Here is a 57,671-nt window from a genome sequence, read left to right as displayed (position 1 = left end):
CAACGATGACGCCGACGAGCGTCTGCGCATGGAGCGCGGAGCGCGCGAGCAGGTCGTACAAAACCTTTGTGATGATCTTTTGCAGATCGGGGCTCTGCTCGATGAGGGAAAGCATGTGCCGATATTCCACCCGGATGATGCTGCGCAGATGTGTATAGAGTTCTGGCATATGCTCTTCAACGGCGTCCACATGTCGTGCACGATCCTCTTCGAAATGTCTGCGCATCTGATCAAAGAGACGTTTCAGCGTCTCCTCTATGGGCAGTTCATCCGCGATGCGCACTTGCAGTTCGCGTGCAAGAGAAAGGATCTCCTCGTCCCTGCGCAGATCCAAAAGACATGCTCTGCAAAGCGACAGCGCCTTCTCCTGCAATGGCGAGCCGTCCGCCGCGATCTCGTCGAGCGCCGTGCAGATATGGCGTTGAATGAGGGAGGCACCCTCTTCCAAATTGACGGTATTCGTCAACTCGAGGAGACGCGAGAGAAATCCATCCCCTAATTTTTCGTGCTCCATACGTTCCAGCGCATCTCGAATCGAATGCCACATCTCCTCGGTGAGTGCTTCTTTTTTGAGCAGGACAGCAAGTTTTACAAGACCGCTGCGATCCCATGCATTTTTTTTGGAGGTGTCGACGATCCGATCGATCAGTGCGGCGATATTCTCCTGCAAAACGAGATTTTTAATACGTCCGGACAAATAGGAAATCATCTTCGTATTGTGCCCGCGCAGGAAGGATGCACGGAGGAAATGCATGACAGTATTCGTCAGCCCTTCTTCTGTCTCGGGACACCGGAGGTATGCCTGCATCATCGGGACAAGATGAATTTTTTCAATATGGCGGAAGATTTTGCGCCGTGAGAAAAATTCCTTCTGTACCATCACGACAATCGCGTGAATGAATCCCGCACGGCGGCGCGGGAGCAGCGCCGTGTGGTACGGGAATCCGAGCGGCTTCTTAAAAAGTGCGGTCACGGCGAACCAGTCCGCCGCCCCGCCGACGAGCGCCGCCTCGCTGACGGCGAGCAAACCGCCCGCCCATACGGCGCCGGGATAGGAAAGATGCAAATAGAGCGAAATGAGGAAACAGAGGAAGGAGAGGAGCAACGCCCTGTCCGCAGTGTTCAGAGAGCGCATCATAGTCCCCACATCCTTTCCGCGAGGGTCACGCACAGAGAGAGCCCCATGCCGACAATAGCCCCGACCACGGCACCGTTGACGCGGATCATCTGAAGATCGCCGCGCACCTTTCGTTCGATGAACGCGATCAGCTCGTCGTCGCTTTTTTTGCTCAGATATTCGCGCACAAATACTGCGACGAGATCGTGATGCTTGTCGATCTCCGCGGCGATCAACCCCTTCACGAAGCGATCCGCGCGGCTCTGCCACGCGGCGGAGTGTACGAAGGTATCTAATTTTTCATTGAGGAGCTGCTTGAGGTAAGGAACCCAAAACGGACGTGCGCCTTTGACCCGCGTTTCGATAAAGTCGACAATCATTGACGCGATGTCAATATGTTCGGCAAGATGTATCTTATATTGATACAGTATATCACGCAGCGCAGGATCGCTCCGAACGGCGGTGACAAACGTGCCAAGCGCCGCCACGCCGTCGATATGGCGCCAATGCTCCGCTTCGAGCGCGCTCTCGAGCATCTCGTCAAGGTAGTCGGTCAATCCTTCGACAATCATCGCGTCGTCGAAAAATGACAGGACAAAGGCGCGTATCATACCGTCCCCCTCATACTCCGCACGCATGGAGGCAACGTTCTCATGCAGCAGTTCCTGAAAGGCATCCGTCCGTATGATGCGGCGCCCCATGCGAACGAATACGTTAAAGACGCGATCTGCATGGGGATGCTCTGCAAGAACGGAGAGCAGCTGTGCGAGACTATCCTCGAGAGGCAGGCTCCGCAGCGCCTGTATGATATAGGGGGTCAGCTCCCGCGCGGCGTTCTCGCTGTCCACTCCCGCCGTGATATGATGCAATATGTCGACCGCCGCATCAACGAGCCGTTCGCGCCCCCCGCGATGCTCTAAGTACTCTACGAGGAGCGCGCCGATATTCTCCTCTGATACAACCTGCATGATGTTATCGCGGCTGAGGAGATCGCTCGACGAGAACGATACGAGGGACTCCATAATGCGCGCCCGGTTGCGCCGCAGGATATCCGTCCGATGCGATATGCCGAGCGGACGCCCGAAAATCGCCTTGATGGCAAACCAATCGGCAAGCCCCCCGATCGTCGCGGCGAGAAATCCGTGATGCAGCGTACTCATGAGAATACCGCCGCCGCCCATCGTGGACGCGGCGCCGATCACGCTGACGGCAAGCGCAAGATTCGCTTGATTTTCCTTCTGCACAGAGGTCGCCTCACATTATTTAGAGTGTCGGCACGAGTGCTTTGAGATAGTCGCGGAATGGTGCCCCAAGATCCGCACGTCGCAGAGCAAACTCTACTGTCGCCTGTAAAAATCCGAGTTTATCCCCCAAGTCGTAACGCTGTCCCTCAAAATCATACGCATAGACCGCTTCACGCTGTGCCAAGACCTTGAGCGCATCCGTGAGCTGGATCTCCCCGCCCTTGCCCGGTGTCGTATTGCCTAGTATCTCAAAGATCCCCGGGCATATGATATACCTGCCGAGCACCGCCATACGGCTTGGCGCTTCTTCGAGCGCAGGTTTTTCCACCATATCGTGAACGCGCATCAAACGCGCATTCCCCAGGTTCTTGCCCGCAACGATGCCATAGGACGATACCTGCTCGTCCGCGACAACCTGACAGCCAAGTACCGAGCCGCCTGTCTCCTCGTAGACGTCCATGAGTTGGCGCAGCGCCGAGCGCTGCGGATGATAGACCACGTCGTCGCCAAGCAGAACTGCAAACGGTTCATTCCCTACAAAGCTCTTTGCACACAGGATCGCATCGCCGAGCCCTCGCATATATTTTTGGCGTACATAATGCACGTTCACATCCGTCGTCTCTCGTACGAGATCCAAGAGTTCCTGCTTTCCCTTGCGCTCCAGTTCATGTTCCAGCGCCGGTGCCGCGTCGAAATGATCCTCAATGGCGCGCTTCCCGTGTCCGCTGATGATGAGAATGTCCTCAATACCGCTCGAGAGCGCTTCCTCGACGATATACTGGATGGTCGGCTTGTCCACGATGGGGAGCATCTCTTTCGGTGTCGCCTTAGTCGCGGGGAGAAATCGCGTGCCATATCCTGCGGCGGGAATCACTGCTTTTCGTATCGGCTGTCTCGTCATGTACATTGCTCCTAGCTTCCGCTGTAAATAAAGCGCGAGGTGCTTTCTGCCCCGCGCCCATATATCCTAAAAAGTTACGTCCGTGCCAAAATTTCCAATACGGCGTCGCCGATCTCCGACGTCTGCGCCGTACCGCCAAGATCAGGCGTGAGCGTCCGCCGTTCTATGAGCAGTGTCTCAATGGCGGATAGAATCCGCGCGCCCCAAAGAGGTTCGCTGAGAAAGTCCAGCATTTGACTCACCGACCAAATCGACGCCAGAGGATTTGCAAGCCCTCGCCCCGCGATATCCGGCGCACTGCCGTGAATCGGCTCGAACATTGACGGGAACCTGCGCTCCGGATTGAGGTTTGCACCGGCGGCAAGCCCCATGCCGCCTGCAATCGCAGCTCCTAGGTCTGTCAGAATATCACCGAAAAGGTTGCTTGTCACGACGATCTCAAACCGTTTCGGATCTTTGACAAAGAACATGCTCGCCGCATCGACGAGAAGCGTATGTGTCTCGACATCGGGGTAGTCCTCGCCCACCTCTGCAAAAATCCGATCCCAAAAGACCATGGAGTAACGCAGCGCGTTCCCCTTCGATATTGAGGTCAAAGAGCGCTTCTCTTGCCGTGCCAGCTCATAGGCATAGCGAATCACGCGTTCACACCCGTGGCGCGAGAATACCCCCGTTTGGAGCGCCATTTCCCGCTCCGTCCCCGGATAGAGATGCGCGCCGACATTGGCGTATTCGCCTTCACTGTTCTCCCGCACGACTATCATATCGATATCGTCCGGCAGAGCGCCGGCAAGCGGACAGGGGGCTCCTTTGAGGAGTTTTACCGGGCGCAGGTTGATATATTGATCAAAGCCTCGGCGAATGCGCAGGAGCAAGTCGCCGAGCGATATGTGATCCGGCACGCCGGGGTATCCGACGGCACCAAGATAGACGGCATCGAACGCACGGAGCGTATCGAGTCCATCCGGCGGCATCATCTCTCCGGTTCTGAGGTAATATTCGCATCCCCATGGAAAATCCTCAAATGAGACGGTAAACGTACCGCTCATCCCGGCAATGCCGGAGAACACTTTCTTGCCTTCTGCCAAGACCTCCGGTCCGATCCCGTCGCCTGCGATCACCGCAATATTAAAATGCTTCATCCAGAACACCCCCTTTTCGATCAACTTTCTAAAAATGTGTCGGCATTAAAACGAATCCGCAATCGTCTTAATCAAAAGTGACTGCTGCTGGCGAGGAAGATCGCTGCGATGTAAGGCGCGGCCAAATCCAATCAAGAAGTCAATTTTTTGCAGTTTTGTCAGCGTCGTATTATCACGCAAAACCTGTGTGAGTGCGCGCATTCCCTCAACCGTAGGATCTTTTTTTAACTGAATTTCCATGGCGAGCTGACCGGCAAGAATATGGCGGCGCACTTCATCCGAAATGCCGGCGAGTGTATCATCCTGCATCTGCTGAGGTCGCGGTGTCAGCGCAGGAACTCCTTCGGGGCGCACGGAACGCTCAGGAACCGCTTGCAGAGAATGCCCCTCCTGACGCATCCCCTGTGAGAGCGGTGCATCGAGACTATCGAATCGCTCCGGTTTCTTCGGCGGTGCAGGCACATCCGCAGGAGGGTTCAGTGTAAACTGCTCATGCGGCATCTGCGCATAGCGAGGGCGTTCCGGTTTCTGCAGCGCTTCTTCCCCTCCAACAGCTGCCATAGACATGCTCTGCTGCGGCACGGAGACAGCAGCCTGTGTCGGCATCTGTGCTGCGGGCTGATGCATATGATCTATCGGCATCTGCGATCCCTGCATGGGAGGCGGCGGTACAGGCATATTCTGTGCAGGTTCCCGGTGCATGTCTTCCGGTGGTACGGACGGAACTGCGGGACGCGGAGGGATGACACGCGGCGGCTCGTTCTCCGGCACAACCTCTACGTGAGGAAGACCCTCTCCCTGCATATTCGTCCGACCGACGAGCTGCTGCGGCGCACGCCCCTCTTTTTCCGCCTGCTTCGTCTCGCGCTTCACGTCCGCCGCCGTGATGATGACGGGCTTTGCTTTCTGCGCGGAGAGCGTGAATGCAGGCGTATTGCTGCGCGCTGCGATACGTGTATCCACGTCATCCCAATGAAGACGTGCTGCACGCTGCGGAGCCGTGTGCGACGTCTGTTTTTGTACGGGTGCCGCCGCTGATTTTTTCTGTGCGGAGATCGATGCCTCATAGCTGTCCGATGCCGTATTCTCCTCCATCTTCGGCTGCCGGGTCTGATCCGTAACAAGCCGGTTCGAGTGAAACAGCTCCTGAGAATCCACCGTCCCTGATGTGGCTGCCGATGCCGTACCGGAAGAGAGTGCCATAAGCACGGCTGCAGTAATCATTGTTTTCTTCGACGAACCCTTCATTTGGAATCTTCTCCTTTATCTTTCATCCCTATCCTTAACAGCTCTTTTATTTTTGTGCTCCCGCGAGCGTTCGTGCCCCCTCTACAAACGCGGATACCGATGCGGCGCGCAGTTCCGGATTATCGATCAGCTCTAGTCCGTACCGCTCCCCGTTCGCACTGCGGAAAAACAATACTGCCATCTGCGTGTCTGCGTGTGCCGCAGCATCGACGACACCATCTCCGTCCTCATCAATCTCGATTTCCTTCGCCGTCATAGCAAAAATTGCCTTATTTCGCTCCGTTAGATTGACGAGCATGATGCCCTCGTAGCCGTTGCTGCCCATGATCCCCTTGAGAAGCGTCTCTGCCTGTTCCCGATCAATGCTGTTCAGATCCGGCAGTGCATCCGCGGAAAATGCATCCACGAGAACCACCCACGCATACTTGATATTGTATTCCTCGTTTTCAAAAATCAGCACCTCCCCCTTGCGCCCTTCATACAGCACTGAGGCAGGAATCACTCCGACAGGCGCTTTAGGGCACATAATGCGGTAGCCGTAAGCCTTACTTTCATAAAGATACGGAAGAACCGTCTGTGAATGTTCCTGGACAGCCTGCTCCATTGGCTTTGTCGCCGGAACTGTGTTTTCGGCATGTGCTGTACCAAAAAGGAGCAGCGATATACCGGCTGCCGCTAATATATGTTTCGTGTGTTTTTTCATGAAATACTCCTTATCATATCCACAGTCATCCACAATGCTTTTTCCACAGAGGCACGCTTATTTTCAAGGCGTGTCCCCAAAAACCGGTTCTCAGAGACCACGGTGCCGCTCGGTGAAGATACGGCGATGTAGACGAGCCCGACGGGCTTGCCCACCGTCCCGCCGCCGGGGCCTGCAATGCCCGTGATGCCGACGCCGATATCGGTGCGCATGAGGGCGCGTACTCCCTCCGCCATCGCACGCGCCACAGGTTCCGAGACCGCGCCGCAGGAGGCAAGGCTCTCCTCCGGCACACCTAGAATGCGCGCTTTCACCTCGTTCGTATAGGAGACGACGCTCCCCGTCAGATACGCGGAGCTGCCCGGCACATCCGTCAGCGTACTCGTGAGCAGTCCCCCTGTGCAGGATTCAGCACAGGAGATCGTAAGACCGTTCTCCTCGAGCAGCCTGCCGATCTCGGCGGCAATCGCCACAATGTTCTCCGCCATCAGCTGACCTTCTCTCCCACAATATCGTAGGTAAACCCTTGCAACAGGCGCACCCTCACAATATCCCCGATACAGCTTCCCACGTCGCCCTCGATGTAAATCTGCCCGTCCACCTCGGGCGCCTCGCGATAGGAACGCCCGACGGCAATCCCCTGTTGCTCGCTGTCGCGCCCCTCGATGAGGACGTCGATCTCCTTATTTTCAAGCGAAATATTGATCTCCTCGGAAATCTTGCTCTGAAGGCTCATCAGGTCATGGTACCGCTCCTGCATGACCTCCTCGGACACCTTTTGACGCATGAGCGATGCCGGCGTGTCCTCCTCCTCGGAGTAAGTAAAGATGCCGAGCTTATCGAACCGCTGTGCCTCAACAAAATCGCGCAGCGCCTGATAATGCGTGTCCGTCTCCCCGGGAAATCCAACGATAAACGTCGAGCGAATCGTCACGCCCGGGATGCGCTCACGCAGTTTTTGGATGAGCCGCTCGATGCCTGCGCGCGTATCGGGGCGGTTCATCGAGCGCAGCACCGCGTCATGCGCGTGCTGGAGCGGGAGATCAACGTATTTGACGACCTTAGGCTCCGTGGCAAAGACCTCGATGAGTTCGTCGCTGAAATATTTCGGATAGCTGTAGAGCACACGGATCCACGATATTTTTTCAATCTTGGCGAGCTCCCGCAGGAGACTTGCAAGCATCGGTTTGCGGTAGAGATCGAGCCCATAGTTCGCGCTGTCCTGCGCGATGAGAACGAGCTCGCGTACACCGCTCTCCGCCAGCTCCCGCGCCTCGGATACGATGTCCTCCATCGCGCGGCTGCGGAACCCGCCGCGGATGAGCGGGATCGCACAGAACGCGCAGCGGTGATCGCAGCCCTCCGCGATTTTCACATAGGCGGTATAGTTCGGCGTCGTCCGCAGGCGCGGTGTATTTGCGTCGTAGATGGTATCGTCCTCGCCCGCAATCACAAGGCGGCGTCCCTTCAGCGTCTCCTCGACAACCTCCATGATGCGGCTCCACGCCCCCGTTCCGATGATGGCGTTCGCCTCCGGGATCTCGTCGAGGAGCTGCTGACCGTATCGCTGACCGAGACATCCCGCCACGATGAGACTGCGGCAGCGTCCCGTCTCCTTATAATCCGCCATCCCGAGCACGGTCGTAATGGATTCTTCCTTCGCCGACTGAATGAATGCGCAGGTATTGACGATCAGGATATCCGCCTCTGCTGGTTCTGCCGTGAGTTCGATGCCGTGCTCCCGCATGATGCCGAGCATAACCTCCGTATCCACTAAGTTCTTTGCACAACCGAGACTGATGAAACCTGCTTTCACTGACAAAACTCCTCCGGCTTTCGCCCCATATTTATTCCCCGCTGAGCCGCACCTTTTTTACCCAACGATCGAGGAGCTTCTCCTTCTCTTCCTTGGTAAAATAAGGGCGGCTTTGGAACATCGTGATATTTTTCCCCGCAAATGTCTGATACGCGAGCGTCGCGGGATTCGTCGTTAAAAAATAGAACCGGTGCCGGGCAAGTGCGCGCTGCGCCTCGTCCGTCAGCAGCCAGTCCGCGAACTGCTCCGCCTCATGCGCGTCCCGCTCCGCCGCGCGAAAGGCGATGCCCGTGCCGAATACCACGGCACACGTCCCGTCGGTCGGATAGAGCACACGAATCGGATAGTCGTCCCGCACATAGCGCAGCGTCTCGCTCAGTACCGCGATGGAGAGATCCACCTCGCCCATCCCCGCCTGACGCACCGGCGTGTGCAGATAGCGCGAATACTGCACGATCTTCGGCTGAATGCCGCGCCACATATCAAACGCCTGCTGCTCGCCGTACTCCGCGATCATGCTGTAAAGAAGATTGGACGCCGCATCCGCCGCCATAAAATCCGTCGTGCCGATGCGGATATCGCGCTGCTGCGTCAGCATCTGCCATGAATTTGGCAGATCGAGATGCGTCCGCAGATAGTCTTGATTGACGGCAAAGACGATGGGGTCGTACCACACCCCCGTCCAGTATCCTTTCTCGTGGCGAAAGGATGCCGCTACCTGATCGCTCTTTTCCGACGCATACGGAACGAGATACCCCGCCGCCGCCGCACGGTCGAGAATCTCCCGCTCCGCCAGCACGAGCGACGCCTTCCCGCTCCCCGTCTCCTTAGACTGCTCCCGCAGACGATTGAATATTTCTTCAGGCGGAATCTGAATGAAATTGACCCTGATATTGTGTTCCGTCTCGTACTCCTCAGTGAGCGCCATCGCCGCCTCGGTCGGCAGCGACGTGTACGCCGTGATCTCCTGCATCGACCGCCGCTCCGCACCGCGCGAATGCGACGAGAGATGCACTGACACGAGGACAGCCGTGAGCACGAGGAATACGGACACCATAACAAGCAGCGAATATCGCCTCATGTAAAATCCTCTTGCACGCATAAACATATACCTATATGCCATTATAAACAATTCGCCTTAAATTGTCTATTTTTATCCTGCAAAAACATATCGCACGCGCCGACGCGCCGTGTACATCTACTACCGACGTGTAAATATGCGATCCCAAATCAAAAATGGCGTCCCCATTCCGGCAATGAGGACGCCGCAGTGATTTGATCTTACTTTTTGCAGAACGTCTGCGTCTGTTCCACGATATGATCAGCAGTGAGTCCGAACTGCTCAAGCAGCGCGGCAGCGGGTCCCGAGTGACCAAATTCGTCGTTCACGCCGATGCGGTGCACGGGCACGGGGCAGTGCTCGGCGACTACGGCGCAGACCGCTTCGCCGAGACCGCCGATGATGTTGTGCTCTTCGACGGTGATGATCCCGGCGCATTCGCGCGCCGCCTTAACGACAAGTTCCTCGTCGAGCGGCTTAATCGTCGCCATATTGATAACGCGCGCCTTGATTCCCTGCGCGGCGAGACGTATTCCCGCCTCAATTGCCTCCGGAACGAGAATGCCCGTCGCGATGACAGCGACATCCGTCCCCTCCTGCAAGACCTCTCCCTTGCCGACGGTGAACGTGAACGCCTCGTCGTGATAGACGGGCGTTGCGGCGCGCCCAAAACGGATATAGACGGGGCCTTCCATTTCGTATGCCGCATGAACCATCTTGCGCGCTTCGACATCATCCGAGGGGCACATGACGGTCATGCCGGGGATCGTGCGCATGAGCCCGAAATCCTCGCAGCACTGATGCGACGCGCCGTCCTCACCGACCGAGATGCCGCCGTGCGTGGCACAGATCTTCACGTTCAGATGTGGGTAGCCGATCGTATTGCGAACCTGCTCGTAGGCGCGCCCCGCCGCGAACATCGCAAACGTGGAGACAAAGGGGACAAGCCCCATCGTCGAAAGTCCCGCGCCGACGTCGACCATATTGCACTCGGCGATGCCGCAGTTGAAATGCCGCTCGGGAAACGCTTTTTTGAACGTCCCGCTCTTCGTCGCCCCCGCAAGATCGGCATCGAGTACGACAATGTCCTTATGATTTTGTCCGAGTTCTACGAGTGCATTGCCGTAGCTGTCACGCGTTGCGATTTTCTTTACGTCCGCCATGGTCATGCCTCCTCCTCGATGCGTTTGCGAATTGCGGCAAGCTCTTCCAGTCCCTTAGCAAGCTCCTCGTCGTTCGGCGCCTTGCCGTGCCATCCCGCATTGTTCTCCATAAAGGAGATGTCCTTGCCCTTCACCGTCCGCATGAGGATCACGGTCGGCTTCCCGCTGCCGTGATTCTCCCGGAACGTGCGGAACGCACCCTCGAGTGCGTCATAATCATGCCCGTCAATCGTTACCACATGACAGCCGAACGCTTCGAACTTTTGATCAATCGGCGCGGTGTTCATGACGTCCTTCGTCGCGCCGTCGATTTGAAGCCCGTTGACGTCAACGGTCAGGCAGAGATTGTCAAGTCCGTAGTGTGCGGAGAACATCGTCGCCTCCCACACCTGTCCCTCCGCCAGCTCACCGTCGCCAAGCAACGCATAGACGTTGATGTCCCGACCGAGATACTTTGCGCCCTTTGCCATGCCTGCCGCCGCCGAAATGCCCTGTCCGAGCGATCCCGTGGACATGTCGACCCCCGGCGTGAGGTTCATATTCGGATGTCCCTGCAGGCGCGATCCGATCCGGCGAAGCGTCAGCAGTTCCTCCACAGGGAAGAAACCGCGATTTGCTAGCGTGGCATAAAGCCCCGGCGCAACGTGCCCTTTGGAGAGGACAAAGCGGTCGCGTGTCGGATCCTGCGGGTTCTTCGGATCGATGCGCAGCTCTTTGTTATACAGATATGTAAAATACTCGGTGGACGACAACGATCCGCCCGGATGTCCGCTCTTTGCCGCATGTGTTCCGCGCAGGATGCCCTCGCGCACCTTTACCGCGAAAAGCCGCAGCTCTTTCTTTTCATTTGGCGTCATAAAACTCCTCCTCGGTCAAGAACAAATAGCCTCATGTGTTCCTATCTGATTCTATCGCTTTTTGTCCATAGACGCAAGCCCAAACATCATAGGAATCTCCCTCGTATACAGACAAAATAAAAAACCGCCCCCTCGCAAGACGGTTTTCCGATTGATTACACTTCGATGATGATGGGGAGAATCATCGGGCGGCGGCGCGTCTTATCAAAAAGATAGCGGCTGAGCGCGTCGCGCACGTTCGATTTGATCGCCGACCATTCGCAGACGTTCTCGTCCTCGCAGCGATCGAGCGCCTGCTGTACACGTGCGCGTGCCTCATCCATCAGCGCTTCCGACTCGCGCACGTAGACGAACCCGCGCGAGACAATATCGGGTCCCGAGACGACACGGTTCGACTGGCGATCCATCGCCACCACGATGATGAGAATGCCGTCCTGAGAGAGCTGACGACGGTCGCGCAGAACGATATTGCCCACGTCGCCGACCCCGAGCCCGTCCACCATGACCATGCCCGCCTGCACGCGCCCGGCGACCTGCCCCTTTTCCTTCGTGAACTCGAGGATCTGACCGTTCTCGCTGATGAAGATATTTTCCTTCGGCATACCGAGCTCGCGCGCGAGCTCCGCGTGCTGTACGAGATGATGGTACTCGCCGTGCACGGGCATGAAGAATTTCGGACGCACGAGGTTGTGCATCAGCTTGAGCTCCTCGCGGCTGCCGTGCCCTGATACATGGATGCCCTTATCGCGCCCATAGATGACATTAGCGCCAAGCTTCATGAGGTTGTCGACCGTCTTGGAGACGAGCTTTTCATTGCCCGGAATCGGCGTCGCCGAGATGATGACCGTGTCGCCCGGAACGATCGTGATCTTGCGGTGATCCGAGGTCGACATGCGTGAAAGCGCGGACATCGGCTCGCCCTGACTGCCCGTCGTCACGACGACGATCTGATCGGGGCGAAAATTATTGACCTCGTCGATGCTGATGATCGTACCCTCGGGCGCGGTGAGGTAGCCGAGCTCCAGCGAGATGCCGACCACGTTCTCCATGCTGCGCCCGAGCACGGCGACACGCCGCTTGTACTTCACGGCGGTGTCGATGACCTGCTGGATGCGGTGGACATTCGAGGAGAAACTCGCAACGATGATGCGCCCGCGCACATTGTGGAACGACTTGTCCAGTGCCGCGCCAACCGTACGCTCGCTCGGCGTATGCCCCTCGCGCTCCGCGTTCGTGCTGTCCGCGAGTAGTAGGAGCACTCCTTTGTTGCCAAGATCTGAGAAACGGCGGAAATCGGTCATCTGCCCGTCCACCGGCGTATAGTCCAGTTTGAAGTCGCCCGTGTGAACGATCATGCCGACCGGCGTCTTGATGGAAAGCCCGACCGCATCGGGAATGGAGTGGTTGACACGGATAAAGCCCACGCTGAAACATCCGATGTTGATGATGTCCCCCGCCATCACAGAGTGCAGATTGCTCGAATCGACGCCGTTTTCCTTAAGACGCCCCTCAAGAATACCGAGCGTCAGACGCGTGCCGTAGACCGGCACGGGGATTTGCTTCATCACATACGGGAGCGCCCCGATATGATCCTCATGTCCGTGCGTCAGGACGATCGCCTTCACCATGTCCTTGTTTTCGATCAGATAGGTGATGTCCGGGATGACGAGGTCGATGCCGAGCATGTCCTCCTCTGGGAACATGAGTCCCGAGTCGATGACGATGATCTCGTCGTCCACGCGGATGGCGGTCATGTTCTTTCCGATTTCGCCAAGTCCGCCGAGCGGTATGATCTGCACCTTCTGCGCATCTTTCCGGCGATTGCCGCTATGATTTAACGCCAAAAAAAGCACCTCCAAAAAAACTATGGGATTTCCGTTCACTTGATCCCATGTGAAAAAATATTATGATTGCAAATATCGATCATGAAATCAGAATTCATCCGCACGAAAAAACCGGCGACAAGGTAATTATCTCCTCCATTTGTCGCCACAGATGGGAGAAAGCCGCGCCCCTATCGCTACGAAAAGAGACGACCGCATAGCGATACCGAGAGCGGCATATAAAATTATCCGATCCATTCACTTAGTCGTTATTCTACCATTAAGATACCAACTTTGCAAATAAAATTTATAAAAGGCATGTCCCGCGCGAGGACATGCCTTTTATCAATACCTTTTTCGATGTTAAAAATGCATCGTGACGCCGACGCCGACGCCGTTTTCACGGCTGCCGTGATCCGGCTTGAAGTTGTGATAGTTCACGTTAAGGTCTAGATTGGCAATCAGCGATTTGTTGAGACCGACCTGCGCCTCGTTGAAGTCCTTGCCCGCCACATAGGACGCATAGGCGTTGAACCCGAGCACGGTCGGCGTACTGAGACCGATGCCTGCAAAGGCGTTGTTCTTATCCCCCGACTGCTTCATGTTCCAGCGATAGCCGCCAATCAGGCGGATATTTTGGTCAAGCACATTGTACTGGAGGTAGGCATCCTTCGGATTGCCGTATTCGTCACGTTCATTGCGCGAGACGCCGATCGTGAGCTCATCCGTCGCCTTGTGCTCAATGAAGGCTTCCTTCGTCCCAACGCCGACGGCAGTGTGATGCGTACCGATGTGATTGATCGGCGCCGCCATGGCTGCGGACGTCAGCGACAGCCCGAGCGCTGCGGCGAGAAATGCATATTTCTTCATGGTAAATCCTCCTTTCCGCGTATAGGTTCATGATACTTTTATCTGTTTAGACATCTCTTAGTACGTCATTATATTTCATGTATATTGAGCAGTTCATCATAAAAAAGTGATGAATCAAAGCACCTGCTGCTTCTCTGCTAGAGACGTGCACACGCTCTTCTCCGACGCAATGAGTTCCTCTGCCGCCGCGAGCTGCATCCGCACCTGTTCATAGGACGTGCCGCCGTAGGAATTGCGCCCCGCCACGCACGCCTCGGGGCGGATCGCGTCATAGATGTCCTCATCAAAGAGCGGCGAGAGCGTCCGATAGTCCTCGAGCGCCATATCGCCGAGCCAAATACCGCGCTCGATACAGAGGGCGACGGCTTTGCCGGAAACGGTGTGCGCCTGCCGGAATGGCACTCCCTTGCGCACGAGATAATCGGCAAGATCAGTTGCGTTCGAGAAGTCCTCTTCGACCGCACGCCGCATCACGTCCTCGCGTACCTTCATCCCGCGAATGAGCCGGGCATAGACGGAGAGGCTGAACTTCACCGTGTCGATCGCGTCGAACAGTCCCTCTTTGTCCTCCTGCAGATCCTTGTTGTAGGCGAGTGGCAGTCCCTTGACGGCGGTGAGCATCGCCATGAGGTGACCGACGACGCGCCCCGTCTTGCCGCGCACGAGCTCAGAGACGTCGGGGTTTTTCTTCTGCGGCATCATGGACGATCCCGTGCAGTGCGCATCGTCGAGCTCGACAAAGGAGAACTCGCGCGAGCACCACAGGATGATCTCCTCCGAGAGCCGCGAGAGATGCACCATGAGGATGGACGCCGCGGAGAGAAATTCGAGAATGTAGTCGCGGTCGCTGACGGCATCCATGCTGTTGGCGTAGATGCGCTCAAAGTTCAGCTTTTTCGCGACAAACGCACGATCGATCGGCAGCGTCGTCCCCGCGAGCGCCCCCGCACCGAGCGGCATGATATCCGCTCGCGCATAGATGCCTTGGAATCGCTCAAAATCGCGTGCGAGCATTCCAAAATACGCCATGAGATGATGCGCAAAGAGAATCGGCTGCGCACGCTGGAGATGCGTATAGCCGGGCATAATGACTTCACGGTGACGCTCCGCCGACTCCGTGAGCGCCTCCTGCAGATCCCTGATATGCTCCAGTACCTCGACGATCGAGCGGCGCACAAACATATGCGTATCGAGCGCGACCTGATCGTTGCGGCTGCGCGCGGTGTGCAGACGGCTGCCCGCGTCGCCGATCGCGTCCGTGAGACGTTTCTCGATATTCATGTGAATATCCTCGAGCGCCGTGCTGAACTCGAATGTCCCCGCGTCGATCTGCGCGAGAATGTCACGCAGCCCCTTTTCAATGGACGCGCGATCCTCCGCGGAGATGATGCCGACGTGCGCGAGCATGGCGGCATGGGCGATAGAACCCGCGATGTCCTCGCGGTACATACGGCGGTCAAAGCCGATGGACGCTTGAAATTCGTTGATCATCTCGTCCGTCGTCTTGGTAAAGCGTCCGCCCCAGAGCTTTTCACTCATTTGCCCTGCGCCTCCTGCATGAGCGCGCGAACTTTAAGCGGCAGTCCGAAGAGATTGATGAAGCCCGTCGCGTCCGCTTGATTGTATACGTCGTCATGCTCGAACGTGACAAACTCCTTGCTGTAGAGCGAGTACGGCGACGCTGCGCCCGCCGAGATGATGTTGCCCTTGTAGAGCTTGAGCCGCACCTCGCCCGTCACGGTCTCCTGCGTGCTGTCAACAAACGCCGCGAACGCTTCGCGGAGCTGGCAGAACCACATGCCGTCGTAGACGAGCTCGCCGTAGCGGATGGCGACGCTCTCCTTGTAATGGAATGTCGCACGGTCGAGACAGAGGTATTCGAGTTCCCGATGCGCGTAGTAGAGAATTGATCCGCCCGGGTTCTCATAGACGCCGCGCGACTTCATCCCAACGAGACGGTTCTCGCAGATGTCCACGATGCCGACACCATTGCGCGCGCCAATCTCGTTCAGTTTCGTCAGGAGCTCCACCGCGCCGAGCTTTTCTCCGTTCACGGCGACAGGGATGCCCTTCTCAAACGAAACGCTGACGTACTCGGGCGCATCCGGCGCATCCTCCGGCGCGCACGAGATGAGGAACATGCTGTTCTTCGGCTCGTTGGCGGGATCCTCAAGGTCGGAGCCTTCGTGCGAGAGGTGCCAAATATTGCGGTCCATGCTGTAGGTCTTGTTCTCGGTCGCAACGGGGATACCGTGCTTCTTCGCGTATTCGATCTCCGCCGTGCGCGAATCGAGATCCCATTCACGCCACGGCGCGATGATTTCAAGATTCGGCGCGAGCGCCTTGACGGTCAGCTCGAAACGCACCTGATCGTTCCCCTTGCCCGTCGCACCGTGGGCAATCGCATCCGCCCCCTCTTTTTTTGCGATCTCGACGAGCGCCTTTGCGATCACGGGACGTGCAAACGAGGTGCCAAGCAGATATTTTCCCTCGTAGACCGCACCCGCCTTGAGCGTCGGCCACACATACTCCTCGAGGAACTCCCGCGTAAGATCGACGATATGCACCTTCGACGCACCGGAGGCGAGCGCCTTGTCGTGTACGGGCGCAAGCTCCTCCCCCTGCCCGATGTCGGCGCAGACGGCGATGACCTCGCAGCCGTTGTAATGCTCTTTGAGCCACGGAATGATAACCGAGGTGTCCAGACCGCCGGAATACGCGAGAACTACTTTTTTAATCTGCTTTGCCATGAAAAACAACTCCTTAAAAATATATCAGCCGCCCATAACGAGCGCCATGATTGCCTTTTGCACATGGAGACGGTTCTCCGCCTCGTCAAAAATCACATTGGCAAAGGACTCGAACACGTCCTCCGTGATCTCCTCGCCGCGATAGGCGGGCAGGCAGTGCATCACGACGGCGCGCGCATCCGCCGCCGCGAGCAGCTCGGGGTTCACCTGATACGGACGAAACACCGCCGTGCGCGCGTCGTGCTCTTCCTCTTGTCCCATGCTCGCCCATGTGTCCGTCACAACGACGTCGGCATCCCGCACGGCTTCCTTCGGGTCATGGGTCAGCGTCACGGACGCGCCCGTCTCCGACGCATCCGCCCGGGCGTTCTGCACAACTTTTTCGTTCGGCTCGTATCCTGCGGGCGTCGCCGCCGCAAAATGCATCCCGACCTTTGCCGCCGCATACATCAGCGAATGCGTCATGTTGTTCCCGTCGCCGACATACGCCATCTTCAGCCCCGCGAGCCTCCCCTTGTGCTCGCGAATCGTAAGCAGGTCGGTCAGCGCCTGGCAGGGGTGCAGGAGGTCGCTGAGCGCGTTGATGACAGGCACGTCCGCCCAGCGTGCGAGCTCTTCGATGCGCTCATGCCCATAGGTGCGGATCATGATGCCGTCGAGATAGCGAGAGAGGACGCGCGCCGTATCCGCGATCGGCTCGCCGCGCCCGAGCTGGAGATCTCTGCTGCTGAGAAAGAGCGCCTGCCCGCCGAGCTGGTACATGCCGACCTCAAACGAGACGCGCGTACGCGTCGAGGATTTTTCAAAGATCATGCCGAGCGTCTTGCCCGCGAGCAGCGGATGTGGTATCCCCGCCTTTTGCCGCACCTTGAGATCCGCCGCCAGTGCGAGAATCTCCTCCACATCACCCGCGCTGAGATCGTGAATAGAAATCAAATCCATGCCGCTCTTCATCATAGTCCCCCTTGGTGACAAATGTCAAGGATGCACGCATCCAAAACGCGCACGACTTCATCCGCGTCGCGCTTCGTAAAGATGAGAGGCGGGACGAATCTGAGGACGCTCCCCGCCGTACAGTTTATGATCACGCCGCGCGCGAGCGCCATGCGCACGATCTCTGCCGCCGCGTCGGCGCTGTGCATCTCCATGCCGAGCATGAGCCCCATGCCGCGCACATAGCGCACATGATCTGAATATTTCTCCTTTAATGCCGTGAGTTCCTGCTTAAAGTATGCGCCGACCTCCCGCACATGTGAAAGAAAAGCCTCCTGCGCCACCGTGCCCAAAACGACGTTCGCCGCCGCACATGCGAGAGGATTGCCGCCGAACGTCGACCCGTGGTCGCCCGGATGAAACACCTGCGCAACCTTTTCCGTCACGACGAACGCACCGATGGGAACGCCGCCCGCAAGTCCCTTTGCAAGCGTCACGATGTCGGGTGTTACGCCGTATTGCTCATACGCATAGAACTTCCCCGTGCGCCCGATGCCGGTCTGAATCTCATCGAAGATAAGCAGCGCACCGTACGCATCGCAGAGTTCCCGCACGCTTTTCAGGTAGCCCTCTGCAGGCATCCGTACGCCGCCCTCGCCCTGGATCGGCTCGAGCATGACGGCGGCGGTTTTCTCACTGATGGTACTCTCCAACGCATGAATATCGTTAAAGTCCACATAGTCGAATCCCTGCGGCAGCGGTTCAAATCCTTTGTGAAACTTTTCCTGTCCCGTCGCCGTCAGCGTGGCGAGCGTGCGCCCGTGGAAACTGCCGCGCGCCGTGACGATCCGCACCTTGTCCGCAGAAATCGTATGCCCGTATTTCCGCGCCGCCTTGATGGCGCCTTCGTTCGCCTCTGCGCCGGAGTTGCCAAAGAACACCTTGCCGCCGTTCGTGAGACGGGAGAGCCGATCCGCTGCCTCCGCCTGCACCGCCGTATAGTAGAGGTTGGACACATGGATGAGCCGCCCTGCCTGTGCAGCGACGGCACCCACGAGCGCCGGATCGTTATGCCCGAGTACATTGACGGCAATGCCGCCGAGCGCGTCGAGGTAACGCCGCCCCTTCACATCGCAGACATATGCGCCCTCGCCGTGATCAAGCACGATCGGGCAGCGGCTGAACACGGGGAGATAGCTTGCCTGATCCTTCTCTATAATCTCCGATTCATATGTTTGGTTCATTGTTCTCCCTCCTACGGAAGCACCATCGTTCCGATGCCGTGCGACGTGAAAATCTCCAAAATAATCGAATGCGCAAGACGCCCGTCGACGATGTGTGTCTTATGTGCGCCCGCCTCGAGCGCCCGCAGACAGGCTTCCACCTTTGGAATCATGCCGCCTGCGATGACGCCGCTGCGGATATATTCCCGCGCCTGTGCGAAATGCAGCTGCGAGATCAGGCTGCTGCGGTCGGCAAAATCCCGATAGACGCCCTCCACATCCGTGAGGAGCAGCAGTTTCTCCGCGTGAAGCGCGCCCGCGATCTCCGCAGCAACATCGTCCGCGTTGATGTTGTAGCTCTCGCCGCTTTCACCCATGCCGATGGGAGAAATAACGGGAACATAGCCGCAGTTTAGGAGGTCGATGATGATACCGGTATTGATTGCCGCGACCTCACCGACCAAGCCGATGTCCACCGAGCGCGCCGTACCCTCCTCATAGACGACCGCATTTTTCCTGCGCGCGCGGATGAGCCCCGCATCCTTCCCGCTGAGACCAACGGCGCGCACACCGCGCAGATTGAGTAGGCTCACGATCTCGGAGTTCAGTTTGCCGATGAGCACCATTTCGGCGATTTCCACCGTTTCCTCGTCCGTCACGCGCAGCCCCGAAACGAACATCGTCTCCTTGCCGACTTTTTTGAGGAACTCCGTGATCTCGGGTCCGCCGCCGTGCACGAGGATGGGGCGGATGCCGACGTATTTCATCAGCGCCACATCGCGCATGACATTTTCCTTCAATGTTTCGTCGATCATGGCGTTGCCGCCGTATTTGATAACGACGGTCGTCCCGTAGAACTCCTGGATATAGGGAAGCGCGTCGACGAGAATCTCGGCCTTGTCCTTATCGGAAAACATACGCCGCCTCCTTTAGGTATGATATTCTCCGTTGATCTTCACATATTCGTAGGAGAAATCGCACGTCCACACCTTTGCCTCGACATCGCCGTCGTTCAAATCGATTTCAATCACAATATCATGTCCGCTCATGATCGCATGCAGCGCCTCCGCATCATACGGCACACCGACACCGCCCACATAGACGGGAATGCCGCCGAACTTCACCGTCGTACGATCCGGATTCATCGGCACGCCCGCATAACCGACGGCGCAGATGACGCGCCCCCAATTCGGATCCTCGCCGAAGAACGCCGTCTTGACCAGCGGACTGTTCGCAACGCTCATGCCAACCGTCTTGGCATCCGCAAAGGAACGTGCGCCGACAACGTCGATCGTGAGGAACTTCGTCGCGCCCTCACCGTCCGCCGCGATCTTTTCTGAAATGCCTTGACACAGTGCGAGCAGAGTTCCCTTGAACGCTTCGTAATCAGCGTTTTTCTCCGCAATCTTCGGATTGCCCGCCGCGCCGTTCGCAAGGATGATCGCCATGTCGTTCGTACTCATGTCGCCGTCAATCGAAATCATATTGAGACTGTGCTCCATGACCTCCGAGAGGGCTTCCTGCAGGAGCAAGGCGTCAATATCGGCGTCCGTCGTAATGAAGCAAAGCACCGTCGCCATATCGGGACGGATCATCCCCGAGCCCTTCGCGATGATGCCGAGCCGCACCTCCGTCCCGCCGAGCACAACGGTCGCAGTCCCCGCCTTCGAATAGGTGTCGGTCGTGAGAATGGCATTGCCCGCATCGGGACTGCCGGTCGGCGAGAGTGCCTGCGCTGCGGCGTGAATCCCAAGCTCCACCTTATCCATCGGGAGCAGCTTCCCGATGATGCCCGTCGATGCAACAACGACATCCTGCGCCGTGCAGCCGAGCGCGTCGGCGGTGATCTGCTGCATGGCGGCGGCATCCTCCTCGCCCTGCGCGCCCGTGCAGGCGTTGGCGCAGCCGGAATTGGCAATAATGGCGTGTGCCGTGTGCGTTGCGACAACTTTTTTCGAAACCCCCACGGGCGCCGCAGCGACCGCGTTTTTTGTAAACGTGCCGGCAACGGCGGCTTCCTTTTCCGTATAAATGAGCGCAACGTCGGGATTGCCGCTCTTTTTCAGACCTGCTTTCACGCCTGCTGCGAGAAATCCTTTCGGATAGGTAATTCCTGCTTTTGCACTTGCTTCACTGAACATAATGATTTCCTCCATTTACTTACGGGTACATCGGCACGAGGTCAAGCCCCGTGCGCTCGTCGAGCCCCATGATGATATTCATATTTTGGATCGCCTGCCCCGCCGCGCCCTTGACGAGATTGTCAATCGCCGAAAGCACGATCACGCGGTGTGTGCGGGGATCATAATGCCACGCAATATCGCAGTAATTTGTCCCACGCACATATTTCACGGCAGGGTACGCACCGCGCCCTCTGAGTCTGATAAAGTATTCGTCCGCATACAGGGCTTCGAACGCCGCGTCGATCTGCTCCTCCGTCACGCCTGCGACAGGTGCCGCATAACAGGTGGCAAGGATGCCGCGCGAGATCGGCGCAAGGTGCGGTGTAAAGCTGACGGTGACAATCTCGCCCGCCTGCACGGAAAGCGCCTGCTCGATCTCCGGCGTGTGTCGGTGACGTACGGCGCCGTACGCCGTGAAATTATCGTAGAACTCCGGAAAATGCGTGCTCTCTTTCGGCGTGCGCCCTGCACCCGACACGCCGGAAACAGCGTCGATGATGATGGCATCCGCTAAAATCAAATGCGCTTTGACGAGCGGCGCGAGCGCCAAAATGCTCGCCGTTGTATAGCACCCCGCATTTCCAACAATACGCGCGTGTGCGATGTCACTCCGGTACAGCTCCGAGAGCCCATACGCCGGCTCCGCTTCGGGATCCGTATGCGCCCTCCCGTACCATGCCTCATACACCGTCGTATCGTCGAAGCGATAGTCCGCGCCAAGATCGATGATGCGTACGGGAAGTCCTGCCGCCGCTTGAACAATCTTCATCGCATGACCGTGCGGCAGTGCGATGAACAGCACATCGCTGTCTGCGGCGATCTCCCTGACGCGTTCGATCGACTCCAATTCATTCTCATAAATATTCATCAAATGTGGACAGCATTCTGAGATATGATCCCCCGTGTGACGTTCCGAAGTCATATGCACAATCTCCGCCGCCGGATGTCGGTGAAGGAGACGAATCAATTCTTCTCCCGCGTATCCCGTCGCGCCGATAATGCTGGCTCTCATCTTGTCTCCTCCTGTCCTCTGTAAAAGATTTTATAAATATACATCTTTTTCGTATATTTTTCAAGTACTTTTTGAAAAATATACAAAAAATTAGGCTGCCGCACTGATATATGCAGCAGCCCTGATTCGTACCGGGATAAAATATATTTTGGAAGACAGGCTATTTTATTTAATTCGCCGACCTATCGTTAACAATACGAGCCCCCTTGGTATCAAGCCGCAGGAACAGGGGGCGTGCCTGAACGCCATGGTCGCGGAACGCGGAACGCATAGCATCGGCAACAGCATCCGTACATCTCCGCCGCTCGGGGACAAAAGCGATAAGACAAGGGCCTGCGCCGCTGAGTGCCGCACCGTATGCGCCCGCCCGTTTTGCCGCCGCGAAAACGTCGAACATACCGGGAATCAGCTCCGCGCGGTAATTCTGATGCAGCGCATCCTCAAACGCATGATCAAGGAACTTCTCCGCCCCACGCGCAAGCGCTGCGACCATCATGCCCGCATGGCTGATGTTGAAAATCGCGTCCTTCATTGGAATTTCGACCGGCAGTACCTGACGTGCAGATTTGGTCGAGAGGTAAAAATTCGGCACCATAATGACAAACCGCATAAAGATACGCGGCAAAAAGGAAAAGCAATCCACCACACCATTCGTGACGGTGTTGACGGTAAATCCGCCGTAGATCGCAGGCGCAACGTTATCGGGATGTCCTTCCATGTCGGTCGCGAACTGGAGCAGTTCATGCCTGTTGAACCGATTATCAAGAATGGCATTCGCTGCCTTGAGCCCAGCGACAATCGCCGTGGCACTGCTGCCAAGTCCTCGGGACAGAGGAATGCGGTTGTTCATATGGATCTTTGCCCCACGGAACTCATCATTGCAGCCCGCTCTCTCCAAAAGATACCGGACAGATTTCCACACGATGTTCCGTTCGTCGGCAGGAATATGCGACGCGCCCTCGCCGCGCGCGGTGATCTCAACACCCGGTGCCCGGGTCAGCGTGAGCGTAGTCTCGTTGTAAAGGGTACAGGCAATGCCGAACGCGTCAAAACCGGGACCGAGGTTCGCACTCGTTGCAGGAACGCGTACCCGGACGGTTCTCTCGCTCATAACGTGTCCTCCCTGCCGTCTGCAACACGGATCAGGCTGCGCACCTCACGCACAACGGGGAGCACTTCGAGCGACTTGACTGCGGCGGATGCCGCTGCATGTGGTACGACATGCGTGACGGCGACAATCTCCGCGTGTCCGTCCTCCGTACGCCGTGCCTGAATGACTGATTTTAGACTGACGTCCGCGCGTCCAAATGTCGCTGCGATCTCGCCGAGCACGCCCGGTTCGTCAGCGACGACGAGACGCAGATAATAGGAGGACTTCGTCTTTTCAAGCGGGCAAAGTTTTTTCTTTTCGCCGATCTTATATTTCATGCGCCCCGTCGTACCGGATACAATGTCGCGCACAATCTCAATGATGTCGGAGGTGACAGCCGACGCGGTCGGCAGAGAGCCTGCGCCGCGCCCGTAGAACATGACGTCGCCGATCACGTTGCCGCGCACAAAGATGGCGTTGAACACGCCGCTGACCGATCCGAGCGGATGCGTCTGCGGCAGGAACACGGGATGCACGCGGATGTCGAGTCCATCCTCAGTGTCGCGTCCCACGGCGAGCAGCTTAATCACATAGCCGAGATTCAGTCCGTACTCGATGTCGTCCTCCGTGATATGCGAAATCCCCTCGACCGAAACGTCTTTGAATCCGACGACCGTGTCAAATGCAAGCGATGCAAGGATCGCCGCCTTGCGCGCTGCGTCGAGTCCGTCCACATCTGCCGATGGATTTGCCTCGGCATAGCCCTTCTCCTGCGCGCGGCGCAGTACGGCGTCGTAGCTGATATGCTTCTCCGTCATCTTCGTCAGCATGTAGTTCGTCGTACCGTTGACGACACCCATGACCTCCGTGATGCGGTTGGCGGTAAGACATTCCTTGAGCGGCTTGATAATGGGGATGCCTCCGCCGACGCTTGCCTCATAGAGGAAATCAACACCGTTCTCGTCTGCCGCAGCATACAGTTCGCTCAGATGCTCGGCGATGACGTCCTTATTCGCCGTGACGATATGCTTTCCCGCCGCCATGGCGCGCATCATGTAGTCCTTTGCCGGCGTCCGTCCGCCCATGACCTCGACGACGACGGCGATCTCCGGATCGTTCAGGATTTCTTCAAAATTATCCGTTAAGGTGAGCCCCTCAAGTGCGGGACGATATTTTTTCGCATCGCGCACGAGAACTTTTTTGATCTCGATGGCGGCACCCGCACGCCCTGTGATGATGTCCGCATTCATTGAAAGCGTCTCAACGACGCCGGAGCCGACCGTCCCCGCGCCTAAGAGAGCAATTTTAATTGTTTGACTCACAGATTCCCTTCCTTCCCCGTTATGATTGCGCAACAACCTCGAGCCGCTTGACGCCCTGCACCGCTTCAATCTTTTTCAGCAGCTCTTCCAGATCCCCTTTGAGGTTCAGTGTTTCAAGCGTGATATGAGCGGATGCCGCCCCCTGCGAGGGCAGACTTTGGTTGATCGTCAGGATATTTCCGCCTTCTTCGGCAATCACCTGCAGCACCTCCTGCAGCGTGCCGCGCCTGTGCTGCAGCAATACGGCAAGTGTAATGATCTTATCACGTGCCGCTTCAAAGAACGGATATACATAGTCCTTATATTTATAGTAAGCGCTGCGGCTGATGTTTGCCTTGGCGACAGCTTCGTTGACGGTCAGTACTTCCCCGCGGTGAATGAGCTCTTTGGCGAGAATGGTCTTTCTGATGGATTTCGGCAGAATCTCCTCACGCACGAGGTATACGCCTTTCATATCAATATCCACAATAATTCCTCCAGTGGATAAAAAGCCCCTTCCGGTAGACACGTCAAGTATATCATACACCGGTCAAATTACAAAATTAATTTGCGCTCACATATCTCCGTTCCCCTGCACTCCCGCAAGGGTACGCGTAACGCGATAAACGTCTTTGAGCTGACGTACACGCGTCATAACCTGCGAAATTTGGTCAATGTTGCTGACGTTCAGCCCGAGCAAGACGGTGGAGGTTTTATTGCGTCTGTTCGGCGTCGCGTTGACGGTATGGATGTTGACCTTCATTTCCGACGGTACGGCAAGGATCTCGGAGAGCATTCCGTTCCGATCGTTGCAGACGATCTCGATCCCGACAGTGTACTCCTTGTCAAGTCCAATGTCCCAGTCCACCTCGATCATGCGCGAGAATTCGGTATCATTGAGAACGTTCGGACAGTCCGAACGATGTACGGAGACGCCGCGCCCACGCGTGATGTAGCCCGTGATGGGATCGCCCGGAATCGGATTGCAGCAGCGTGCGAGTCGCACGAGATAACCGCCTTCCCCCTCGACAAGGACGCCGTGACTCGCTTTCTTTCGCTTGCCGCGCCGCGGGGTTCTGAGTTCGGAGAGGAGCTGCGATACCTCGGGCGGCGTTTCCGCCTGCACGGATTTGCGGTGCAGCTCGATAAGCTTTGTCATGATGCCCTGTAAGGTAACACCGCCGTAACCGAGCGATGCGAGGAGATCATCTTCGGTCTGCACGTTGAGCTTTTCGGCAACCTTTGCAAGCCGTCCGTCTGCGAATAATTCTTTTGGGCTGTAACCGAGCCGCTTCGCCTCGTCGCGGATGAGGTTCATCCCGCGATCGATATTCGCCTCACGGTTTTCCTTCTTGAACCATGCGCGGATCTTGCCGCGCGTCGCTGAGGATGCCACCGTGTTGAGCCAATCTGGACTCGGACCGCCGCTTGCCTTATTCGTGACGATCGACACGATGTCGCCGTTTTTGAGTTTATACTCAAGCGGAACAATCTTTCCATTGACCTTCGCGCCGACGCAGTGATGCCCGATCTCCGTATGGATGTGATAGGCAAAGTCGATCGGATTCGATCCTTTCGGCAGGTCGATGACGTCTCCGCGCGGGGTAAAGACAAACACCTCGTCGGAGAATACGTCGAGTTTCAGCGCTTCGAAAAATTCCTTTGGGTCGTCGTACTCCTTTTGCAGACTGACCATCTGCCGGAGCCACGACATCTTTTGATCCGCTGCACCGCCTGCACCGATGCTCTTTCCGGACTCCTTGTACTTCCAGTGCGCGGCGACGCCAAACTCGGACACACGGTGCATCGCATGCGTCCGAATCTGGATCTCGAGCGGATCTCCCTGCGTCATGACCGTTGTGTGCAGGGACTGGTAGCCGTTCGATTTTGGCATGGCGATATAGTCTTTGAATCGCCCCGGGATCGGCTTCCACATGGCGTGAATGACGCCGAGCACGCCGTAACAATCCTTGACCGAGGAGACGAGTACGCGCACGGCGGAAAGGTCGTAGATCTCGCTGACACTCTTGTTGTCACGTTTCATCTTACGATAGATGCTGTAAAAGTGCTTGGCGCGCCCTTTGATCTCCGCTTCGATTCCGGCATCCTCGAGTTTTTCCCGAATCTGACGAATGGAGTCCAAAATGAATGCCTGCCGCTCGCGGCGCTTATGTTTGACCTCCTCCACGAGGGCATAGTACGCGTCCGGCTCCAGGTAGCGCAGGCAGAGATCCTCCAGTTCGATCTTGATGTTCGATATGCCGAGCCGGTTTGCAAGCGGAGCATAAACCTCGAGCGTCTCGTGGGCGATGCGCTGACGCTTGTCCTCGCGCATGTATTTGAGCGTGCGCATGTTGTGGAGGCGGTCGGCGAGCTTGATCATGATGACGCGGATATCCTTTGCCATCGCGAGGAACATCTTACGATAGTTCTCGAGCTGTACGTCCTCCTTGGACATGTACTGAATCCGCCCGAGCTTTGTCACGCCGTCGATCAGCACCGCAATATTCTTGCCGAACAGTTCCTCCATCTCCTCGATGGTCGCGTGCGTGTCCTCGACGACATCGTGCAGAAGCGCCGCGCAGATCGTCTCATCGTCCATATGCAGCCCCGTGAGAATGTAGGCGACATGGAGCGGATGGATGATGTACGCCTCGCCGGAGATGCGCGCCTGCCCGCGGTGCGCCTTTTCGGCAAATTGGTAGGCACGTTCGATCTTTGCGGTATCAGCGTCCGGCTGATAGACACGTATCTTTTCGAGGATCATATCGAGGGTAATGTTTCCATGCGCTTCACTTGACATCTCCCGACACCTCTCTTTCCCAATACCTGCGGTACGTCGGCGCGTCCGTCAGTTCTATCTTTTTCTCCGCCGGAATCATCCGGCAGCCGCCGTCCGGCAGCGGCTCCAGCAGCCCAAGCTCATGGAATATATCGAGTGCACGCCCTAGGGTATAATGTGATATATGCCCCTCTGCGGCGCTGATCCGCCGCGTGAGCATGGGCAGCGCATAGGAGATATCTCCCGCGGGCGTCCGCAGTGCACCGAGCGTACGGTAGATGCGCCGCAGCAGTTCTCGATCCGGAAAGACGCGCTCACATGCGGCGGGCAGTATGCTATCTACCATACACTGTACGGAATATGTTCCCTGCCACTCGTTGATGCTCGGGACATATGCGATGTCCACGGACTCCTCCGCCAGCACCGCGGCGAGCTCCCCATGATTCCAGTAGAGTCCCGCGACGCGATGCTCGGGCGTTCCAAGCGCAAGGCGCAGATGCTTTCCCTCCGCACCGATGGCGTCGGCAGATGTGGGGCGCATGTCACGGCAGCCGAATACGGGACGCGGGTTTCCCATCCCGTATGGCTCGAGGAGGGCGAGTTCCTCGACGAGGGGAATCGTCCAGTCGGTCGGCGGAACAAGCGCTTCGATCCGCGTCTTTGGAATAAAATCCGAAGGATGCAGATGCTCCCGCACATACGCCGAGAATGCTGCGCGAAAATCCTCCAGCCGCTCCGGCAGAACGGACAGCCCCGCCGCCATCGCATGACCGCCGAACTGAATCAACGTCTCGCGGCACGCTGAGAGCGCGTCGTACATGTGCAGCCCCGCGATGCTCCGGCACGAGCCCTTGTAGACATTCTCCTGCCGCGTGAGCACGATACTCGGTCGGTAATAGGTCTCGACAAGGCGGGACGCGACGATACCGATCACACCCGCGTTCCAATCCTCACTCGCGACCACGATCGCAGGTACATCGGGCGTAAAATCCGCAAGACTCCGCTGCGCCTCGGTGAGAATCTCCTGCTCGAGGCCGCGCCGCTCGGTGTTGAGACCGTTCAGCTCTCCCGCGATGCGTGCTGCGTCCACCGCGTCCTCCGAGGAGAGCAGCGCGACGCCGTGCCGCGCCGTCTCGAGACGCCCGGCGGCATTGAGCCGCGGTGCGAGCTGAAAGCCGACATGCCCCGCATTGATCTTTTTATCCTCCAGTCCCGCAACGGAAATCAGCGCGCGGATACCGACACATGGATTTTCCGACATGACGCGCAGTCCCTGCCGCACAATTTTGCGGTTCTCCCCCGTGATGGGAACGAGATCCGCCACCGTCCCGAGTGCAGCAATGTCGAGGTCGTCCTCATAGAGACGCTGCGCCCGCCGCTGCCAAAGCGCCTGACAGAGCTTGAATGCGACGCCGACACCCGCGAGTTCCTTTTCCGGATAGGGACAGTCGGCGCGGTGCGGGTTGAGTACGGCAAGCGCGGGCGGCAGCTCCGTCCCGGGCAGATGATGATCTGTGACGATGATGTCGAGCACGCCGCGCATCTCCGCCACCGCCTCCACGGACGCGATGCCGCAGTCCACCGTGACGAGCAGCGCGCAGCCCTCTTCGTGAATCTGCCGCAGCGCGGGCAGGTTGATGCCGTAGCCTTCCGTAAATCGATTTGGGATGTAGTACGAGACATCACCGCCGAGCGCGCGGATATTTTTCGTCAGGAGCGTCGTCGAGGTCATACCGTCCACATCATAGTCGCCGTAGACCACGATCGGCACGTGTCTCTCGATCGCGTCGAGAATGCGTGCGGCGGCAATCTCCATGTCCGCCATGAGGAACGGGTCGTGAAACGGCGCTTCCTCGGGATGCAGGAACGCATCGGCAGCGTCGGGTGTACGGATGCCGCGATGCCATAGAATCTGTGCGACGAGCGGCGCGACCCCCGCAGTACGCGCAAACGCATCCGCCTCCGCAGCCGGCTCCTCTATGATCCATTCTTTCAGCATGGACGTCCCCCGTTCCCATAACGCAAAAGAGCCCGCTCCAATGAAAAGCAGGCTCTCCCTTCTTTATTAGACCTCCGCGGCAACCGCCTTTGCCTTTGGCGCGGCAGGTCTCCGCTCCGTACGGTTGCGCAGCTCAATCCAGATTTGGCTCGCAATGAAAATCGAAGAATAACATCCGACCGCAAATCCGACGAGCAGCGCAAATGCGAAGTCCTTCGTCGTCTCGCCGCCGAACCAGTACAGCGCCGCCGTTGTGAACAGAACGGTGAAGACCGTGTAGAGCGAGCGTGTAAGCGTCTGATAGATGGAACGGTTGACGAGCTCGTCCACATCGCCGCCGCGGCGGAAATGCAGCTTTAGATTCTCGCGGATGCGGTCAAAGATCACGATGGTATCGTTGATCGAGTAGCCGACGATCGTCAGCAGCGCCGCGATGAACGACGAATCGATCTGCCGCTGTGTCAGTGAGAACACCGCCAGCACGATGATGATGTCGTGCACCAGCGCAAGCACCGCCGAGACGCCGAACCGCCATTCGAAGCGGTACGCGACATAGAGGATGATGAGCGCCCACGAGATGACGAGCGCGAGTACTGCATTCGTGATCAGCTCGCCGCCGATGGTTGCGCCGACTTTCTCCTCGCGCAGCACCGTGTAGGGACCGACATCCTGCGTCAGCGCAGCCATCACCTCTTTGCGTTGATTTTCCTCGAGATCCACCGTGCGGATCATAGCGTTCTCCGAGGACTCCACACCCGACTCTGTCCCCGAGAGCTGGATCGTGCTGTTGTCGAGGTCGTACTTTGCGAGACTCGTGCGAATATCGGCGAGCGTCACGGGATGCTCAAAGTGCAGATCGATGATCGTGCCGCCCGTGAAATCAATGCCGAAGTTAAAGCCGCGTACGCCCATGCAGATGAAGCCTGGAATAATCATCAGGAGCGAGATGAGGAAGAATATTCTCCGATGCCCCGCAATATCGAACTTAGGCATTTCTCTCATCTCCTTTCTTCACCCCGATCATGAAGCCGTTGGCACCGTACATCGTCGGATTCTCCGAAATCTTCGCATTGACCATGAGCTTGAGCAAATACTGCGTCAAGGTGATCGCCGTGAACATCGAGAGAATCGTGCCGACGCCGAGCGTGATCGCAAAGCCGCGAATCGTTCCGGTCCCAAGGAAGAACAGGACGCCCGCCGCGATCAGCGTTGTGACATTGGAGTCAAAGATCGTCGTGAACGCGCGCTTGAACCCCGCGTCCATCGCGAGGCGCAGCGACTTGTGCTGTACTTGATACTCCTCTTTGAAATGCTCAAAGATCAGCACGTTCGCATCGACCGCCATACCAATGGAGAGGATGATGCCCGCCACGCCCGGGAGCGTCAGGGTCGCATCCATCAGATAGAGAATACCGAGCAGCAGAATCGTGTACGCCATGAGTGCCACGTCCGCGATGAAGCCCGACAGATGATAGAAGAGAACCATGAAAAGGACGACCGCGCCAAGACCGACGGCAAATGCGAACTCCGATTTATCCTTCGAGTCCTGTCCGAGCGTCGGACCGACGGTGCGCGTCTCGATGATCTCCACCTTGACCGGGAGCGCACCGCTGCGCAGGACGACCGCGAGGTTCTGCGCCTCCTCCAGGGTCTTTTGTCCCGTGATCTCCGCGCGCCCGCCGAGAATCGGCTCGCGGACGTTCGGCGCGGTCAGCACCTCGCCGTCGAGCAGGATGGCGATCGTACGCCCGACGTTGCGCATCGTAAGATCGGCAAATTTCTGCGCGCCCTCGTCGGAGAACTCGAGATTGACGACGTTCTGTCCCGTCTGAGGATTCGTCGACGCCTGCGCGTCCTTGAGATCCGTCCCCGTCAGCACCGTATTGCCGTCCTCGTCACGGAACTCGAGCATCGCCGTCTTGCCGATCGTACGGATCGCAGCGTCGGGGTCTTTGATGCCCGGCAGTTCGATGATGACGCGCCGCTCGCCCTCGCGCTGAATGATCGGCTCGGTCAGACCGAGCGAGTTGACGCGCTTTTCCATAATTGCCACAACGCGGTTCATCGCATCGTCATTGACCTGTGCCTGCTCCGTGTCCACGGCTTCGAGCACAACGTGCGTGCCGCCCTGGAGATCCAGCCCCTGGCGAATCGAACTCGCGAGCGGCTGAACGAATGCAAAGAACACGCCGATAATGACGGCGACCGCGATCACGAGCTTGAGCAAACTATGTTGTCTCAATCGTCCTCACACCTCTTCCTCAAAGGTCTTATCATACCGCCCCCTGTACGGGCGCAGAAAGCGCCGCTCCGTCAGGATGCAGTCCACATAAGCGTCGTGTGACGCCATCGGAATCCTCGGAATCACTTGAAAATCATAGGCAAGCGCAAGCCGCAGCGCGTGCGCTGCCCGCGGCAGAAACCGATCGTAATATCCGCCGCCAAGCCCCAGCCGACCGCCGTCCTCGGCAAAAGCAGCGCCGGGTACAATGACGACATCAATCTCTTCCGGCGCAACGAGCTCGCTTTGCGCGGGATCGGGCGTTAAAATGCCGTACGCCCCTTCGACGAGTTCTTCGATTGTGAGAAGCAGCCGTGCCTCGATATGCCCCTTCCCCGCAATATGCGGAAGCGCAATGCGCTTCCCTGCACGGAGAAATGTCTCCATCAGAGGAAAAAGATCCGGTTCTTCCGGCGTCGATGCGTAGAGCATCACGGTTGCGGCATCCCGCACCTCCGGCTGCTCCATCGCGCGCGCCCTCACGATCTCCGAGGCGCGTTTGCGCTCCTCTGCGGGCAGCATCCTGCGACGCTCCAGCATCTCCCGCCGCAGCGTATGCTTGCGTTCCCGCAGCGACGCAAGATTCTCATCAGTCTCCACGGACATGGATCATTCCTGCGGCTCTGAAACCACCGCGCTGATTGCCGAGCGTTCGAACACGATGTCAACGCCTTCTGCGGCACGCAGCGTTACCGTCTTTCCGTCAAGCGCCGTGATCGTCCCGTGCATACCGCCGAGCGTCACCACAGCGTTGCCGGCGGCAAGACGGCTAAGCATCTCTTCCCGCTTTTTCTGCGCCTGCTTCTGCGGACGGTACAGCAGGAAGTAGAAGAAGACCACCAAAATAACAATGGGCCCCCAAGAACTCAGTTGTGCCATCATCTGTTCATCCATAAATACAACTCCTTCATCATATTATCCGTTTTTTCGATAGTGTTCCATCACGCTGCCATAAAATGCGGGAAACGTCCCGTCGATGATCGCCGCGCGCATCCGCCGCATGAACTCTTGCAAAAAGTAGAGATTGTGCAGCGTCAATAGACGCAGCCCGAAGATTTCCTGCGCACGGACGAGGTGGCGGATATACGCCCTCGTATAACCGTTTCGGCAGGCATAGCAGCCGCAGCCTTCTTCGAGGATTTCGTGCGCGTGGGTGTGCTCCGCATTTTTCATCACAAGCCGCCCCGTCCACGTCATTGCCATGCCGTTGCGTGCAACGCGCGTCGGGAACACGCAGTCAAACATGTCGATGCCGTGCCGCACGCCCGTGAGAAGATAGTCCGGCGTGCCGACGCCCATGAGATAGCGCGGTTTGCCCGCGGGCAGGAGCTGCGCCGTGTAGGACAGAATTTCCTCCATCAGCTCATGCGGCTCACCGACGCTCAGCCCACCGATCGCGTAGCCGGGCAGGTCGAGCTCCGCCACCTCTGCCGCATGGCGCGCGCGCAGATCGCGGTACATGCCGCCCTGCACGATGCCAAAGAGCCCCTGCCCCTCGGCGCCTGCCATCGCCGCCTTACAGCGTACGAGCCAGCGCTGCGTCCGCTCCGTCGACGCCTTTGCGTAGTCGTGATCCGCAGGATACGGGATGCACTCGTCGAACGCCATCACGATGTCCGAACCGAGACATCTCTGCACCTGCATCGAGACCTCGGGCGAGAGGAATTTTTTTGAGCCATCGATGTGCGAGCGGAACGCGACGCCCTCCTCGGTGATCTTTCTCAGATCGCCGAGACTGAACACCTGAAACCCGCCGCTGTCCGTGAGGATCGCTCCGTCCCAATGCATGAAACGATGCAAACCGCCCGCCTCGCGTACAAGCTCCGCCCCGGGGCGCAGGAAAAGATGATAGGTATTGCCGAGGATGATGCCCGCCCCGAGATCGTGCAGCTCGTCGGGGGAGACGCCCTTCACCGTCGCCTGCGTACCGACGGGCATGAAGATCGGCGTCGGATAGCTGCCGTGCGGCGTATGGAGCACGCCTGCGCGCGCACCGGTCGTCTCATCCTGCCGAACGAGTTCATAGGTAATCGCCGCCAAGCACACACCGCCCTTCTCAAAACATCACATATCATAACACAAAAGCGAAAGATTTTCAAAATACAAAACTATGCACGCCGATCAAGCGCCTCCCGCAGCACACGCCGCATACATAAAAGGTCGGGGCGCACGCCCGTCCACAGGAAAAACGCCTCCGCCCCCTGCGCCGCGAGCATCGTCTCACCGTTCACACACCGATGCCCACGCCGCGCCGCTTCGCGCAAAAAGCGCGTCTCGGCAGGCGTATAGATGAGGTCATAGACAAATGCCGCAGGATGCACAACCGCCCAGTCCACGGGCGGCATCTCCTCCGGATGCGGCGACATGCCGAGCGGCGTCGTCTGCACGAGGACATCGGCAGAGCCCAGTCGCGCCCGGAACGCGGCGTCGTCAAAGCGAAATGCCCGCACATCGCCGTCCGCCGCAAAATCCGCGCACAGTTTCTCTCCTTTAACAAGATTGCGCACACCGATACTGACCTGCGCCGCCCCTGCACGCAGGAGTCCGCAGAGTACCGCGCGCGCCGCGCCGCCCGCACCGAGGACGACCACATATGCGCCGCGCAGAGAGACGCCGCACGCCGTAAAGCCTGCCAAAAATCCCGCGGCATCCGTATTATGCCCCGTGAGACGCCCGTCCGCGCCGACAACTACAGTATTGACCGCGCCGATACGCCGCGCGTCCTCATCTAACGCATCGAGCACTGCGATGATCTCCGTCTTGAATGGGATCGTCACGTTAAACCCGCAAAATCCCGCATCGCGCAGGCCTAGAACCGCGCTCCGCAGGGCGTCCCTCTTCACCGGGAGCGCGACGTACACATAGTCCAGCCCCGCTGCGCGCAGCGCCGCGTTTTGCAGCACGGGCGAGAGCGAGTGCTCAATGGGCGCGCCGAGCACGCCGAGGAGCTTCGTCCGTCCTGTAATCATCGCTTCTCCTAACTGTGCTTTCCGCGTACCTCTTCGAGCAGACTCATCTTGAGATCGTAATAATCGGGCGTCATATCGAGATAATGCCGATGCGGATTCTCAAACCGCTGCTCCTCCTGCCATATTTCACGCTCGAGCTGCGCTCTGACATAGGCACGTATCTCGTCGAGCGTCGGAAGTTCCTCCGCGCGCTGCCCCCCCTTTACATAGAGGCGGCGGATATTCCGCGCCGTAAAGCCTTCAAAGAAGCGGTTTTTCCACGGCTTCTGCGGATCGACATAGCGGAATGGACGCGTGAGATCGACGGGCTCTCCGTGAATCGCAATCATGTCCGCGACCGCGTTGCCCTCCTTGTTGTATACGCGATAGAGATCCTTGAGCCCCGGATTCGTCAGTTTTTCCACATTCTCCGACATCTTGATGCGCGGGACGAACGCCCCATCGCGCTCCACAGCGACGAGCTTATAGACCGCGCCGAACACAGGATCGGACTTTGCCGTGATCAGACGCTCGCCGACGCCGAAGCTGTCCACCTGCGCCCCTTGGAGGAGAAGGGACGAGATCGTCCACTCGTCGAGACTGTTCGAGAGGATGATCTTGCAGTCACGCAGTCCCGCTTCATCAAGCGCGGCGCGCACGCGTTTGGAAAGATAGGCAAGGTCGCCCGAATCGATACGGACGCCTGCGAGACGCCGCCCCTGCGTTTCGAGCACCTCATGCGCCGTACGGATCGCATTCGGCAGCCCCGAGTGCATCACATCGTAGGTGTCGATGAGGAGCACCGTCGCCTGCGGATAGGTCTCGGCATAATGCTTGAACGCCTCAAACTCATCCTCAAAAAACATGACCCAACTGTGCGCCATCGTCCCCGACACCGGAATGCCGAACTGCTGCGCCGCCGAGACCGTCGCCGTCATATCGACGCCCCCGATGTACGCGGCACGTGCCCCGTACGTCGCGGCATCCATATTATGCGCGCGGCGTGCGCCGAAATCCGACACCATGCGCCCCTCCGCCGCACGCACAATGCGCGCCGCCTTCGTCGCGATCAGCGACTGATGGTTGATCTGTGCGAGGATCGCCGTCTCGAGGAGCTGCGCGTCAATCATCGGCGCCACGACCGTCAGGATCGGCTCGTCCGGATAGATGATCGTCCCCTCCGGCACGGCGTAGATGTCCCCACGAAACCGGAAATTCCGCAGGAACTTCAAAAAATCTTCCGAAAAAAGATTCTGCGCACGGAAGAACGCAATATCCTCATCCGAAAACGAAAGGTTCTCCACGAACTCGATCACATGCTCAAGTCCTGCAAACACCGCATAGCCGCCCTTATCCGGCACCGATCGGAAGAAGAGATCGAACGCGACGCGGCGGTCGCCCCCTCCCTGCTCAAAATATCCGTAAGACATCGTCATCTCATAAAAATCCATCATCATGGACAGATTACGCTTGTCGAACTGCGTCATGGGAGAAACCTCCTTTATCGGGGCTGTAAAAAACGATATGAATAGTCTCGCCCATTATAACATTTCCCATGTCCGCACGCAAAAGAACTTTTTAGACACGATTGCTCCCCGTATTTTGTACGCGCGCCGCCGCAGCTCATCCGATCAGTGATGCCGCACGACCTTGAACCGTGCGATCGAGATTTTTTCCTTTGGCAGGATACGTCCCTTTTCGCGCGCGATCGCGACTTGCTCCTCCGCTGTATCGATGCCCGCTAGATCAGGCAGGAGCAGTCCAAGGCGGCTGTCCGTCAGACTTTTGACAATGACGCCATAGATCTTTGGATCGAGCTCCGCCGCAGACGAGACAGGCTCGGGTGCGGTCAGCACATCCACGCTGTAGACGAGACGCCCGAGCTCCCCCTCCTCGATGGGGTCAAACCGTCCATCATGCGCCGCCGCAGACACCGCGTTGTAGAGGATCTCCTCGGCGACATTCTTCTGCGTCGGCGCGAATGTCCCGATACAACCGCGCAGCTTCCCATATTTTTTGATAGAGACAAAGACGCCCGCCCGATTGTCCATCAGTTCATGCGCTAAATCTTGCGGCAGATTTGCATAGCGATGCGCGCGAACATAGGTCTCGATGCTTGTCCGCGCGATCCGCACATACGCGTCCTCCGACGCACGCAGCCGGGCAATCGCCGCGTCCTCCGATGCCGCAAGCTGCGCACCGAAGTCATGCGACTCGTCCGCCCCCGTGACCGTGAACGACGCAACGGCATACCCCACGCCGAACGGCGCCTCATAACTGTGCAGCCGCGCCTCCATCGCCGTGCGGTCGAGCACACCCGCGAGCACCCAAAGACCGTTCAGCCCACAATGCCCCGCCTTCTCTGCAAAGTCCCCGGGAACTTGCAGGAGAGAGAGGAAATCTCCCGCGCCCATAAATGCAGTACAAAGTCCGTCGAACTCCGCCCCCTCAGATGCAAAACCGTTCGGCGTATCCGCCCTGAGTCGATGCGAGAGGTCGCCGCTCGCGATGTAGATCGTCCTGCGCCCGAGCTTTGCCGCGGTCTCCGCAATACATTTCCCGAGCGCCGCGTGTGTCGCCGCGGGCAGCCCCGAGACTCCGATGCGAACAAATTTTGTCGGTGCATCGCCAAGGTATTCGCTCAGAAAAACGAGCGGGATCATCGTCCCGTGATCGAGCGTCGTCTCCTTTTCCCCGATCGTCCCCGCCGGAACATCCTGCGCTGTCGCACACGCGGAAAGCGCGCGTACAAAGTCCTCGTCGTACTCAATGCCGACCGTCAGCTCCGGATGCCCAAACGCCCCGAAGTTTCCCTCCGCCCACACACCCGGCGATATATGAAAATAGTCGCCGTAACACGTCGCGTGCGGACTGATAACGACGACCGTATCGGGGCGAAGCACCGCCGCCGCGCGCATCGCCTCACGATACGCGCACGTCGTCTCCGCTACCTTGGACTCCGCCCCCGCCCCGATGGGCGGCAAAATCAGCGGCGGGTGCGGCACAGCATAGGCGGCTAAAATCATCATGCACACTCCCCATATAAACAAAAAGCCGACTGCCTGCAGTCGGTTCAAAAACACTGAATACCTCAGCGAACAATATCATTTGGTGCGGATGAAGGGGGTCGAACCCATACGCCTTGCGGCACCGGATCCTAAGTCCGGCGCGTCTGCCAGTTCCGCCACATCCGCACAACGTTCATATTCTATCATAAGTGCAGAATTTCTGTCAAACAGGAATCCGGCGCTGCCGCATGGAACTATCCCCATGTGAATTTGGGCGAAACAAAGGAGGACGAGATGGCTTTTCCAAAAAATTTCCTATGGGGCGGCGCAGTTGCGGCGCATCAGCTCGAGGGGGCATGGGATGCGGACGGGCGCGGGCCATCAATCTGCGATGTGATGACGGGCGGTTCGCGCACGGAGCCTCGCCGTATTACGGACGGGGTCCTGTCGGGTGAGCGTTATCCGAACCATACGGGCATTGATTTTTACCACACCTACAAGGAGGACATCGCACTCTTTGCCGAGATGGGATTCAAATGTTTCCGTACGTCGATCTCGTGGTCGCGCATTTTCCCAAACGGCGACGAGGAGACTCCCAACGAGGCGGGGCTGTGCTTCTACGACGATCTCTTCGATACGCTGCGCGCCCACGGCATCGAACCGGTCGTTACACTGAGTCACTTCGAGATGCCCTATCACCTTGCAAAGGCGTATGGCGGGTGGACGAACCGCAAACTCGTCGATTTCTTTGTCCGCTATGCGGAGACGGTCATGCGGCGCTACCGGGATAAGGTGCGCTATTGGATGACGTTCAACGAAATCAACAATCAGACCTACATAGCGACAGACACCTTCGGCTGGACGAACTCGGGACTGCGCTACTCTCTGATTGACCGGCCACTCAATGCGATGCATCAGGCGGCGCATCACGAGATGGTCGCCGCAGCACGCGTCACGCAGCTCGGACACGACATCAATCCTAATTTTAAGATTGGCTGCATGGTCGCCTTTATCCCCTACTATCCGTATTCCTGCGCTCCCGCCGATGTGATGCGCGCGGAGGAAAGTATGCAGGAACGCTATCATTTTCTCGATGTGCTCTGCCGCGGTCACTACAATGCCTATACGCAGAAACTATGGGAGCGTAAGGATTTGACGCCCGAGATGCTGTCCGAGGATGCGGCGATCCTAGCTGCGGGTACGGCGGACTATATCGGATTCAGCTACTATATGTCGAACACCGTACGCGCGGATGTCGCCACCCCCGTCACGAGCTACGGCGGCAACGTGCACTCGGTAGTGAATCCCCATATCAAAGTGTCGGACTGGGGATGGGGCATCGATCCCACGGGGCTGCGCTATGCGATAAACCTCCTCCACGGTCGCTACGAACTGCCGCTCTTCATCGTGGAGAACGGTCTCGGCGCATACGATGTGCTCGAAAATGAAACGGTAAACGACGACTATCGCATCGCCTATCTCGCCGCGCACATTCGCGCCATGAAAAAAGCCGTCGAACACGACGGCGTGAATCTCATCGGCTATACGCCGTGGGGCTGCATCGACGTCATCTCCTTTACGACGGGCGAGCTCGCAAAGCGCTACGGCTTCATCTACGTCGATCTCCATGACGACGGCACAGGTACGGGGAAACGATACCGCAAGAAATCTTTCTCATGGTACCAAAAGGTGATCGCCTCAAACGGCGCGGAGCTTTAACGCTCCGCCCACTCCCCTACGCGCCGCTTCATCCCCGCAATATCCAAAACGCCGTGGGCGAATCCGCGCCGCACAAGCTCTTCGGGCAGGTACTCGTCGTATTTGTCAAAGAGCGGCACTTCGCCCGGATAGAGGAGTTCCATCGGGTCGAAGTCCTTTGCCGCTTCCTCGGCGAGCGCGCGAAAGAACTCCGCGGGCGACGCCTTCATGCTGAACTGCATAAAGTACGGGCGCATGGAGGCCCCGCGCAGTCCGATGCGCTCCGCACAGCGTATCCGCAGGAAACGCTCAAGTGCGAGGAACGCGTAGCTGCCGAGCCACGGGAGGAGCGCGTACATATCGCCGCCGAGCGGGATAAGCGCATCCGTCGCCGCGCCCGAATGCCGCGCCGTGTCGCGTGCCTGTGCGAGACGCGCCGCGGCATTTTTCATGAGATAGGGATAGCTCGTCTCCTCGCGCAGGACGCGGCGCATCCGCTCTAATATTTTCGTATGAATATCGCCCGGACACTCGCCAAAATACGCGGGAACGTTCCCCTTCACCTGTTCACAGTAGACGAGCCGCCGCTTGCGGTCGACCTCAAGAACGCGCCAGACATGTCCCGCGATGGCGATTTTCTCGCCGACCGGCGGCGGCGCGACGATCGTGCCGATCTCCTGCGACTCGCTGCGGACGGTGTACTCCTCGTTTTCTTGAAACACACCGTAAAAACGATAGGAGTGAATCACGCGCTCACCCGCGAGTCCGACGATCAGTCCGCCGCGCTCCGTCTGCTGTAAATGATCCTGCATGATCAGGCAGCGAAGCAATGTGCGGTAGTCCTCCTGCGTGATGCGGTGAAAGACGTGCAGCGAAAGTACGCGCTCCGCGAGGACGCGCGGCGAGAGTTCCCCGCAGGACGCCGCAACGCTCATCGTCTGATGATAGAGGAGGCTGAAAGGCAGTCGGTCAAGGCGCGGCGGCTCTACCCAGCGCTCCTCAAGATAGAGCTGCACAAGAGCAATCCCCTGCAGGAGTTTCCACGGGATCGTCGCGGGCAGCAGCGCGCGCGGGTCGGGGGCATCCTCGCGTATGACGAACCACATCTCGGGCGGCAGTTCCCTGCGTCCCGTGCGCCCCATCCGCTGGAGAAATGACGAGACCGTCCACGGCGCATCGATCTGAAAGGCGCGCTCCAGCCGCCCGATATCGATGCCGAGCTCCAACGTCGCCGTCGTGCATGTCGTGAGCATACTGCTCTCGTCCTTCATGCGCTCCTCCGCCGTCTCGCGGAACGCGGCGGAGAGATTGCCGTGATGAATGAGGAAGCGATCCGGTTCATGCCGCTTCTCACAGTAGGCGCGCAGCGTCGTCGTCACCGCCTCGCACTCCTCGCGCGAGTTGACGAAGAGGAGACATTTCTTCCCGCGCGTGTGTTCAAAGATATAACCGAGCCCCGGATCGGCATGTTCGGGCGCCGTATCCGTCGGCGCGTCAAGGACGGGGAGCGCCGGCATCTCGTCCTTTCCCTCCGCCGCCTGTGTATCGCGGACATAAAAATGCTCCATGGAGATGCGCCACTTGCTTCCCTTTGCCTCGATGCGAGGTACGACCGTCCCCCGCCCTGTCCCCGCGGCGAGAAAGGCACCCGTCCCGGCGGGATCGCCGATCGTCGCCGAAAGTCCGATGCGGCGCGGCGAGACGCCCGCGATGCGGGACAGCCGCTCAATGAGACACAGCGTCTGCCCACCGCGGTCGCCGCGCAGGAGCGAGTGAACCTCGTCGATGACGACGAAGCGCAGGTCGCCAAAGAGTTTTGGAATCGCCGCATGACGATGTAAAAGGAGCGCTTCTAACGACTCGGGCGTGATTTGCAGAATGCCCGACGGACGTTTTATCAGCCGCGCCTTATGACTCTGCGCGACGTCTCCGTGCCAGTGCCAAACGGGAATCTCCGCCGTCCGGCAGAGATCGTTCAGACGTGCAAATTGATCGTTAATGAGCGCCTTTAAGGGACCAATGTAGATACAGCCGACGGATGTCGGCGGCTCCTCGGAAAACAGCGTGATGATGGGAAAGAACGCCGCCTCGGTCTTGCCCGATGCCGTGGATGCCGTGAGCAGGACGTGCTCGTCCGTCCCAAAGATCGCCTCCGCTGCGGCAACCTGCACGGCGCGCAAATTTTCCCAACCGTGCGCGTAGATGTAGTCCTTGACGAACGGCGCGTAGCGGTCGAACGCGCTCACAGCTCAAACTCCGCAAAGGACGCGTCCGTCTCCGCCCCGATCACATCGTTCTGCGCATAGGAAAAATCCTGCGAATTCAGGAGCTCCGCGACCTTGACGCTCGGATTTTGATACACGATGTCGAGCACCTCGATAAAGTCGCGAATCACCTCGCGCGGCGTGATATGCGTATCTGCGCCGATGCGCCCGAACTCGATGCGGATGAAGTCCGCGAGGTCGTTCTGCGTGACAATCTGCTCGTATCCGTAAAGAACGGTATGTATCGCGGCGAGTTTTTCCGTAAGCACGAGCATTTCCTCATGCGTCAGCGGCGCGAGACGAATGACGGGCGAAAGGAGATCGCGGTGTTCCCCGCCGAACCGCCCCTCGGCGAGCCGCGAACGCAGCGCCTCATAGCTGTAAACACCGCGCCGCGTGTCTTCCATGCACTCGGGCGTGCCGCACATGATGACGCCGAGATAGCGCGCCTTGCCCTGCATCGCGTCGTTATACATCGTGAGGAGCTTTTCATAATTGTATTGGCGCGTGATGGCGTGCGGCACCTTGTAAATGTTCACGAGCTCGTCGATGAGGATAAGCATCCCCGCATAGCCCGCCTGCCGCAGAAAAAATGCAAAGATCTTGAGATATTCGTACCAATCGTCGTCCGTGATGATGATGCCGACACCGAGGTCGCGCCGCGCCTCGGTCTTCGTCGCGTACTCGCCGCGGAACCAGCGCGCCACCTGCGTGCGTTTCTCATCGTCCCCGTCCACATACGCGCGGTAGTACATCGTGAGCAGTCGCGCAAAGTCAAAGCCGTGCACGAGGTCGTTCAGCCCGTAGACGATCTCCCCGATGCGCCGCTCCACGGCAGGCGAAAGCCCCCCGTCCGCGGCGGATAATCCCTCCGCCGCCGTAGTCTCCTGCTGTACGCGGCTGATCCAGCGATCGAGGATGAGCGTCAGGGCGCCGCCCTCGGGCGTCGTCTTCGTCGCCATATTGCGGATGAGTTCGCGGTACGTCGCAAGCCCCTGCCCACGCGTCCCTTGGAGACGCCGCTCCGGGGAGAGGTCGGCATCCACCACAACAAAATTTTTCGCCATGACATAGCTGCGTATCGTTTGCAGGAGAAAGCTCTTGCCGCTCCCGTACCGCCCGACAATGAAGCGGAACGACGCGCCGCCGTCCGCAATCAGCTCCACATCGGAGAGGAGCGCTTCGATCTCACTGCGCCGCCCCACCGTGATATAAGGAAGCCCGATGCGCGGGACGACGCCGCCCTTGAGGGCGCTCACGAGCGTCTGCGCGATGCGGCGCGGGATTTTGACAGGTTCATTCTGCGGCATGGAGATACCTCTCTATCAATTCTTCTCGATAATCCTCAATCACGGCAGGCGGATCGCCCTCGATTACGGCGTCGGCAAAGTCGTCGTACAGCTTCTCATTGATGCCGTCCACGAGGACGGAAACAATATGGCCCTCGGCGCGCACCCACGAGAGCGGCGCGCCCGTCAGCAGATCGCGGAGCAGATGCAGCTCCGGTGCGTCGAGAAGTGAATCCGTCTCGCTCGTCTGTACATCGGCATCGCCTGAAAAAGATTCTTGCCGCGCCGAGGGCAACGTCTCCGATACGCTGTCGCCCGTTCCTTGCATCAAAAGCGGTGCGGCATTTTCCTCTTCCTCCTCCGCGACAATCAACCGATCGCGCGTGACCGCGGCGTCCGCACGGATGCGCCCGAGCTGCGAGAGATCGATATGCACGCGGCGCGGTTCCGCCGCCTTTTTTTCGGCGAAAAACGCTTCGATTTCCTCGTCGACGATCTTTGCAAGCCATTTCGTCGTTTTCTTCGGCGGCTTGACGGGCTGAAAGCCCGTGCATTCGCGCATCCGATAGTCGATGAGCCGCAGCAGCGCGCCGAGCCGCTGCGCCTGTTTCAGATCGCGCTCGTAGGCGAGCACATACCACGCGCCGCCCGCGCACTCATAGCTGCGTACGGGATTCACCATATAGACACGAGCCTCCTCCTGCGTGCGCGCATGAAACACCGCCCCAGGGAAGAGGCGTGTCAGCCGCCGGCATTCGTCCCCGATATAATCCGAAGAAAACGCCCGTTTCCGATGCTTTTCATAGTATGCGTCGACACGCGCGAGCACGCGCATAATTACGGCGCTCATATCGCTCGTATACATCCGATAGAATTTCGACCGCTCCAGCCGATAGGAAGACAGCGCGCACAGCCCCGCCGCGGTCTCCTCCGCGGGATGCTCGCCGCGTGAGAGAACGGCCGCGATCGCCTCGTCCTGCAATTTCATATCACGATAGTACGAACTATCGGAAAGATACTCGGGATCGAGCCCGTAGTAAATCACATAGCCGTACGTCCACGCAGGCAGATAGGTATAGAGCGCGGGCTCCGTCATGCCAAATTCGAGACCGAACTCCATCAGCTTCCCATACCCGTCCGCCGCGTCCCTGCACCCGATGAGATGCAGAATCTCATACGCGTAGAGCATCGCGAACGTCAGCGACGCGGGCGCAATCCGTCCCTTTCGCACCTGCGTCCGCCATGTGAAGTAACCGCGCAGCTCCGCATCCGAGAGCGATTCATAGGTGGGATAGTAGCGCGTCACCACGCCCTCGAACACGAAATCGTCCTCATAGTGTTCCATGAGCCGCGCCTGCTTCAGGAAAATCTCCTCGCGCGGCTGCCAACACGAACCGGACACCTGCGCGAGCGAACGCATCGCGCGGATCAGCTTCGGCACTTTCCCCGCAGGTGCCTCATCCGAAGAACGAACAAGCGGCTCGTCCCGATATACCGAACGACGCAGCCGCACCAAAAAATCCTCTAGCATCTATTCACCCCCGCTCATCCGTTCGATAATCTTCCTCCTATTTTACTATGATTCCACAAAATAGCAAGGGGTGAGGATCGGAACCATATCATGATTTCTTTACTTACAAAGAAAATACGCCCCCCGCCGGGCAGCGGGAGGCGCACTTTCGATAGAGAGAAAGAAATGTAGGGAATGTATGTGAATCCTGCGGAAGGGAAGACCGCAGAAGACGCACCTATTGAATATTAGGTATTCTTCGCGATGAATGCACCGACAACGGCGCCGACGATTGCGGCGGTCGTGACCGTGCCCTGCGAATATCCTTTGCGTTTCGGCTTATGCCGGCGTGCAGCAAGCTGTGTGACCTCGTAGGAGTCTCCATAGCTTGAGCGCACATCAATTGCACGAGGGGCATCTGCCATCATGCGAGGGCTAGCCTCTGCGACAACTGCTGTTGTTCCAACCAAACTGCATGTCATAACACCAAAGAGTGCCGCAGCGATTATTTTCTTAACTTTCTTCTTCGTCATGGTACTCACTCCTATCCAAGGTTTTTCGAAGGGAAGCCGTTTGTTTGCTCCCATCGATCCTGTTTACATGGATAAATATACAGGAGCTGTTTTAGAACGTCTTGTGAGAGGCGTTATTATTCAATTAGCTTAGGAGGAGACTGTCATTAGCGAGTTCGCTGCCCGCGGCACGTTCGAACATAGAGAGGAGATCGCGCGTTGTGAGCCCCTTTTTCTCCCCCTGCGGTACGTCGAAGAGGATATGCCCCTCATGTAGCATGATAAGGCGGTTGCCGTAACGAAGGGCATCCTTCATATTGTGCGTGATCATAAGGGTGGTGAGCTGTTGTTCCGTGACGATCTTTTCGGTCAGCTCGAGCACCTGCGCGGCGGTCTTCGGGTCGAGTGCGGCAGTGTGCTCGTCGAGGAGCAGCAGGTTCGGCTTTACGAGCGTCGCCATGAGGAGCGTCAGCGCCTGCCGCTGTCCGCCAGAGAGGAGTCCGACGCGCGAGGAGAGACGATCCTCGAGTCCAAGCTTTAGACCTGCCAGTTTCTCACGAAAGATGTCGCGCATCTCGTCGGTCGATCCCCAACGCAGGGTCGGTGTCTGTCCACGGCGGGCAGCAATTGCAAGATTTTCCTCGATCATCATGCGTGCGGCAGTACCCATCATGGGATCTTGGAAAACACGTCCGATGAACCGTGCGCGTCGATGCTCCGGCCATTTGGTAATATCCTCGCCGGCGATGGAGATTTTCCCCGCATCCACGGAGATCGCCCCCGCGATGGCGTTCATGAGCGTTGATTTGCCCGCGCCGTTGCCGCCGATGACGGTGACGAAATCTCCGGGTTCAAGATGCAGTGTAACGCCGGAGAGTGCCTTCTTTTCCGTAATCGTACCGGGATTGAAGGTTTTTTTGATGTCCTCTATGCGCAGCATGGTTACGCTCCCTTCTTCATCGCATGGTATTTCGTCTGGATGAGCGGCAGCGAAAGCGCGATCGCGACGAGAACTGCCGTAAAGAGCTTGAGATCGTTCGGCGGCATACCGAGCTGCAGCACGACCGCGATGACGGCGCGATAGACGACGGAGCCGAGCACAACGGAGATAAGCCAGTTCTTAAAGCTGCGCGTACCGAACAGCACCTCGCCGATAATGACGGAGGCAAGCCCAATGACGATCGTCCCCGTCCCCATACCGACGTCGGCAAATCCGTTGCTCTGTGCGACAAGCGCGCCGCAAATCGCGACCAAGCCGTTGGAGAGCAGAAGCCCGAGGACGATCATGACGTCGGTGTTGACGCCGTTCGCGCGGATCATGTGCGGATTTGCACCCGTCGCACGGATAGCAGTACCGAGCTCCGTGCCAAAGAACCAGTAGGTCAATAGGATCGCGAGAACGACAACGATCGTGCCGATGACGAGGATATTGCTCGCCGTATCCAGCCCCCAAATGTTCCACTCGGTGAAGAGGGTCTCCTGCTGGAGCAGAGGCAAGTTTGCCTTTCCCATAACATGCAGGTTGATGGAGTAGAGCCCGATCATTGTGAGGATACCTGCAAGGAGCGCAGGGATCTTCAGCTTCGTACAGAAAAATCCTGTGATGATGCCGGAAATACATCCTGCCGCACATGCAGCAAAGATCGAGACGAGGGGTGAATACCCTGCCACGAGCATGGAGGCGGCAACGGCAGCACCGAGGGGAAAGCTCCCCTCGACGGTCAGATCCGCAATGTCCAGAACACGATATGTCAAATAGACGCCCAGCGCATAGAGTCCCCACAGGACGCCCTGTGCAGCTGTTGCGATGACCAAATCCATAATGTCACTCCCTATATTTCGGAAAAAAAGCGGACACGCTGCGTGCCCGCTCCGCTTTCTTCGTCAATCGTTTACTCTGCGATGACCGCCCCTTGCAGTATGTCGTCGGGGATGGTCAGTCCGATTTTTTCCGCATTCTTTTTGTTGATCACGAGCATGAGCTCATGCGCCGTCTCGATTGGCATATCCGCAGGCTTGCGCTTACCCTCAAGGATGTCGGCTGCCATTGCGCCTGTCTGCACACCGAGCTTATAGTAGTCGATACCGTAGGTCGCAAGGCCGCCCGCCTGCACCATCGTCGGCACGGCACAGATAATGCCCTTGCCCGCAGGATCGGTCACGCTCGCGAGCGTCGGCATCGCAGAGGCGATGATGTTGTCCGACGGCTCATAGAAAACGTCCACCTCGCCCACGATGCTCTGCGCCGCCTGCTGAATGTCGTTGACCGTGGAGATCGTCGCAACGCGTACCGTCAGCCCCTTCGATGCGGCATATTCCTTCATCGCCTTGACCTGAATCTCGGAATTGATTTCGCTCGAGGAGTAAATCGTTCCAATAGTCTTGGCATTCGGATAAAGCTTCATGAGGAGGTCGATCTGATCGGCAATCGGACTGAAATCACTCGTTCCGGTGACGTTGCCGCCCGGTTTTTCATTGGACTGAACGACCTTGGCACTCACATAGTCCGTGACCGCCGTGCCAACGATGGGAATCTCCTTCGTCACGTTCGCGGCGGACTGCACGCTCGGCGTTGCGATCGCACAGATGAGATCGACCTTGTCGCTCACAAACCGCTGAACAATGTTCTGCAAATTCGATTGATCCGCCTGCGCGTTCTGCTGATCGAACTTCACATTCTTCCCGACCTCGTAGCCGCGTTCTTTGAGCCCGTCCACAAATCCGCGGTTCGCCTCGTCGAGCGCGCCGTGCTCGACGAGCTGCACCACTCCGATTTTATATGTTTTTTCTCCCGCCGCCTGTTGACTCCCGCCGCAGCCTGTCGATGCGAGCAGACCGAAAGCAGCCATCCCAAGAGCGACGCATTTTATGACTGTTGTCACCTGCATCGAGACTCCACCTTTACTCTGTTAAATAATTTAGTCCACAAGGGTTGCATCTTTCAGCACGTCCTCCGGAATGGTCAGCCCTAATTTTTCGATGCCGCTCTTGCTGATGACAAGCGTTAGATCACGTGCCGTCTCGATCGGCATATTGGCCGGCTTACTCTTCCCCTCGAGGATGTCCGCCGCCATCTCGCCCGTCTGCACGCCAAGCTTGTAGTAATCGATGCCGTAGGTTGCAAGACAGCCGCCCGTCACCATAAAGGGTTCTGCACAGATGACGCCCTTGCCCGCCGCGTCAGTGACGCTGACAAGGGTCGGGATTGAGGAGGAAATCACGTTGTCGGTTGGCTCATAGAACACATCCACATCCCCTACGAGACTCTGTGCCGCCTGCTGAATATCGTTGACCGTCGAAACTGTTGCCGCGCGTACTGTCAGCCCCTTTGACTGTGCATATTCGGTCATAGTCTTGATCTGAATTTCCGAATTGATCTCACTTGAGGAATAAATCGTGCCGATAGTTTTAGCGTTTGGGTAAATCTTCATAAGAAGATCAATCTGCTGCTTAATCGGATTCAGATCACTCGTCCCAGTCACATTCCCTCCCGGAACCGCGTTTGACTGGGCGAGTTTCGCGCTCACATAGTCTGTAATTGCCGTACCGACGATGGGAATATCCCGCGTTGCGTTTGCAACCGACTGTGCCGCAGGCGTTGCGATGGCACAGATGAGATCGACCTTGTCACTGACAAAACGCTGCGCGATGTTTTGGAGGTTCGATTGATCCGCCTGCGCGTTCTGTCGGTCAATCGTGAGGTTCTTCCCCTCCTCATAGCCGCGTTCCTTGAGTCCGTCGACAAAACCGCGGTTCGCCGCATCGAGCGCATTGTGCTCCACGAGCTGTACTACACCGATTTTATAGGACTTCTCACCCGCCGCCTGCCGATCTCCGCCGCAGCCTGCCATAACGCTAAGTCCCAGCGCCGTGATGCCAAGAGCGATACATTTCATTGCCTTTGTCATCCGCATCGAGCTCCCACCTTTTCTTTTCAAAAGTGCTAATTTTGCAATACCTGCTTATTATACATGCCCGGGGGCGAAAAATCTAGTATCCGCGCGAGGAAAAATACAAACGGGACTGTTTTGTGAAGAAAAATCTTCCAAACCGGTCCCGATTTCTTATACAGTTTTTCCCTTGAGGATATTATCCAGCGTATGCCATGCGAGCACAGCACATTTGACGCGCGCAGGCATATTGGAGATATTTTTTAGCGCGATGGCTTCGTCGAGTTCTTCAAGGACGGCATCGTCCGTGACCTCGCGTTTGATCATGGAGGTGAAGAGCTTCGTGAGACGATGCGCCTCCTCAACGGTTTTACCGCGCATGAGATCAATCATGATGTCGGTACTCGCCTGCGAGATCGCGCAGCCGACACCGGAGAACGCGCCATCCTTGATGATGCCGTCCGCGATCTCAAGGGAGAGCGTAATCTCGTCGCCGCAGCTCGGGTTGTGCCCGCGCTCGCGCACATTTGCCGACGAGAGTTCTCCCTTGTTCTCCGGCGAGCGGCTGTGCTCGCCGATGACCTCGGTATATAATTCGTGCAGAGCCTCTTCCCCTTCAATCGGCATATCCGAGCACTCCCCTCACCTTTTTCAGTGCGTCGATGAATTTATCAATGTCCTCATGCGTATTGTAGAGATAGAAACTCGCGCGGCAGGTTGCATTCTGCCCGAGGTATTTCATCAACGGCTGCGCACAGTGATGCCCCGCACGGATAGCGACGCCGTAGCCGTCGAGGATCGTCGAAACATCGTGCGGATGAACATCCTTCACGTTGAAGGTAATGATACCAGTTTTGTTGTCGCGCGTACTCTCACATCCATACAGCTCAACAAAGGATAGTTCACGCAGACGAGGCAGTGCATAGGAGAGGAGATCACGCTCGATCGCCTCGATGCGGTCAAAGCCGACCTTTTCCAGATAGTCAATCGCAGCGATGAGTCCCGCCGCGCCGCTGACGTTCTGCGTGCCCGCTTCGAACTTTGCGGGAAGCTCCGCATACGTCGTCTCCTGTTCGCCGACATATTCGATCATATCCCCGCCAAAGAGGAACGGCGGCATCGCGTCAAGGATATCATATTTCCCATAGAGCACGCCGATTCCCATAGGAGAGAGCATCTTGTGCCCCGAGAACGCGAAGAAGTCCGCCCCCATCGACTGCACATCCACTTTGATATGCGGCACACTCTGCGAGCCGTCGACAACGATGACGGCACCGACGGCATGGGCACGGCTCGCTATCGCCTTGACGTCGTTCACGAGCCCGAGCACATTGGACACATGCGTCACGGCAACAATCTTGGTCTTTTCCGTAATCTGCGCGGCAATATCGGCCGCCGAGAGATTTCCATCCTCTTCGAGGTAGATGTATTTCAGTGTTGCACCGCATGCCTTGGCAACAAACTGCCACGGCACAAGGTTGCTGTGATGTTCGGCGACGGTAATGACAATCTCGTCGCCTGCCTGCACATGGGCACGCCCATAACTGTATGCAACAAGATTCAGCGCCTCAGAGGCATTCTTCGTAAAGATAATCTCCTCGGAGCGTGCCGCACCGATAAATTTCTGCGTACGTACACGCGCCGTCTCATAGATGTCCGTTGCCTTGACCGAAAGTTCATATGCGCCGCGGTGTGGATTTGCATTCCAATAGGTGCAGTAATCGGCAACCGCCTTGATGACGGCCTCCGGTTTCTGCGTGGTTGCACCGTTATCGAGATAGACGATGGGACGGCCGTTCATTTTTGTCTGCAAAATAGGAAAATCCTGCAGATACTCGTTGAAGTTCTTACTCACTTCATAAGCCTCCCCTCAATGTAATCGGTAATCTCAGTGCGCAGCTCCTCACTCTCTATGCGGGCAAGAACGGGTGCAAACGACGCCTCGACGACGAGCTGCTGCGCAGCATATTCATCAAGTCCGCGGCTCATCAAATAAAAGAGTTTATCCGCGTCAATCCTGCCGATACTGACTGCATGATGACCGTCCACGTCGCCCTCATGGGAAAGCATGAGCGGGACGCTGCGGTTGCGTGCATTTGGCGAGAGAATGGTGACCTCCTCGTCCTCCTTGCCGGCCGAACCACGCGACCCCGCGACAAAATCCAGTGTGCCGCGAAACGTTTTTTTACTGTGCCCCAGCAAGGCGCCGCGCACCTGCAAGTTCGCATCCGTGAGCCGTCCCGCTTGGCGAATGATATAATTGAGGTCAATTTTTCGCTCTGCATCGCCGAAATAAAGCCCCCACACATCCGCACGCGCCTCGTCGCCTGCGAGATTGACACGGAGCTCCGCCGCCGTATGTGCGGCGCCCGCCTCAACAAGTGTGCAGGAGAACAGTCCTTTCTTCCCGACCTCTGCTTCAATGCGGCTCGCTGCAGCGGCATCTATCGGCACAACCTGTATGAAGGTGAGATGCATCTCTGCCCCGTCCGCAACCTCCGCATGGATCTCCTGCAGGCCGCTCTCTCGCAGCTCCACGACATGGTGCTGCGATTCCCCTGCCGCGCAGGAGAACTTTATCGTCTTCGTATCGCCGAGCTGTGCCGGCATCGGCAAGTCATTCACACCTAACCAGCGCCATGTCGACATAGGGATACGGCTAAAAACTTCACTCACAGCACTCACCCCATTGTCCCTTCCAGCTCGATATTGACAAGGTTGTTCATCTCCACCGCATACTCCAGGGGGAGTTCCTTTGCAATGGGTTCGACAAATCCGCGTACAATCATCGCACGCGCTTCCTCTTCGTCGATACCGCGACTTGTCAAATAAAATATCGCCTCATCACTGATGCGGCCAATTTTCGCCTCGTGTCCGATATCCACCTGGTCGCAAGCAATATCCATCACGGGCAGCGTGTCACTGCGCGACTCCGAGTCAAGCATCAGTGACTCACAGTCCACCGAGCATTTTGCCCCCACGGCACGCGGCGTTACCTTAACCGCACTCCGATAGACAGCAATGCCGCCGGACTTTGAAATCGAACGGGTGCTGATATTCGCCGACGTATGTGGCGCATCGAAAATGACCGTTGCCCCCGTATCGAGTTCCTGCCCCTTCAATGCGAACGTAATACCTGTGAACTCGCAGCTTGCGTTCTCACCGCTCAGAATACTGGTTGGGTAGAGCATTGAGACATGAGAACCGAACGAACCTGAGACCCATTCCACCGCGCCGTCTTTCTCCACCTTGACGCGCTTTGTATTGAGATTCATCATATTGCGTGACCAGTTCTCAATCGTGGAGTAACGCAGACGCGCCCCCTCCTTCACGAACAGCTCGACGCAGCCCGCATGGAGATTCGTCACATTATATTTGGGTGCGGAACATCCCTCAATGAAATGAAGGCTTGCTCCCTTTTCGACAATGATCAGCGTATGCTCAAACTGTCCTGCTCCCGCCGCATTGAGGCGGAAATAGGATTGTAATGGAATATCTACCTTGATGCCCTCAGGTACGTAGACAAAAGAACCACCCGACCACACTGCCCCGTGGAGTGCGGCGAACTTATGCGCCTTCGGCGGCACGAGTGTCATGAAATACTGCCGGACGACATCACCGTATTCCTGCAGTGCCGTCTCCATATCCGTATAGACAACGCCCTGCTTCACAAGCGACTCTTGAATCGAATGATAAACGACCTCGGAGTCGTACTGTGCTCCCACACCCGCCAGTGATGTCTTTTCAGCCTCCGGAATGCCGAGGCGGTCGAATGTTTCCTTGATGTCCTCAGGCACCTCATTCCAGTCGCCCACCATCTTTGCATCGGGCTGCACATAGGTGACGATATGATCCATATCGAGGTCTGAGAGGTCAGGCCCCCAGGGGGGAGTTCCATCGCATGATAAGTGTCGAGTGACTTTAGCCGAAACTCGAGCATCCACTCAGGGTCATGTTTCCGCACAGAAATATCGCGGATAATCTCCTCTGTCAGCCCCGAGGCTGCCTTATACACGGAACGGTCTTCGTTCGTGATATCGTATATCGTACGCTCAATATCGGCGACATAGGTCTTTTTCTTTGGTACGAAATCTTCCATATGCCGCTCACCCTACCTTATCCTGAGCTCCGAGGATTTTAGCAAAACCTTCCTCGTTAATCTCCTCAATCAGCTCCGCACCGCCCTCACGTGCAATTTTGCCCTGTGCAAGAACGTGCACATAATCAACCTTGAGCCTATCAAGAATCTTCGCGTTGTGAGTAATGATAATACATGCGTTGTTCTTATTGTGAAACTTCGCCACACCCTCGGAAACGATCTGAACGGCATCAACATCAAGCCCCGAATCCGTCTCATCCAAAAGTGCAACCTTGGGTGCAAACATAAGGAGCTGCAAGACCTCACTGCGTTTCTTCTCACCGCCGGAGAACCCAACATTGAGATAACGCTGTGCATAACTCGGATCAATCTTCAACTCTGCCATCATCGCATTTAGTTCCTTACGGAACGGAAGAAGCTTAACTTTTTCGCCCGTCATCACCTGACGCGCCGTACGAATCATATTCTCAACCGTAATTCCCGGAATCTCCTCCGGCGTCTGAAACGCGAGGAAAAGACCGCGGCGCGCACGCTCAAATGCACGAAGCTCACCGATATCCTCTCCCTCAAGGATAAGGCTGCCGCCCGTCATCTCATATTTTGGATGTCCCATAATCACGTTCATCAGCGTCGACTTTCCCGACCCGTTCGGGCCGAGAATGACATGCACCTCACCCTTGCGAACGGTGAGATCGAGCCCCTTGAGAATCTCCTTCCCATCCACCCCGGCATGAAGATCCTTTATTTGCAGCAATGCATCTGCCATAGTAAACTCTCCTTAAAATCAACAGTATATTTAATCCTTACAAAAATACTCGGGATTCATATTTTCATCATTGTAGGGGCTTTCATATAAAATGTCAATAACTTAGCACACTCAATATAAACAAAATGAATAATTGATATTCCTTATCAAAATTTAGAAACAAAGAATAGAAATCAAAAAACAAAAAAGCCCGTGATCATCTCACGAGCTTTCTTTGCGGCAACTACCTACTCTCCCGCGTCGTCTCCAACGAAGTACCCTCGGCCTGCGGACGCTTAACTGCTGTGTTCGGAATGGGAACAGGTGGAACCGTCCGGGCATCATCACCGCATACTTGAGTAAACTTTTGCTCACTCAAAACTAGACAGAAGAAACTCTTTGCAAATTAGTTGCGAAATACCTTAGCAGTCAACGTCTGCTAATCACACTTCACTTTCGCTCGTGTTCTTGGGACGCTCCCTACGCCATAGCGACATTTACTCAGTCTCCCGACTTCGTAACCGTCGCATAAGCGATTCGTATAGCTTTGCGCTCTTTATATCGCGCAAACCTAACTCTCTGCTTAAATCAAGCCCTCGACCGATTAGTACTGGTCAGCTGCATGCGTTGCCGCACTTCTACGCCCAGCCTATCTACCTCGTCTTCTGCAAGGGGTCTTACTCTCTGATTGAGATGAGATACTTCATCTCGGGACGGGCTTCACGCTTAGATGCTTTCAGCGTTTATCCCTTCCGAACGCAGCTACCCGGCCGTGCCCTTGGCAGGACAACCGGTACACCGTTGGTTCGTCCACTCCGGTCCTCTCGTACTAGGAGCAGCCTCCCTCATGTATCTTGCGCCCGCGATGGATATGGACCGAACTGTCTCACGACGTTCTGAACCCAGCTCACGTACCACTTTAATGGGCGAACAGCCCAACCCTTGGGACCTGCTTCAGCCCCAGGATGTGATGAGCCGACATCGAGGTGCCAAACCTCCCCGTCGATATGGACTCTTGGGAGAGATTAGCCTGTTATCCCCAGGGTAGCTTTTATCCGTTGAGCGATGGCAATTCCACTCTCTTTCCACCGGATCACTAAGCCCTACTTTCGTACCTGCTCGACCCGTCAGTCTCGCAGTCAAGCTCCCTTCTGCCTTTATGCTCTGCGCGCGATTTCTGTCCGCGCTGAGGGAACCTTTGGACGCCTCCGTTGCTCTTTCGGAGGCGACCGCCCCAGTCAAACTGCCCGCCTGGTACTGTCCCGAATGCTGTTAACATTCCGGTTAGATCCTTAGCATATAAAGGCCGGTATCCCAACGGTGACTCCAATACCTCTAGCGAGATATTTTCCCAGTCTCCCGGCTATCCTGTACGTTATATGCCAAAGACCAATGCCAAGCTGCAGTAAAGCTCCATGGGGTCTTTCTGTCCAGTCGCGGGTAACCTGCATCTTCACAGGTATTTCAATTTCACCGGGTCCCTCGTTGAGACAGTGCCCAAATCGTTACGCCTTTCGTGCGGGTCGGAACTTACCCGACAAGGAATTTCGCTACCTTAGGACCGTTATAGTTACGGCCGCCGTTTACAGGGGCTTCAGTTCGCTGCTTCATCCCAAAGACTAACAACTCTCCTTAACCTTCCTGCGCCGGGCAGGCGTCAGCACCTATACTTCAGCTTGCGCTTTCGCAGGCACCTGTGTTTGTGGTAAACAGTCGCTTGGGCCTCTTTTCTGCCGCCGGCTGTCGCTCCATCAGTAAATAACTTCACAACCTCCGGCCATCCTTTTCCCGAAGTTACGGATGCATTTTGCCGAGTTCCTTAACGAGGGTTTTCCCGCGCACCTTAGGATTCTCTCCCCGCCTACCTGTGTCGGTTTTGGTACGGGCGGATCAGTTCTCGTTAGAAGCTTTTCTTGGCAGTGTAGTGCGGCTGAATTCAGATTGACCGTAGTCTCTCCTATCTATCGGTTCTCGGCCTTATAGTACGGGGATTTGCCTCCGTACTAGCCTACCGCCTTCGACGCGCCCAACCAGTCGCGCGCTCAGCTTCCTTCCTGCGTCACTCCATCCTCAAACAAACTGACCCGGTACCGGAATTTTCACCGGTTGTCCATCGCCTATGCTTTACGCCTCGGCTTAGGTCCCGACTTACCCTGGGGCGACGAGCGTTGCCCAGGATCCCTTAGGCTTTCGGTGGACAGGATTCTCACCTGTCGTTTCGCTACTCATACCGGCATTCTCACTTCTTACTCGTCCAGCAGTCCTTCCGGTCTGCCTTCTTCCAAGTAAGAACGCTCCCCTACCCAAAGTATTACTACTTTGCCGCGGCTTCGGTTCTGTGCTTGAGCCCCGGATATTTTCGGCGCAGGGCCTCTCGACCAGTGAGCTATTACGCACTCTTTTAATGGTGGCTGCTTCTGAGCCAACATCCTGGTTGTTTTCGAAGTCCTACATCCTTTTCCACTTAGCACAGCATTTGGGACCTTAGCCGGCGGTCTGGGCTGTTTCCCTCTTGCGTACGGGTCTTATCACTCGCACGCTGACTCCTAAGCTGCCCATATAAGCCATTCGTAGTTTGACTGGGGTCGGTAGGCTTTACGCCCCCTTGCCCGATCAGTGCTCTACCGTCTTTATGGTTATTCGCTTAAGGCTAGCCCTAAAGCTATTTCGGGGAGAACCAGCTATCTCCACGTTCGATTGGCATTTCACCCCTATGCACACCTCATCCGAAAGTTTTTCAACACTCACCGGTTCGGTCCTCCACTCATTTTTACCTGAGCTTCAACCTGGACATGCATAGATCACTGTGGTTTCGGGTCTGATCCATACTACTTCCGCCCTCTTAAGACTCGCTTTCGCTGCGGCTCCGCGTCTCCCGCTTAACCTCGCAGTATAAATCAACTCGCCGGTTCATTCTTCAATAGGCACGCCGTCGCACATTGATTGTGCTTCGACTGTTTGTAGACATACGGTTTCAGGTTCTTTTGCACTCCCCTCCCGGGGTTCTTTTCACCTTTCCCTCACGGTACTTTCCGCTATCGGTCGTTTCGTCATGTTTAGCCTTGGATGGTGGTCCACCCTGCTTCCCACCGGGTTCCTCGTGCCCTGTGGTACTCTGGATTCCTGCCCACTCTCTCTTCTTTCGTGTACGAGGGTCTCACTCTCTTCGCCGTACCTTCCCAGATACTTCCACTAGATGATGAAGCTTGTTGCAGGTCCGCAACCCCAAAGAACCGAAGTCCTCTGGTTTGGGCTCCTCCCGTTTCGCTCGCCGCTACTCAGGGGAATCACTGTGCTCTACTCATGAACATTCTGGCGCATCTCTCGGTCTATTTCCTCCTCAGCTGTGTCATCAGCCGTCGCCGTAGCTTCCGACTACGACTCCGTCTTCTTCCTTGCTGAGAAGTAAATATCCTGTCGATCTGCATCCAGCCCATTCATGAGCAGAACACCTTTGTTTTCTTTTCCTCCGACTACTTAGATGTTTCAGTTCATCGGGTGGGTCTTCCTACCTCGAAAGTAGGATGACAGGTCATTACTCCTGCCGGGTTGCCCCATTCGGAAATCCATGGGTCAATGCTTACTTGCAGCTCGCCATGGCTTATCGCAGCTTATCGCGTCCTTCTTCGTTTCGAAACGCCTAGGCATCCGCCGTATGCCCTTCTTCGCTTGACTTACGTCTTACGACTAAAAGGTATTTTCGCTTTATCCTAATTTGCTTGGAGAAATGTTTTCACATTCCTCGGGAAAATCCATTCTGTTCTTCTTTCCATCAGTTGCCCAATGGATAGACCTCAGTGAGGAAAACACTTTCGTGTCTCCCTTTATTTTAGATTTTCTTTTCGTTTCTTCTGTGTAGTTTTCAGTGAACATGAGAGCAATATACCCTCAAAACTAGACAATGCAGAATTCAGCCAAATGACCGACCTAAGATATGAACCGTGAAGTTCATCTTATCCTTAGAAAGGAGGTGATCCAGCCGCACCTTCCGATACGGCTACCTTGTTACGACTTCACCCCAGTCACCTTCCCCACCTTAGACGGCTGCGCCGGCTTCGGGTGTGAACGACTTCCGTGGTGTGACGGGCGGTGTGTACAAGACCCGGGAACGTATTCACCGCAGTATGCTGACCTGCAATTACTAGCGATTCCGACTTCATGCAGGCGAGTTGCAGCCTGCAATCCGAACTGAGAAACGGTTTTGAGGTTC

Annotated in this window: 46 protein-coding genes, 1 tRNA gene, 3 rRNA genes and 1 pseudogene (1 of these 51 running past the window's edge); 1 reads left to right on the top strand and 50 read right to left on the bottom strand. The window is 57.1% G+C overall.

Annotated elements, in window-relative coordinates:
* The 34 genes from HMPREF9162_RS04070 to HMPREF9162_RS03905 form a co-directional block, all read right to left on the bottom strand.
* Nucleotides 1-1,138: the 5' portion of a DUF445 family protein gene (locus HMPREF9162_RS04070; protein WP_009438525.1), read on the bottom strand. 152 nt of this gene lie to the left of the window's left edge; only the first 1,138 of its 1,290 coding nucleotides appear in the window; the start codon lies at nucleotides 1,136-1,138; the stop codon falls past the left edge of the window.
* Nucleotides 1,135-2,361 carry a DUF445 domain-containing protein gene (locus HMPREF9162_RS04065; RefSeq protein WP_009438340.1) on the bottom strand — a complete coding sequence of 409 codons (1,227 nt, stop codon included), beginning with the start codon at nucleotides 2,359-2,361 and terminating at the stop codon, nucleotides 1,135-1,137. Before HMPREF9162_RS04065 ends, HMPREF9162_RS04070 begins: the two co-directional genes overlap by 4 nt.
* Nucleotides 2,362-2,380: 19 nt before the next feature.
* A complete protein-coding gene (gene galU, locus HMPREF9162_RS04060) occupies nucleotides 2,381-3,262 on the bottom strand; it encodes a UTP--glucose-1-phosphate uridylyltransferase GalU (RefSeq protein ID WP_009438390.1) in 882 nt (293 codons plus the stop codon).
* 74 nt (nucleotides 3,263-3,336) lie between these two features.
* Entirely contained in the window at nucleotides 3,337-4,404 is a 1,068-nt protein-coding gene (locus tag HMPREF9162_RS04055; RefSeq protein ID WP_009348665.1) for a tartrate dehydrogenase, read from the bottom strand.
* Nucleotides 4,405-4,449: 45 nt separating this feature from the next.
* Nucleotides 4,450-5,652: a hypothetical protein gene (locus HMPREF9162_RS04050; RefSeq protein WP_009438534.1), complete on the bottom strand. Its 1,203-nt coding sequence runs from the start codon at nucleotides 5,650-5,652 to the stop codon at nucleotides 4,450-4,452.
* Between the two features lie 46 nt (nucleotides 5,653-5,698).
* Entirely contained in the window at nucleotides 5,699-6,355 is a 657-nt protein-coding gene (locus HMPREF9162_RS04045) for a hypothetical protein (protein WP_009438416.1), read from the bottom strand.
* Nucleotides 6,352-6,843 (bottom strand): CinA family protein, encoded by a 492-nt coding sequence (locus tag HMPREF9162_RS04040; protein ID WP_009438330.1) that lies wholly within the window; start codon nucleotides 6,841-6,843, stop codon nucleotides 6,352-6,354. Before HMPREF9162_RS04040 ends, HMPREF9162_RS04045 begins: the two co-directional genes overlap by 4 nt.
* A complete protein-coding gene (gene rimO / locus HMPREF9162_RS04035; RefSeq protein ID WP_009438379.1) occupies nucleotides 6,843-8,171 on the bottom strand; it encodes a 30S ribosomal protein S12 methylthiotransferase RimO in 1,329 nt (442 codons plus the stop codon). Before rimO ends, HMPREF9162_RS04040 begins: the two co-directional genes overlap by 1 nt.
* Nucleotides 8,172-8,202: 31 nt before the next feature.
* Entirely contained in the window at nucleotides 8,203-9,252 is a 1,050-nt protein-coding gene (locus HMPREF9162_RS04030; protein WP_037350192.1) for an ABC transporter substrate-binding protein, read from the bottom strand.
* A 200-nt stretch (nucleotides 9,253-9,452) separates the two neighbouring features.
* Nucleotides 9,453-10,394 (bottom strand): transketolase family protein, encoded by a 942-nt coding sequence (locus tag HMPREF9162_RS04025; RefSeq protein WP_009438327.1) that lies wholly within the window; start codon nucleotides 10,392-10,394, stop codon nucleotides 9,453-9,455.
* Between the two features lie 2 nt (nucleotides 10,395-10,396).
* Complete coding sequence (locus HMPREF9162_RS04020) at nucleotides 10,397-11,251, bottom strand: transketolase (protein WP_009438551.1); 855 nt, start codon at nucleotides 11,249-11,251, stop codon at nucleotides 10,397-10,399.
* Nucleotides 11,252-11,406: 155 nt separating this feature from the next.
* On the bottom strand, nucleotides 11,407-13,095 hold the full coding sequence (locus HMPREF9162_RS04015) for a ribonuclease J (protein ID WP_009438490.1): 1,689 nt from the start codon (nucleotides 13,093-13,095) through the stop codon (nucleotides 11,407-11,409).
* Nucleotides 13,096-13,437: 342 nt separating this feature from the next.
* Nucleotides 13,438-13,944 (bottom strand): hypothetical protein, encoded by a 507-nt coding sequence (locus HMPREF9162_RS04010; protein WP_009438384.1) that lies wholly within the window; start codon nucleotides 13,942-13,944, stop codon nucleotides 13,438-13,440.
* 114 nt (nucleotides 13,945-14,058) lie between these two features.
* Nucleotides 14,059-15,483, bottom strand: coding sequence for an argininosuccinate lyase (gene argH / locus HMPREF9162_RS04005; protein ID WP_009438359.1), 1,425 nt, complete (start codon nucleotides 15,481-15,483; stop codon nucleotides 14,059-14,061).
* Nucleotides 15,480-16,694 (bottom strand): argininosuccinate synthase, encoded by a 1,215-nt coding sequence (locus tag HMPREF9162_RS04000; protein WP_009438435.1) that lies wholly within the window; start codon nucleotides 16,692-16,694, stop codon nucleotides 15,480-15,482. The genes argH and HMPREF9162_RS04000 overlap by 4 nt, the downstream gene beginning before the upstream one ends.
* Nucleotides 16,695-16,718: 24 nt before the next feature.
* Nucleotides 16,719-17,648 carry an ornithine carbamoyltransferase gene (argF, locus tag HMPREF9162_RS03995; protein ID WP_009438484.1) on the bottom strand — a complete coding sequence of 310 codons (930 nt, stop codon included), beginning with the start codon at nucleotides 17,646-17,648 and terminating at the stop codon, nucleotides 16,719-16,721.
* Nucleotides 17,648-18,871: an acetylornithine transaminase gene (locus HMPREF9162_RS03990; protein ID WP_009438531.1), complete on the bottom strand. Its 1,224-nt coding sequence runs from the start codon at nucleotides 18,869-18,871 to the stop codon at nucleotides 17,648-17,650. The genes argF and HMPREF9162_RS03990 overlap by 1 nt, the downstream gene beginning before the upstream one ends.
* Nucleotides 18,872-18,882: 11 nt before the next feature.
* On the bottom strand, nucleotides 18,883-19,767 hold the full coding sequence (gene argB, locus HMPREF9162_RS03985; RefSeq protein WP_009438574.1) for an acetylglutamate kinase: 885 nt from the start codon (nucleotides 19,765-19,767) through the stop codon (nucleotides 18,883-18,885).
* 12 nt (nucleotides 19,768-19,779) lie between these two features.
* Nucleotides 19,780-20,991 carry a bifunctional glutamate N-acetyltransferase/amino-acid acetyltransferase ArgJ gene (gene argJ, locus HMPREF9162_RS03980; RefSeq protein ID WP_037350188.1) on the bottom strand — a complete coding sequence of 404 codons (1,212 nt, stop codon included), beginning with the start codon at nucleotides 20,989-20,991 and terminating at the stop codon, nucleotides 19,780-19,782.
* Between the two features lie 19 nt (nucleotides 20,992-21,010).
* Nucleotides 21,011-22,045, bottom strand: a complete 1,035-nt coding sequence (gene argC, locus HMPREF9162_RS03975; RefSeq protein WP_009438338.1) for an N-acetyl-gamma-glutamyl-phosphate reductase — start codon at nucleotides 22,043-22,045, stop codon at nucleotides 21,011-21,013.
* A gap of 169 nt (nucleotides 22,046-22,214) precedes the next feature.
* Nucleotides 22,215-23,156, bottom strand: coding sequence for a homoserine kinase (gene thrB, locus HMPREF9162_RS03970; protein WP_009438409.1), 942 nt, complete (start codon nucleotides 23,154-23,156; stop codon nucleotides 22,215-22,217).
* Nucleotides 23,153-24,457: a homoserine dehydrogenase gene (locus HMPREF9162_RS03965; protein WP_009438501.1), complete on the bottom strand. Its 1,305-nt coding sequence runs from the start codon at nucleotides 24,455-24,457 to the stop codon at nucleotides 23,153-23,155. The genes thrB and HMPREF9162_RS03965 overlap by 4 nt, the downstream gene beginning before the upstream one ends.
* Nucleotides 24,458-24,476: 19 nt before the next feature.
* The gene (locus tag HMPREF9162_RS03960) at nucleotides 24,477-24,923 is read right to left on the bottom strand and encodes an ACT domain-containing protein (RefSeq protein ID WP_009438380.1); all 447 of its coding nucleotides are present in this window, start codon (nucleotides 24,921-24,923) and stop codon (nucleotides 24,477-24,479) included.
* 87 nt (nucleotides 24,924-25,010) lie between these two features.
* Nucleotides 25,011-27,239, bottom strand: coding sequence for a bifunctional (p)ppGpp synthetase/guanosine-3',5'-bis(diphosphate) 3'-pyrophosphohydrolase (locus HMPREF9162_RS03955; protein ID WP_009348634.1), 2,229 nt, complete (start codon nucleotides 27,237-27,239; stop codon nucleotides 25,011-25,013).
* Nucleotides 27,229-29,217 (bottom strand): single-stranded-DNA-specific exonuclease RecJ, encoded by a 1,989-nt coding sequence (gene recJ / locus HMPREF9162_RS03950; protein WP_009438494.1) that lies wholly within the window; start codon nucleotides 29,215-29,217, stop codon nucleotides 27,229-27,231. The genes HMPREF9162_RS03955 and recJ overlap by 11 nt, the downstream gene beginning before the upstream one ends.
* A 66-nt stretch (nucleotides 29,218-29,283) precedes the next feature.
* Complete coding sequence (secF, locus tag HMPREF9162_RS03945) at nucleotides 29,284-30,210, bottom strand: protein translocase subunit SecF (protein WP_009438428.1); 927 nt, start codon at nucleotides 30,208-30,210, stop codon at nucleotides 29,284-29,286.
* On the bottom strand, nucleotides 30,203-31,432 hold the full coding sequence (gene secD, locus HMPREF9162_RS03940; protein ID WP_037350262.1) for a protein translocase subunit SecD: 1,230 nt from the start codon (nucleotides 31,430-31,432) through the stop codon (nucleotides 30,203-30,205). The genes secF and secD overlap by 8 nt, the downstream gene beginning before the upstream one ends.
* Nucleotides 31,433-31,465: 33 nt before the next feature.
* Nucleotides 31,466-32,104 carry a 5-formyltetrahydrofolate cyclo-ligase gene (locus HMPREF9162_RS03935; RefSeq protein ID WP_009438475.1) on the bottom strand — a complete coding sequence of 213 codons (639 nt, stop codon included), beginning with the start codon at nucleotides 32,102-32,104 and terminating at the stop codon, nucleotides 31,466-31,468.
* A gap of 3 nt (nucleotides 32,105-32,107) precedes the next feature.
* On the bottom strand, nucleotides 32,108-32,392 hold the full coding sequence (gene yajC / locus HMPREF9162_RS03930) for a preprotein translocase subunit YajC (protein ID WP_009438535.1): 285 nt from the start codon (nucleotides 32,390-32,392) through the stop codon (nucleotides 32,108-32,110).
* A gap of 21 nt (nucleotides 32,393-32,413) precedes the next feature.
* Nucleotides 32,414-33,538, bottom strand: coding sequence for a tRNA guanosine(34) transglycosylase Tgt (tgt, locus tag HMPREF9162_RS03925; protein WP_009438326.1), 1,125 nt, complete (start codon nucleotides 33,536-33,538; stop codon nucleotides 32,414-32,416).
* 68 nt (nucleotides 33,539-33,606) lie between these two features.
* Complete coding sequence (locus HMPREF9162_RS03920; protein ID WP_009438412.1) at nucleotides 33,607-34,467, bottom strand: shikimate dehydrogenase; 861 nt, start codon at nucleotides 34,465-34,467, stop codon at nucleotides 33,607-33,609.
* An 8-nt stretch (nucleotides 34,468-34,475) separates the two neighbouring features.
* On the bottom strand, nucleotides 34,476-35,933 hold the full coding sequence (locus tag HMPREF9162_RS03915; protein WP_009438397.1) for a nicotinate phosphoribosyltransferase: 1,458 nt from the start codon (nucleotides 35,931-35,933) through the stop codon (nucleotides 34,476-34,478).
* A gap of 144 nt (nucleotides 35,934-36,077) precedes the next feature.
* A complete protein-coding gene (gene amrA, locus HMPREF9162_RS03910; protein WP_050782872.1) occupies nucleotides 36,078-37,475 on the bottom strand; it encodes an AmmeMemoRadiSam system protein A in 1,398 nt (465 codons plus the stop codon).
* 80 nt (nucleotides 37,476-37,555) lie between these two features.
* Nucleotides 37,556-37,640, bottom strand: a tRNA-Leu gene (locus HMPREF9162_RS03905).
* 108 nt (nucleotides 37,641-37,748) lie between these two features.
* Between HMPREF9162_RS03905 and HMPREF9162_RS03900 the strand changes: the two genes are divergently transcribed.
* Nucleotides 37,749-39,173 carry a 6-phospho-beta-glucosidase gene (locus HMPREF9162_RS03900; RefSeq protein WP_009438350.1) on the top strand — a complete coding sequence of 475 codons (1,425 nt, stop codon included), beginning with the start codon at nucleotides 37,749-37,751 and terminating at the stop codon, nucleotides 39,171-39,173.
* Here the strand turns inward: HMPREF9162_RS03900 and HMPREF9162_RS03895 are convergent.
* From HMPREF9162_RS03895 to HMPREF9162_RS03820, 16 genes and pseudogenes are all read right to left on the bottom strand, one after another.
* Nucleotides 39,170-41,398, bottom strand: coding sequence for a DEAD/DEAH box helicase (locus HMPREF9162_RS03895; RefSeq protein WP_009438562.1), 2,229 nt, complete (start codon nucleotides 41,396-41,398; stop codon nucleotides 39,170-39,172). The two genes, HMPREF9162_RS03900 and HMPREF9162_RS03895, sit on opposite strands and share 4 nt — an antisense overlap.
* The gene (locus HMPREF9162_RS03890) at nucleotides 41,395-42,726 is read right to left on the bottom strand and encodes an ATP-binding protein (protein WP_009438419.1); all 1,332 of its coding nucleotides are present in this window, start codon (nucleotides 42,724-42,726) and stop codon (nucleotides 41,395-41,397) included. The genes HMPREF9162_RS03895 and HMPREF9162_RS03890 overlap by 4 nt, the downstream gene beginning before the upstream one ends.
* The gene (locus HMPREF9162_RS03885; RefSeq protein ID WP_009438382.1) at nucleotides 42,713-44,236 is read right to left on the bottom strand and encodes a TerB N-terminal domain-containing protein; all 1,524 of its coding nucleotides are present in this window, start codon (nucleotides 44,234-44,236) and stop codon (nucleotides 42,713-42,715) included. The genes HMPREF9162_RS03890 and HMPREF9162_RS03885 overlap by 14 nt, the downstream gene beginning before the upstream one ends.
* Before the next feature lie 227 nt (nucleotides 44,237-44,463).
* Nucleotides 44,464-44,748: a hypothetical protein gene (locus HMPREF9162_RS03880; RefSeq protein ID WP_009438580.1), complete on the bottom strand. Its 285-nt coding sequence runs from the start codon at nucleotides 44,746-44,748 to the stop codon at nucleotides 44,464-44,466.
* Between the two features lie 124 nt (nucleotides 44,749-44,872).
* Entirely contained in the window at nucleotides 44,873-45,667 is a 795-nt protein-coding gene (locus HMPREF9162_RS03875) for an ABC transporter ATP-binding protein (protein ID WP_009438482.1), read from the bottom strand.
* Between the two features lie 2 nt (nucleotides 45,668-45,669).
* Nucleotides 45,670-46,548: an ABC transporter permease gene (locus HMPREF9162_RS03870; RefSeq protein ID WP_009348616.1), complete on the bottom strand. Its 879-nt coding sequence runs from the start codon at nucleotides 46,546-46,548 to the stop codon at nucleotides 45,670-45,672.
* 71 nt (nucleotides 46,549-46,619) lie between these two features.
* Entirely contained in the window at nucleotides 46,620-47,615 is a 996-nt protein-coding gene (locus HMPREF9162_RS03865; protein WP_009438376.1) for an ABC transporter substrate-binding protein, read from the bottom strand.
* A gap of 30 nt (nucleotides 47,616-47,645) precedes the next feature.
* Nucleotides 47,646-48,641 (bottom strand): ABC transporter substrate-binding protein, encoded by a 996-nt coding sequence (locus HMPREF9162_RS03860; RefSeq protein WP_009348614.1) that lies wholly within the window; start codon nucleotides 48,639-48,641, stop codon nucleotides 47,646-47,648.
* 150 nt (nucleotides 48,642-48,791) lie between these two features.
* Complete coding sequence (sufU, locus tag HMPREF9162_RS03855; protein WP_009438396.1) at nucleotides 48,792-49,244, bottom strand: Fe-S cluster assembly sulfur transfer protein SufU; 453 nt, start codon at nucleotides 49,242-49,244, stop codon at nucleotides 48,792-48,794.
* Entirely contained in the window at nucleotides 49,234-50,472 is a 1,239-nt protein-coding gene (locus HMPREF9162_RS03850; RefSeq protein ID WP_009348612.1) for a cysteine desulfurase, read from the bottom strand. Before HMPREF9162_RS03850 ends, sufU begins: the two co-directional genes overlap by 11 nt.
* Nucleotides 50,469-51,266, bottom strand: a complete 798-nt coding sequence (locus HMPREF9162_RS03845; RefSeq protein WP_050782871.1) for a SufD family Fe-S cluster assembly protein — start codon at nucleotides 51,264-51,266, stop codon at nucleotides 50,469-50,471. Before HMPREF9162_RS03845 ends, HMPREF9162_RS03850 begins: the two co-directional genes overlap by 4 nt.
* A gap of 32 nt (nucleotides 51,267-51,298) precedes the next feature.
* Nucleotides 51,299-52,716 (bottom strand): annotated as a pseudogene (gene sufB / locus HMPREF9162_RS03840) (Fe-S cluster assembly protein SufB).
* A 7-nt stretch (nucleotides 52,717-52,723) separates the two neighbouring features.
* Nucleotides 52,724-53,482, bottom strand: a complete 759-nt coding sequence (gene sufC, locus HMPREF9162_RS03835; protein WP_009348609.1) for a Fe-S cluster assembly ATPase SufC — start codon at nucleotides 53,480-53,482, stop codon at nucleotides 52,724-52,726.
* 214 nt (nucleotides 53,483-53,696) lie between these two features.
* Nucleotides 53,697-53,813, bottom strand: a 5S ribosomal RNA gene (gene rrf / locus HMPREF9162_RS03830).
* A 232-nt stretch (nucleotides 53,814-54,045) separates the two neighbouring features.
* A 23S ribosomal RNA gene (locus tag HMPREF9162_RS03825) occupies nucleotides 54,046-57,136 on the bottom strand.
* 288 nt (nucleotides 57,137-57,424) lie between these two features.
* A 16S ribosomal RNA gene (locus HMPREF9162_RS03820) occupies nucleotides 57,425-57,671 on the bottom strand; the annotation flags it as partial.

Source organism: Selenomonas sp. oral taxon 137 str. F0430, from assembly GCF_000183625.1.
In the GTDB taxonomy this organism is placed as follows: Bacteria; Bacillota; Negativicutes; order Selenomonadales; family Selenomonadaceae; genus Centipeda; species Centipeda artemidis.
Note: the sequence above shows the minus strand (reverse complement) of the source record. Positions and strands in the feature narration are given on the sequence as shown.

Coding starts and splice junctions, on each gene's coding strand:
- galU (WP_009438390.1), bottom strand. CDS start 3,262: ATGACGAGACAGCCGATACGAAAAGCAGTGATTCCCGCCGCAGGATAT.
- HMPREF9162_RS04055 (WP_009348665.1), bottom strand. CDS start 4,404: ATGAAGCATTTTAATATTGCGGTGATCGCAGGCGACGGGATCGGACCG.
- HMPREF9162_RS04050 (WP_009438534.1), bottom strand. CDS start 5,652: ATGAAGGGTTCGTCGAAGAAAACAATGATTACTGCAGCCGTGCTTATG.
- HMPREF9162_RS04045 (WP_009438416.1), bottom strand. CDS start 6,355: ATGAAAAAACACACGAAACATATATTAGCGGCAGCCGGTATATCGCTG.
- HMPREF9162_RS04040 (WP_009438330.1), bottom strand. CDS start 6,843: ATGGCGGAGAACATTGTGGCGATTGCCGCCGAGATCGGCAGGCTGCTC.
- HMPREF9162_RS04030 (WP_037350192.1), bottom strand. CDS start 9,252: ATGAGGCGATATTCGCTGCTTGTTATGGTGTCCGTATTCCTCGTGCTC.
- HMPREF9162_RS04025 (WP_009438327.1), bottom strand. CDS start 10,394: ATGGCGGACGTAAAGAAAATCGCAACGCGTGACAGCTACGGCAATGCA.
- HMPREF9162_RS04020 (WP_009438551.1), bottom strand. CDS start 11,251: ATGACGCCAAATGAAAAGAAAGAGCTGCGGCTTTTCGCGGTAAAGGTG.
- HMPREF9162_RS04010 (WP_009438384.1), bottom strand. CDS start 13,944: ATGAAGAAATATGCATTTCTCGCCGCAGCGCTCGGGCTGTCGCTGACG.
- argH (WP_009438359.1), bottom strand. CDS start 15,483: ATGAGTGAAAAGCTCTGGGGCGGACGCTTTACCAAGACGACGGACGAG.
- HMPREF9162_RS04000 (WP_009438435.1), bottom strand. CDS start 16,694: ATGGCAAAGCAGATTAAAAAAGTAGTTCTCGCGTATTCCGGCGGTCTG.
- argF (WP_009438484.1), bottom strand. CDS start 17,648: ATGAAGAGCGGCATGGATTTGATTTCTATTCACGATCTCAGCGCGGGT.
- HMPREF9162_RS03990 (WP_009438531.1), bottom strand. CDS start 18,871: ATGAACCAAACATATGAATCGGAGATTATAGAGAAGGATCAGGCAAGC.
- argB (WP_009438574.1), bottom strand. CDS start 19,767: ATGTTTTCCGATAAGGACAAGGCCGAGATTCTCGTCGACGCGCTTCCC.
- argJ (WP_037350188.1), bottom strand. CDS start 20,991: ATGTTCAGTGAAGCAAGTGCAAAAGCAGGAATTACCTATCCGAAAGGA.
- argC (WP_009438338.1), bottom strand. CDS start 22,045: ATGAGAGCCAGCATTATCGGCGCGACGGGATACGCGGGAGAAGAATTG.
- thrB (WP_009438409.1), bottom strand. CDS start 23,156: ATGAGCGAGAGAACCGTCCGGGTACGCGTTCCTGCAACGAGTGCGAAC.
- HMPREF9162_RS03955 (WP_009348634.1), bottom strand. CDS start 27,239: ATGTCAAGTGAAGCGCATGGAAACATTACCCTCGATATGATCCTCGAA.
- recJ (WP_009438494.1), bottom strand. CDS start 29,217: ATGCTGAAAGAATGGATCATAGAGGAGCCGGCTGCGGAGGCGGATGCG.
- secF (WP_009438428.1), bottom strand. CDS start 30,210: ATGCCTAAGTTCGATATTGCGGGGCATCGGAGAATATTCTTCCTCATC.
- HMPREF9162_RS03935 (WP_009438475.1), bottom strand. CDS start 32,104: ATGTCCGTGGAGACTGATGAGAATCTTGCGTCGCTGCGGGAACGCAAG.
- yajC (WP_009438535.1), bottom strand. CDS start 32,392: ATGGATGAACAGATGATGGCACAACTGAGTTCTTGGGGGCCCATTGTT.
- HMPREF9162_RS03920 (WP_009438412.1), bottom strand. CDS start 34,467: ATGATTACAGGACGGACGAAGCTCCTCGGCGTGCTCGGCGCGCCCATT.
- HMPREF9162_RS03915 (WP_009438397.1), bottom strand. CDS start 35,933: ATGACGCAGTTCGACAAGCGTAATCTGTCCATGATGATGGATTTTTAT.
- amrA (WP_050782872.1), bottom strand. CDS start 37,475: ATGATGATTTTAGCCGCCTATGCTGTGCCGCACCCGCCGCTGATTTTG.
- HMPREF9162_RS03900 (WP_009438350.1), top strand. CDS start 37,749: ATGGCTTTTCCAAAAAATTTCCTATGGGGCGGCGCAGTTGCGGCGCAT.
- HMPREF9162_RS03890 (WP_009438419.1), bottom strand. CDS start 42,726: ATGCCGCAGAATGAACCTGTCAAAATCCCGCGCCGCATCGCGCAGACG.
- HMPREF9162_RS03885 (WP_009438382.1), bottom strand. CDS start 44,236: ATGCTAGAGGATTTTTTGGTGCGGCTGCGTCGTTCGGTATATCGGGAC.
- HMPREF9162_RS03880 (WP_009438580.1), bottom strand. CDS start 44,748: ATGACGAAGAAGAAAGTTAAGAAAATAATCGCTGCGGCACTCTTTGGT.
- HMPREF9162_RS03875 (WP_009438482.1), bottom strand. CDS start 45,667: ATGCTGCGCATAGAGGACATCAAAAAAACCTTCAATCCCGGTACGATT.
- HMPREF9162_RS03870 (WP_009348616.1), bottom strand. CDS start 46,548: ATGGATTTGGTCATCGCAACAGCTGCACAGGGCGTCCTGTGGGGACTC.
- HMPREF9162_RS03865 (WP_009438376.1), bottom strand. CDS start 47,615: ATGCAGGTGACAACAGTCATAAAATGCGTCGCTCTTGGGATGGCTGCT.
- HMPREF9162_RS03860 (WP_009348614.1), bottom strand. CDS start 48,641: ATGCGGATGACAAAGGCAATGAAATGTATCGCTCTTGGCATCACGGCG.
- sufU (WP_009438396.1), bottom strand. CDS start 49,244: ATGCCGATTGAAGGGGAAGAGGCTCTGCACGAATTATATACCGAGGTC.
- HMPREF9162_RS03845 (WP_050782871.1), bottom strand. CDS start 51,266: ATGTCGACATGGCGCTGGTTAGGTGTGAATGACTTGCCGATGCCGGCA.
- sufC (WP_009348609.1), bottom strand. CDS start 53,482: ATGGCAGATGCATTGCTGCAAATAAAGGATCTTCATGCCGGGGTGGAT.